Below are 57,671 nucleotides of genomic sequence, written 5' to 3' on the forward strand. Positions count from 1 at the left end.
ATACCGCGCTTCCCATTCTATTCTTTTGTCTTTTAGAGTCATCGCATAACCTCCTGAATTCATTTCTAAGAAGATTATCGCATGGATGACTTTCTGATTCTATGTGTGTTTTATTTGACGCTTACGTACACACACAAAAAAGCTTACTGCATTTTTTCAGTAAGCTTTTTTTCATAATTATTGTGATATTTAGTTATCCTGCTATTTCCGATATTATGGTCGCAATTGAAAAAAATCCAAATGCAAGAGCAGTTAATCCGGAAAAGGCCAATGCAAACATATTTTTAAATTTCAATTGACGAATAACCGACACAACTGCAAGTATCGCAACGAGTAAAAAGATAATTCCTAATACGATATGCATATTGCTGATCCTCCTTGTTAGTTCCCCGATTACATTATTGGTACAGGAATTGTTTTTATATTAATATGTAACTAAGCAATTATAATACTTATTTTATAGTATTCCGTTGCATTTGTCGAGTTATTTCCTGTTTCTATTTATCCTTTTAAATATACGTTCAAAATTTATACAGGATTAACTTATTATGAATTGGATAAGGAGGATTTTAATGAATATTAAAACATTGCCGCTGGGGCCGCTGGGAACAAATTGTTATATCGTGTATGATGAATCAAACGCGCTGATCGTGGATCCCGGAGGAGAGGCAGAGAGAGTAATTCAGTTTTTAGATGAGGAGAAACTTACACCTGCAGCCATTTTGTTAACCCATGCACATTTTGACCATATTGGCGGAGTAGAAGATCTTAGGAATTATTATACGATTGAAGTATATCTTCATGAAAAAGAAGCAAACTGGTTAACGGATGCAAGTTTGAATGGGTCATGGCGATTTGAGGGTCATGAAGTTATAACAAAAGCTCCTGAACTTTCACTTAAGCCAGGTCCAATACAGATTTCATCATTTGACTTTGAAGCTGTGTATACACCTGGACATTCACCGGGGAGTGTAAGCCTTATTTTTAAAAATGAACAGTTTGTAATAAGTGGAGATGTTTTATTTAACCAGGGGATCGGGCGTACTGATTTACCAGGGGGAGATATAAAGCTTCTGGAATCAAGTATTCGAAATGTGCTGTATACACTGAATGACAACTTTGTTGTTTACCCTGGACATGGGCCTGAAACAACCATCGGGCAGGAAAAAGCGCGTAATCCTTTTTTTCAGCATAATCCACGATAATAAAAGTGTAAAAACCCTTCAAAAGATTTGAAGGGTTTTTTTAGGGGGATGTGCTCTGCTTTTTTGTTAGTCAATAATATAAGTTAAGCAGTTTTTACTACCTTAATCGTTTATTAGCAACATGTCAACAGTTTCAGCCAAAAATAGCAAAAACCCCCGTATTTTATATATATACAGGGGTTTTGCCGATTAATGTCCGAAACCAGGTACAAGTATAAATTCGGAATACCATGTAAATCCGACCATGAAAACTGTCAGATAAGCTGCGAATAAATACATATACATACGTTCAGATAATTTCAAATAACTTAATGTAAGGAAAAATGCCGTTTGAACAAGGAATAATAAAGATGTTTTATACATGTCTCCTATAAAAAACATGATTGTAAATATACCCGTCCAAAAGGCAAGCACACGAAACATTCGCTCCATGCCATCCCCTCCTTTTGGTAACTTTTCATTTGTTATTATATACGAGGAATCCCGTCTTGTAAAATCTTACTATGCCATGGAGTATTTTGCAACATATTTACAGCTCGCACAACGCTGGAACATATTTTCTTCCTCTTTTAAATCAATATTTTGAATAATACTTCGAGCATTCCTTTTAGAAAAGACTGGTGCATATCATTGTAGGTTATTAATTTTGAATGAGATGCTTTGATTGTTTTCATTGTATTCGAATTTTGGATACATGCCAATCATTGTTCCTGCATCTTCCGGGATGGTCAATTTTTCTCCCACCGATAATTCGTTGCTGATCGGCATCGTTTGATAATGTTCCCTCACTTTTGTACGTATTTTTTCCTGTTTGGAACAGTGCCTTTCTGCCGGGATCACCGAGTTCAAGGAATGATTCCAGTGCAATGGTAGCAAACATCTTATAATCGTGGTGGGGGAAATTCAGCTCAATCATTTCATCAGACAAACAATATAGCCTGCTTTGCCTGCCGCCTTTGCCGCTTAATTTCTAATAGGATTTCACCATGTTAATATCTTCAAGTTTTGACAAATGTAATCTTGCTACGTTCGGATGGTATCAAATTGTTTAGCAATATCTGCTACACTTACTTCTCTCTGATTTTGGATGATGTGCTGGTAAATATTATATCTGGTCGGATCACTTAATACCTTAGTAACCATCAATGTCTGTTCCACCTAGATCACCTTTCCAATCATTTCTACTTTTATTATAGTAAAAATGTTGGTTACAATGGGGAGAAGTTCGAACTGTTGGAAATTGAACAGATTTACTGATTAGTCGGTTCTTCAGGCTTAGGCATGTGATTTAAAAAGCTGTAGTTTATATTATTATTGGTCTTTATGGAGAAAAATAATTCATAGAAATAATCTTTGGAAGAAATAGTTATATTTACTGTTCCATCGGGAAAGGTATATTGAACCTTATCCGGAATTTCGATTGAGATTAGTTCATCTTTTACTTTTTCTCTTCCCAATTGAAATAATGACTCGACAATAACCTGTTCTACCTGTCTTTCGGTTATTTGAACATCATGTTTATAGCTTTGTATATTGGCACTAATAAATATGAATAAGAGAGTAACTGAAAACAGAACAAGCGGAAGGAAAAATCCCCGGTCATTATTCATAAAAGACAAAGGTTTTTTCATAATTTTCTCCTTCTGCTGTAGTTATGTTTAATTGAAACCCGTAATCGAGACGCTTTAACTGGATCTGTTTAACGTCCCGCAAATAAACTTCATGACCTCTACCATCTACCTGTCTTCTAATGAGACTTCCGTATGGTTCAATTGTGGCAATGTTTCCATTTTCCAGCTCTAGATCGATCCGTGAAGGGTTGCTGCGAATGTGATATCCTGTTGATTGGATCACATCATTACGTAAATATTGAAAGAACTGCTGGACAGAAATCTCGTTGTAGTTATTATCATATGAAGCTGCCTGTAATAAATAGCTTAGAAAGGGAAGGCAAACAGATAAAATGGTAATGGCAACGAGTAAATGGAGGAAAATAAACCCTTTTTCACTCTTTTGAAACTCCATAGAGACAAAATGATTCAGATCGTCTTTTCGCATTTTGCCATTCAGCACATCCTTTCACATATTCATTTTCTTTTTTAAATGTAAATTGTACTGCTTTTTCGTGAATGGTTTCTGAATAAGCGGTCGGAAGCGTTATATCTTCCAGCCATAAAAATTGCTGCAGCTCATCATGAACCTTTAGGGAAATTGTCCGGCGCTCACTTAACACCTGGCGTTCGGATTGGACCATCGAGATAATTGGCACAGCGGTAGTTACCACTGTCATAAGAATAGTGGTGGCTATAAGCACTTCGATTAGGGTGAATCCTTCATTCTTTTTCAATGTAATACCTTCCTTTTCCAAATGGAAAAATCATGCGGTAGGATGCATTTTTTGTGTGAATCTCAATTGTTCTCGGGTTTCTGATGGAACCACGGTGATCAAACGTTATCTCATTACTTATACGAGAATTTATAGTGACGTCTTTAGGGTAATCCCTTTTTATGAATCCTTCCTGATTCCCTCTGATAATTCGATAATGGTCATCAGCAAATCTAATTGAAGTCAATAGATTTTCACCTGCCATGCTTTGTATATATAACACATCGAATTCAAGTGTCTGAAGAAATTGTTCTTCTTCTGCAGCATCCAATGTGGAAAGAGATATGGGGACGACGAGTAACAGCATGATCATGACAATACTGAGTGCGATTAACATTTCGATCAGGGTGAATCCGTTTTTATTCTTCGTAGTTTTAAGATTAAGAATTAGATACTGTACCATTGTCATCATCATAATCTAAATGATCCCCATCTGGACATTGCCTCTGTTCATCATTAATATATCCTGCTTCTACCAGCTCTCCCAAAGTCCCCGGATATCTTCCTGTATCAATATAATACGCATCAACTTGGGCCTGAACTACAGCAGTTAATGCATCACAGCCTTTCTCATTAATATTTTCACTGTTAGAATTTAAATTTGGAACAATCAATATAATTAACACGGAAATCACCATCAGAACGACAAGCATTTCTATTAACGTAAATCCTTTATTATTTTTAAGCATTTTTTCTACTCCTTTTATATCGTTTGTATTAATTGAAACATTGGCCACATTAACGTTATATAGATGAACATGATGAAGCCTGCCAAAATGGCAAAAAACACTGGTTGAATATAAGTTATCGTTTTCATTGTTTTTCTTTCTATTTCCTCGGTCAGCAATTCTGCGTAAATGGTCAAGTCCTTTTCCAGCGCGCTAGCATTTTGGGTATTTTGAAAAATACCTGTCAGCTGTTTTTCCAGCAGGCTGAATTGTGATATGAGTGAGGCGATGGGAATGCCTTTCGTTAATTCTTCTTTTATCATAAGGGAATAATGGGACAGAACAGGCAGCTGCTTTTGTTCGGCCATATGGTCGAGTATATCTTTATATGGCATGCCTGTTTTCAGCAGGGTACTGAAATGAGTGGCAAAGTGAAAGGACGTTTGCAGCTTGGTTATTTTGCGGTATACGGGAAGGGCATTAATCAGTTTGATTTGTATTTGTATACTTATTTTGTCTTTCGTGATTCGCCACCCCAAAAAACAGATGAGAAGCACTAAAATGGCAAGCATGCCCGCATTAAACAAAAAATCAATGATAAAAATGGAAAACACAAGGGAAGATGACGCATGTGTGCTAGATTGGAAAAGGTTTACAAAAGACGGAAGGACAAACAACTGTATAACATAAAGCAGAATGATAAAAATAAATAGTAGGATAAATGGATATCTTGCTGTCTGCAGAAACTTATTTCTGTACTTAATACGGTTCTCAAACATGAATAAACATTTTTCAATGCTTCCTTGCAAATCACCATTAGATTTTACAAAGGATAAATATCCTGTGATCGTTTGGTGGAAGTTTGCCTGCGCGAATGAATTGTCGATTGTTTCACCATTTTTTAAAGAGCGAATAATGGTTTCTGCGGGGTAGATCAATTGCTTATCCCATTTTAAAACCTGCAATGCCTCCAGCAGGGGATAGCCTGAAGATAATAGACGACTCATCCGTTGCAAAAAAAGAATCTGTAAGTTATCAGAAAGGTTCTTCTTTTTCCATTTGATAAATTTCCTTAGAAATATATCCATAAGCAAAAGCCTTCTTTCTTAAATTTTCAAATGTATGGAAATTATTCTGTCTTAATGTCTCAGCTCCTTGTAGCGTATTTGTTAACGATTCACCGTCCAAAAGTTCTAAAATTGCACCGCGTCTCCCGTCATGTTTATAAACAGAAAGCGGCAGCAGCTGCAGTGATGCAACGGCGATTAATGACTGTTCCAAATCAGTGCGCTGTAATCCCATCTCCAGCAGACGATGAATGGTTCCTTTCGTATTTTTGGCATGGAGTGTGCTTAATACAAGATGACCGGTTAATGATGCATCAAAAGCAAATTGAGCTGTGTAGGCATCACGAATTTCTCCGACCATAATGATATCCGGATCATGCCTTAATGCAGCTTTCAAACCGGTCTGGTAGGTTATTCCTGCTTTTTCGTTCACTTGGACCTGAAGTATATCCTCCATCTGCTTTTCAATTGGATCTTCCAGTGTGATGGTCTGATAGGACTTCTCTTTTAGAATGGTCTCCAATAATGCATACAGGGTAGTGGTTTTTCCACTGCCGGTCGGCCCAGTAAACAAAATAATACCCGCTCGTTGTGAAATCCATTTTTTCAGTTTTTTTAATTGGTCAGGAAAAAGAAAGAGCTGGTTAAGACTAAGGTTTTTCTCTTGTGGAAGAATACGTATTGCCAGGCTTTCGTGGTGGTTCACCGGTAGTGTAGATAAACGAAGGGAAAATAATTGTTCGTTTACTTGATGGGTAAGCACTCCGTTTTGTGGTTTTCTGTTTTCACCAATGTCCATTCCGGAGGTGAATTTATAATACGTCATCAGGAGCTGATATTGTTCACTTAATATGGATTGGTGGAGCATCCTTTTTCCATGGATTCGAAAATAAATATCTGTCCGGTTTTTGAATGGATAAAAGTGGATATCTGAAGCTTGCTCCTTGACAGCATCATCAATGAGCTTATTGGAAAGCGGAGCTGCAGGGCTCATTCTATGGCTCACCTCCTTATTCTATGCGGCTGTAACATACTATTTCGACATCTTTCCCGGAATTCCTTCTTTTTTTAAAAAAATATAAATAAATTTATGGAATAGCTTATACACTTGGAGGTAATCCTATATATAAAAGAAATGAGGTGATTAGTTATTTCAGGCAATGCATATTTAAAATTTATGACAGAACAGGTTGTAAGCTATATTGATTTACCATCTGATGAAAGAAAAAGGCGAAAATCAGAACAAAAAAACAACCATCAATTCTATATAAATCGATGGATCGGAATTTTGCCTTTCGTCTTCCGCATGTTCATCAGGAGGACAGAGTAGCAGACGTTTTTCGCGAAATGTCTGCTCTTTGGTTTTTACTCTACGCTTCCATTTGCTAAATAAAACAACCCCCCGTTGATGACCTCATACGTAACCTCCGGATGATATCTTTCTATTATTTCCCTCTTCTCTTTTTCCATTTGTTGCTGTTCCTCTTCGGTTTCCGTTTCATAAAAGTGTTCGAGCAGTTTGATTTCCTCGTCTAATAACTTCAATGACTCTTGTGCCCATTCGTGAGTTTGGTTTTCTATATATTGATCAATGACACTTTCGATTCTTTTAAATCCGCTTTTTATCTTAATCATAGGGGAAATGGTATAACAATAATCGGATATGGTTGGATGTAACGTGAACTTTTTTAAAACATCCATCATTTCCACTTTCATCATACCGTTTACCAAATGTAGCCCGATGGAAAAAAGTTCATCCCGTTTATGCTTCCCTTGATAGCTTATTTTTAAATTAACGACAAGCCACGGGTATAAGGCCGTATTGGCCGTTGTGTTAATGGACTGAAATAATTTTGTGTATTTTTCATTTGTTCGTAAATGATTAATGATTTGCTGCAATCTCGGGCTCCCGAAATGAATCCACTCGGATTTTTCTTTTTTCCTTTCAGGGTTTGTGTTTAATGTTAATTGCATTGGTTCCCCGGCATGGCCCATTTTTTTGATATAATGCCAATAAAATGGCCTGTTCATTAACGCTTTGTCCATTTCTTCCGTTAATCGAATGCCAATAACGCCGCTTTCATCAGAGGAAACTTCACAATGATGAGCGGTAAAATAATCATATAAGAAAGCATTTAAATCATTAATTGCCATATTGTTCCCGCTCCTTTGTTTCTTCATAATTATGCTGAATGATGGAGGAAAGATTATCTAATTTAATCCTTGCTTCTCCGACAGAGACAGAATCATTAACGATCGTTTGGATTTCTGCTTCCATATCACCAATATTCAGTTCAGCCAGAATATCATCAAGCTGTCCGATTACCTGTTCAAATAAATTAATCTTTTCATACAGTAGTGACATGATATGTTCTTCCACTGTTTCTTTAATGGCGAAATTATAAATATGAACATCTTTATCCTGTCCATACCTGTGTATTCGGCCAATTCTTTGCTCCAGTCTCATTGGATTCCATGGCAGATCATAATTAATCATGTGGTTGCAAAACTGTAGGTTTATTCCTTCCCCGCCGGCTTCTGTAGCAATAAGCACCTGTGCGTGATTTTCAAACAACTGGCGCATCCAGTCTTTTTTTCCTCTTTTAAAACCGCCCCTGAATGGCACGGACGTAATACCATACTGTTGCAGATACCATTGCAGGTAAAGCTGTGTTGCCCTGTATTCCGTAAAAATAATCACCTTTTCATCGCCGATTTCCTTAATTAACTCTACGGTTTTTTCAGCTTTTACATGATGGGGCAGCTGCTCAATCTGATTTGTGATTGCGTTAATATGGTCATTTTCCCCCGCATGCTCAACCCATTTTTTTAATGATATATAGCATGCTTCTCTTGAGGAGCATAATTCTCTTAAATAGGTGATCTTTGAAAAGGATGAAAAAGATTGTATACTGTTTTCCAGCTGCGAGTACACCTTTTTTTCTTCATCGGAAAAATCAATCCAAACGGTTTCAATATTTCGTTTTGTATCACTGAATTGTGTATCTTTCCGGGTGTTTCGCACCATTACCTTTTGGACGAGCTGCTTTAAATAGGCATCTTCTTTGATCTTGTTTCGGTGGTTTCCGTATTTTTCTATAAAAGAATCGTAGTTTCCCAAATGACCGGGTTTTAAAATCGAAACTAAATTAAATATTTCAACTAACTTATTTTGCACAGGGGTGGCTGTAAGCAGTAAACAGTATTTTTTCTTTAGGGAACGGACAAATTGATAATTTTGCGTTTTATGGTTTTTCAGTTTATGCGCTTCATCGATAATAATAAAATCATAGTCAATATCTAAAATCTTTTCTCTGTGCGGTGCGCGTTTTGCTGTATCGATGGATGAGATAATAATATCAACTTGTTCCCAGGCATAATTTTTCCGGTGGGCAATAGCAGGAATAAAGAACTTGCTATTAAGTTCCTTTTCCCATTGGTTTACGAGGGAAGCCGGGACAAGAATCAATATTTTCTTGGCAAGCCCCCGAACCATATATTCCTTTAAAATAAGCCCTGCTTCAATGGTTTTACCCAGGCCGACCTCATCTGCGAGAATTGCCCGTCCATTCATTTGATCTATTACTTGATTTGCACAGTTTATTTGATGCTCCATAAGATCCAACTGGGGTAAGTAATCAAGTGAGCGCAATCCGTTAAATTGACTGCTCATCGTTGTTAATTCAGCTTCATAGGACATGTGAAACAGCTCCCACGGGGAGAGATTTTCCCCTTTATCCAAATGAAACTGCAGCTGATCGATGAATGCTGTATCCTTGTGAAGGTGAATAGAATGCATGGCTAACTTCCTTTTTCTATAGTTATTGTAAATTCTATTTTCTGTTGCATTTCTATGGTATAATAGCCGTAACTAAACGGATATTTCACGATAATGGTTCTTAGTATTGCCAAATAGCGTATTTTTATTATAAAAAGCGAATGATTGCAAGGGGAGAGATTACTGTTTTAATGAACAGTAACGCCGAAGGAGCAAGCAGAAATGTGAATCTCTCAGGCAAAAAAGACCCTTGCGGGACGCACCTCTGGAGAGTGTTTACTATGGTAAACCACCCACGAAGCAAGTACTCAGGTTGTTACTATCATTTCAAATGGGTATGAAACTTTCTGGTTTAAGGACAGGGATTTCACGAAGAGTAATTGTGAAATCTCTGTTTTTTTTCGCATGTAAGAAAGTGTAACACTTTCTTACATGCATAAGTGCAACTAAGGCTTTCGCCATTAAGGATTGGCGATAAGCCAAGTTTTCTATTGAGTAAAACATTAAATTGGAAAGGAGATTGAAAATATGAGTGAGGTAAAGCGAACCCCATTATTTCCGGAGTATGAAAAGCTAAATGCCAAAACAATTGATTTCGGAGGCTGGGATATGCCTGTACAGTTTGCCGGGATTAAAGAAGAACATCATGCCACAAGAAACCATGCAGGGCTGTTTGATGTTTCCCATATGGGAGAAATAACGGTGAAAGGCCCCAAAAGTTTGGAATTTTTACAAAAAATGGTAACGCAAGATGTGTCAAAATCAACACCGAACCGGGCGCAGTACACTTTTATGTGTTATGAAGACGGGGGAACAGTAGATGATTTCCTGATTTATATGATGGAAGAGAATGATTATTTATTAGTCGTTAACGCGGCAAATACGGAAAAAGATTATGAATGGCTGCTTAAACATAATGTCTATAGTGCCGAAGAGGTAGAAATAAAAAACGTATCAGCAGATTACGCGCAGCTTGCCCTGCAGGGTCCAAAAGCGGAAAAAATCTTGCAAACGTTAACAGAAACGGATTTGAATAGTATCAAATTTTTCCGGTTTGATCAGGAGGTTTTTATTGGATCATTAAAAACGTCTGCTTTGGTTTCCCGAACAGGCTATACCGGGGAAGACGGGTTTGAAATTTATATAGATAAAGATGCCGGGCGCGATCTTTGGCAAATGATACTTGAGACAGGCAAGGATAAAGGTTTGCAGCCTGTTGGCTTAGGTGCACGTGATACATTGCGATTTGAAGCAAATCTGCCGTTATATGGCCAGGAGCTCTCCGAAAATATTACCCCGGTGGAGGCCGGCATGGCCTTTGCCGTCAAAGCTAAAAAAGACGCTGATTTTATCGGAAAAGAAATTTTGAAAAAACAAATTGAAAATGGACCTGAAAGAAAACTGGCAGGTATTGAAATGATTGATAAGGGAATCCCAAGAACCGGTTATGGAGTGCTGGACGGCGAAGAGGAAATAGGTTTTGTCACGTCAGGAACACAATCTCCGACATTGAGAAAGAATATTGGAAATGTACTTGTGAATGCAGCATATGCAGCATCGGGAACGGAATTGACGATCAAGGTAAGAAAAAGGGAATTACGAGCTAAAGTTATTGAAACACCATTCTTAACAAAATAAACCGCGAACGCAGGGGAGGATATGAAAATGGAATTTCGTTATTTACCGACGACTGAATCAGATAAAAAGGAAATGCTGGATGAAATTGGTGTATCATCTACAGACGAACTATTTTCTGATATTCCGAAAGAAGTAAGACTGAACAGGGATTTAAATTTGAAAAAAACAGCCAGCGAATATGAATTAAAAAAAGAACTGACAGAAATGGCAGGCAAAAACGCGAATTTAACAGAATATCGGTCATTTTTAGGTGCGGGAGTTTATGATCATTTCATTCCATCTGTCGTTGATCATGTTATTTCCAGACAAGAGTTCTATACTGCTTATACACCTTATCAGCCGGAAATTACACAAGGTGAACTGCAAGCTATGTTTGAATTTCAGACAATGATTTCAGAATTAACTGCAATGCCAATTGTCAACTCTTCTTTATATGATGGAGGAACAGCTGTTGTGGAAGCTGTCTACTTGAGTGTAGCCCAGACAAAACGCAAAAAAGTGCTTGTTTCAGCTGCTTTGCACCCTGAATATCGCCAACTTGTTGAAACTGCTGCAAACGGGAAGAAACTTGACATTGTCGAAATTGATTACAAAAACGGTATTACTGATCTAGAACAGCTGGAAAAAGAACTGGATGAAGATACAGCCGCCGTTTTAGTTCAGTACCCTAACTTCTTCGGTCAGATTGAGCCGCTGGAAAAAATCAATGAACGGATTAAACAGGATAAGAAAACAATGTTTATTGCTTCCAGTAACCCGCTTTCTCTTGGGTATTTAACGCCTCCAGGTGAATTTGGGGCAGATATTGTTGTTGGTGATACACAAGTATTCGGTATTCCGGCACAATTTGGCGGACCACATTGTGGTTATTTTGCAACGACGAAAAAATTAATGCGTAAAGTACCAGGACGCTTTGTTGGAGAAACAATTGATACAGATGGCCAGCGCGGTTTTGTTCTAGCACTGCAAACGAGAGAACAGCATATCAGGCGCGAGAAAGCAACATCAAATATTACATCGAATCAGGCATTAAACGCTGTAGCAAGTTCAGCTGCAATGAGCGCACTTGGTAAGAACGGTGTGAAAGAAATGGCAAAATTAAATATGCAAAAGGCAAGATATACTAAGCAAAAATTAGAAGAAGCTAATTTACCAGCTGTATTTAATGGGTCATTTTTCAATGAATTTGTAATTAAACTTTCCAAACCGGTAGACGTTGTCAATGATGCTTTATTCGAAAAAGGATTTATCGGCGGGTTTGATCTTGGCAAAATATTTCCCGAATTAGAAAACCATATGCTTATAGCTACAACAGAAATCCGGTCAAAAGAAGAAATCGATGCTTTCGTAAAAGAAGTGGGGGATATCAATGGCTAATGAAAACTTTCCATTAATTTTTGAACGCAGTAAAGAAGGCAGAACAGGATATAACTTGCCTGCACTCGATGTTCCGGAAGTCAACCTTGAAGAAGAGCTTGAAGATGCATATATACGTAAGGTCGATGCAGCACTTCCTGAAGTCGATGAATTGGAATTAATGCGGCACTATACAGGGTTATCCAACCGTAATTTTGGTATACTTTCCGGGTTTTATCCACTGGGATCTTGTACGATGAAGTATAATCCGGTGATTAACGAAGATGTTGCCAGACTTCCTGGGTTTAGTCATATCCATCCATATCAAGATCCGAAAACAGTGCAAGGTGCGTTTGAATTAATGTATGATTTGCAAGTACATCTTGAAGAAATCACAGGAATGCATGAAATCACATTGCAGCCAGCTGCAGGTTCACAAGGTGAGTGGACATCACTCATGATGATAAAAGCATTTCACGAGTCAAATGGTGATCACAACCGGGATGAAGTCATTGTACCAGACTCAGCACATGGTACTAACCCGGCATCTGCAGCAGTTGCAGGATTTAAGGTGGTGGAAGTAAAATCAAATGAAAAAGGATTAGTTGACGTTGAAGATTTAAAACGTGTAGTTAACGAGAATACCGCAGCGCTCATGTTAACCAACCCGAACACGCTAGGTTTATTTGAAACAGAAATCGTCGAAATGGCAGAAATCGTGCATGGCGCAGGCGGTAAATTGTTCTATGATGGTGCAAACTTAAACGCTATTATGGGTTATAGTCGTCCAGGAGATATGGGTTTTGACGCAGTACATTTGAATCTTCATAAGACATTTACTGGACCACATGGTGGTGGTGGACCAGGATCCGGGCCAATCGGCGTTTCAGAAGAACTTGCACCATTCCTGCCTAAACCGGTAGTACGTAAAAACGATGGAATGTATGAATTTGACTATGATCTCCCACAGTCCATTGGTATGGTGAAAGGTTACTACGGAAACTTTGGAATTAATGTGCGAGCTTATACGTATATCCGTACAATGGGCGCGGAAGGATTGAAGAAAGTTAGTGAATATGCTGTACTTAATGCAAACTATATGATGCGCAGTCTTGAAAAAAAATATGAACTGCCATTTACACAACATTGTAAACACGAGTTTGTGTTATCCGGTAATAAACAGAAGAAGCTTGGTGTTAGAACGTTAAACATTGCCAAACGCCTGCTGGATTTAGATATTCATCCGCCGACTGTTTATTTCCCATTAATTGTGGAAGAGGCAATGATGGTCGAACCTACGGAAACAGAATCAAAAGAAACATTGGATCAATTTATCGATGTAATGATTCAAATTGCTGATGAAGCGAAGCACAATCCGGAAATCGTTCAAGAAGCTCCGCAGCACACAGCTGTAAAACGTTTAGACGAAGCAACCGCATCCCGTAAGCCGGTTTTACGCTTTCAAAGTAAAGGGTAATTCAAATAATAAAACGTGTACAGTCACCAATATGGGGCAAAAACAACACAAAAACTCCTGAGCCGTTTGTGAAGCTCAGGGGTTTTTTAATAGATTTATTTTTTTACTTTAATTTTACCTGTCCATTTTTTAAACCCGCCTTTTAATGTATTTAGATCCTGGTAGCCTTTTTTGTGCAAAAGCTGTGCTGCTCGTGCTGACCTGGAACCTCTTTGGCAGTATAAATAAACCGGTTTGTCTTTTCGCAATTCCACCAGACGCTGTTTCATCTGGGTTACAGGAATGTTTCTGGCACCCAGTATATGTCCTTTATCAAATTCCTGCGGTTCCCGGACATCAATTAATTGTGCCTTTCTGTAGCCTTCACGAAATTGATCTTCTGTTAAGACATTTAAAAAATTCTTTTGTCTATAATAACGAAAAACCATAAATGCCAGTAAAATAACTAGTGCTACTACGAGTATTTCCATACATTTCCCCCATTTAGTTAAGAGCGTACACAATCTATTATAGAATGAAGCCTGTAATTTTTCAAAACTTTTATCCGTGTGCTACAATGATTTCTGTGCTTGGCGGTTTTGATCAATTAGGGGCTATTACAATACATAATGCAAATGACAAAAAAATTGATTTTATAATTAAAAATTGCCTTATGCTCATTTTATCCCTGTTTTACATAGAATATCATGGAATTTCTTTTGTTGACAGAGACGTTAAAATTTGCTTTCAACACAATATATAGTGTTTTTTATAAAAAACGTTTCAATATATTGTTTTAAAATATATAATTGTGGTATTGTAATAGTAAATCAGTAAACACAAACCAACAGATAATATCGAATAAATAAAGGAGAGTTCATATGGCAACAACTTTTGAAACTGGAAATCGCATAAATGTACAAGCATTGAATCAGGACATTGAGCTGTTTCCGCAAGTACACCCTATTACAGATGATATGAAATTAAGCCATAAAGGGGTATCGCGTCTTGTTATGCTGGATCGATATGCTTTTAAGGACACGGAGAAAAAAACATTAAAAGAAGGGGATTTTGTAGTACTAACGGTAAAAGCAGATCCGAAATTCCCTGCAAGAGGGCTCGGATTTATAAAGTCGATTGACCGGTTTAACCAGGAAGCGGATATTCAAGTGCACAGTGACTATGTTTCCGTTCTGGATGATGAAATGGAAGCCAAAACAGGTGTGGTTAAACGTAAACTGGATACCGTCGACAAACCGCTTGAAATTTATTATGAGCAAATTGCAAAAAGAAATGCACAAGGACTCTCAGCTGTAGAAACTTCAGAAGAAAAACAGCAAGATTGGTTTACGAAGTTTAATGATGAACTCAGCAATATGAACTTTATCCCGGCAGGAAGAGTATTGTACGGCGCTGGAGCTGATACAGAAGTAACTTATTTCAATTGTTATGTGATGCCTTATATTAAGGATTCAAGGGAAGGGATCTCCGACCACCGCAAAAAGGTAATGGAAATCATGTCAAGAGGCGGAGGAGTAGGGACAAACGGATCTACACTCCGGCCGCGGAATACGCTGGCAAGAGGCGTAAATGGCAAATCATCGGGATCTGTCTCATGGCTTGATGATATTGCGAAATTAACGCATTTGGTGGAACAGGGTGGATCAAGACGTGGGGCTCAAATGATTATGCTCGTGGATTCTCATCCTGATATCATCGAGTTCATTATTTCCAAAATGCAGAACCCTAGAATTTTGCGGTTTCTTATTGAGAATACAGAAGATGAACAAATAAAAAGACTGGCAAAAGAAAAACTGAATTTTACTCCATTAACAGACACGGAAGCTGATTTATATCAGGGTGTCACCAATTATAGAACTATGCCAGGTACCGGCGGATTTACAAACGCAGCCATCCAGGAAGCTGAAAACAAATTAAGCACAGGCGGAACCTACTCCGTTCATAATCCGGAATTTTTAACAGGAGCAAATATTTCTGTATGTTTAACCAAGGAATTTATGGAAGCAGTTGAAAATGATGATTATTACGAGTTGCGTTTCCCGGATGTGGAGAATTATACGAAAGAAGAGATGGAAGCATATAATGAAAAGTGGCATGATATTGGTGATGTGAGAAAATGGGAGAAAATGGGTTACGGTGTCCGTGTATACCGCCGCGTAAAAGCGAAAGACCTGTGGAATTTAATTAATATTTGTGCAACCTATTCTGCAGAACCTGGTATTTTCTTTATTGATAATGCCAATGACATGACTAATGCCAAAGCTTATGGGGATCAGGTAGTTGCAACAAATCCGTGTGGGGAACAGCCACTCGCACCATATTCTGTTTGTAACCTGGCTGCAGTTAACCTGGCTGAGATGGCCCACAAAACAACAAAACAGATTAATACGGAAAAATTAAAACAGACAGTAAGAACGGGAGTTCGTATGCAGGATAATGTGATTGACGCAACGCCGTACTTCCTGGAAGAAAATAAAAAACAAGCACTTGGTGAAAGACGTATAGGACTCGGTGTAATGGGACTTCATGATTTATTAATCTATTGCGAAACAGCCTACGGATCACGGGAAGGGAATAAGCTTGTTGAGGAAGTCTTTGAAACGATTGCAACTACTGCCTACAGGGAATCGATTGAACTGGCAAAGGACAAGGGAAGTTTTCCATTCTTGGTTGGCAATACAGAAGAAGAAACAAAAGCATTGCGTGAAGCATTTATCAATACCGGGTATATGAAGAAAATGCCAGAAGATATTAGACAAGGTGTAATAGAACATGGAATCCGAAATTCGCATCTGTTAACTGTCGCTCCAACTGGCAGCACTGGGACAATGGTCGGAGTTAGCACAGGACTTGAACCATATTTTTCCTTTTCTTATTACAGAAGCGGAAGGTTAGGCAAATTTATTGAAGTAAAAGCAGATATTGTACAGGAATACTTGGATAATAATCCTGATGCAGATCCAAATAATCTGCCGGATTGGTTTGTAACGGCTATGGAACTTGCGCCGGAATCACATGCAGATACCCAGAATATCATTCAGCGCTGGGTAGACAGTTCTATATCCAAGACAGTAAACGCACCAAAAGGTTATTCCGTGGAACAAGTAGAAAATGTATATCAGCGCCTCTATAATGGAGGAGCAAAAGGCGGAACCGTTTATGTAGACGGAAGCCGTGACACGCAGGTTCTGACTTTAAAAGCAGAAGATAATTCCTTCGGGGAACAAACAGAACTATTTGAAGAATCCGAGTCACCAAAAGTGGTGTTAATGGATACCATACAGGAATTGGAAAAAACAGACGTTACCATTGGATCTGAAATTGGTGATACCTGTCCTGTATGCCGTGAAGGAAGTATAGAAGATATAGGTGGATGTAACACCTGTACGAATTGTAATGCACAGCTGAAATGCGGATTATAATTATCAAAGGGAAGAGGTCATCCCTCATCTTCAACCACTCCAGTTTTGAAGAAGAGGGATAACCTCTTTTTTATTATAAAATAATATGGAAAAAGTATCTCCAATACAGTAAATACTTGTTCAGAAAGGAGATTTACGTTATGCTCAAAAAAGAAACAATGTTGCCCTAGATAAAAATTATTCACCGAAATGAGGAGATACTATGCCTACACCAAGTATGGAAGACTACATAGAACAAATATACAATTTAATAGAAAAAAAAGGATATGCCAGAGTATCTGATATAGCAGAAGCACTGGAGGTACATCCTTCATCTGTAACAAAAATGGTACAGAAGCTGGATAAGGATGACTATTTAAACTATGAAAAATACAGAGGCTTCATTCTGACTGCAAAAGGAAATAAAATCGGAAAGCGGCTTGTTTTTCGTCATGAACTCTTGGAAGAATTCCTTGAAATCATCGGGGTTGAAGAAGAAAATATTTATGAGGATGTAGAAGGGATTGAACACCATTTAAGCTGGAACTCCATTGACCGTATTGGAGATCTTGTTAATTATTTTAAAGAAGACGAGGATAGAGTGAAACTTTTAAGACAAATGCATATGGATAATGAAAAATAAACAGTAAGAAACAGTGAAATAGTTCGTTTTTTTCATCAAGTATGTTCTAAATGCTTCTTCTTCAGCTTACAAATATAAAAAAGGCTGACAAGGAGAATAACAGATGAAAATTGATGGTGTTTTTTCGGGCGGGGGAGTTAAAGCTTATGCATTTTTGGGAGCACTCGAGCGTATTGAAAATAAAAATCTGCAGCTGGAACGTGTTGCAGGTACTTCAGCTGGTGCGATAATAGCAGCTTTTATAGCAGCCGATTACCATGCGGAAGAAATCAAAAATCTTCTGCAGGAAGTAGATCTTCATACTTTTGCCGATCCTCCGAAACTAGCAAAGCTGCTTCCATTCAGTAAATGGTTTTTCTTATATTTTCAATTGGGAATGAACAGGGGAGACAAACTGGAAAAGTGGTTATATGAGCAATTGGCTAAAAAGAATATATATACTTTTAACGATTTAAAAGCGGGTTATTTAAAAGTGGTCGTTAGTGATCTTTCGTTAGGTAAGCTAGTTGTTATTCCAGATGATTTGGACAGAATCTATGGAATCAATGGGACATATTTTCCTGTAGCCAAGGCTGTAAGGATGAGTGCGGGCTTTCCTTATTTTTTTATGCCAAAAAAACTTCCCGGGAAAACGAATAAAAAAAGTATTATTGTTGATGGGGGATTATTAAGTAATTTTCCGCTGTGGATTTTTGATAATGGTACATACAAACGGGACAGACCGATTATAGGGGTGAAATTAAGCTCGTCCATTGAAGATCAGCATCAGTCTCATGAAATAAACAATGCACTGGATATGTTCCAAGCATTGTTCTCTACGATGAAGAAGGCACATGATACAAGATATATATCCACGGACGAAAAGCACAATATTGTTTTTATTCCGGTTGAAGATATAGGGACAACGGATTTTGCGATCAATGAAACAACGAAAAATGAATTAATGGATACAGGATATGAATTTACTGAAAAATTTCTGAAAAACTGGCCAAAATGAACTAATTTTAGATAGGGTTTTTCCCGTAATCAAAGAGTATGAAAAAGATCGGGCTTACAAAGAAGCCCGGTCTTTTGGGTTTGATTTATTTCCATCGATTACCCGCAAATGGGAAGCACGTTTATGAAGCTTCTTCCGGGATTGTACCGGCTGCGGTTTCTTATTTTTAGTCATAGAAGAGCGATTTGGATTTTGGTTTTTATATTTAGTCTTCGATTGTTTAACCGCCTGTTTGTATTTTTTTGCATCATTAGAAGGAGATTTTTTTCTTAGAAATACAAAATAGATTACCCCGAAAATGGCCAGACCAATGGCAAGCATAACCAGAATATTTGTCAAAAAGCCTACCGTATTGGTGAATAGTTGTGAAATTAAACCGATTACAGCTAATCCTATAATGATATAAACCAATGTTGCTATTTTATTACCGGACATAAAAACCCCTCCTTTCTTTTATAATAACAAGGCACTATGTTTGAACAGCTTCTATATTTCATATACCACTTTCTACTCGTTTTATACCCACTTTTTTAGATGGAGAATCATTTATTTCTTATTTTAATGGTTTCCATTTTTCTTTTTATATATGCAAGATATAGTTATTTTATATATAGTATCAAATAAAAGCAGTTTTAGAAAAGATTTGGCTCGCGAATATTATAAATATTATATCATATTAGATGCATTTAGAAACTAATGGTTTTAACAATAACTGGTCATACTATATTTTGGAGGTGACTATTATGAAAGAACAGCATCAATTGGAACAAAATAAACATGAAGAACCACTTTCGTTATTGACCAGAGCTATGATTACCGGATTTGTTGGAGGGTTGATTGCAAGTATTACCGGATTAATCATATATTATTTTAACTTTACCGAAGTTTCTCCTACATCTTTTGTCTTGAAGTCATGGGTAAATGCCACGTGGGTGGAGAGCTGGCTCGGAACATTAATAACCGTTATTATGATGGGATTGTTATCAATGATCATTGCGTTTATATACTATATCACACTCAAGAAGTTGTATACGATGTGGATAGGGGTCACGTTTGGCATTGTACTCTGGGGAATCATATTTTTTGTGCTGCATCCGCTGTTTCCGAACATTCCTGCATTTGTCGACCTTGAAATCAATACATTAGTATCAACCGCTTGTTTGTTTATTTTATACGGCACTTTTATTGGTTATTCCATCGCCTATGATTATCATGATACGAAGATAAAAGAAAAGAAGGAACAAGTTCAAAATTAATTATCCTATAGGATTGGCCTGCTGCTTGCATACTTTATCGTTATCCAAATGGAATTGTTTATGATACACTGAAATCGGTGTATTTATTGCTTTATTAAGTTGAAGATATCGGAAATGGGAAGGAATGATTTCATGGAGAAAGTGGATAAAGTAAGAGCTGCTCTAGAAGAGAATGGGCTGGATGCAATTTTAATAACTAGTTCCATTAACAGAAGATATGTCACCGGTTTTACCGGAACGGCAGGAGCTGCTGTTATTACGAAAAATGATGCGCGTTTTATCACAGATTTTCGTTATACAGAGCAGGCAGCCAAACAGGCAGAAGGCTTCCAAATTGTTGAACACAAACAATTAATTGAACTTGAAATAAAAGATCAATTAAAAGAAATGAATGTGAAACGCCTTGGATTTGAAAAGGATCATGTAAGTTACAGCCGGTATGAAAATTATAAAAATGTACTGGATGTGGAATTAGTTCCAGTCAGCGGAGTAATAGAGGAACTCCGTTTAATTAAAGATCAGGATGAACTGGAAATAATGAAAAAAGCGGCCGAAATTGCAGATAATGCTTTTGAGCACATTCAATCCTTTATAAAACCGGGTGTAAAAGAAATTGACATTTCAAATGAATTGGAATTTTTCATGAGAAAACAAGGGGCAGCATCATCAAGTTTTGATATTATCGTCGCTTCCGGCTTTCGTTCTGCCTTGCCTCATGGAGTTGCTTCTGAAAAAGAAATCCAGTCTGGCGAACTCGTAACGATGGACTATGGGGCACTGTATCATGGTTACTGTTCAGATATTACAAGAACAGTAGCAGTGGGTGAAATAAATGATGAATTAAAAAATATCTATGACACTGTTTTAGAAGCACAAATTCGGGGAGTGGAAGGCATCTGCCCTGGTATATCAGGAAAAGAAGCTGATGCATTGACAAGAGATTATATTAAGGAAAAGGGATACGGGGACTATTTCGGACATTCCACCGGTCATGGATTGGGGATGGAAGTTCATGAAGGCCCTTCACTTTCTTTTCGATCAGACAAAAAACTTCAGACCGGAATGGTTGTCACCGTTGAACCAGGTATTTATGTTCCTCAAGTTGGCGGCTGCAGAATTGAAGATGATGTTATTGTTACAGAAAAAGGAAATGAACGACTGACATTTTCTTCAAAAGAATTAGTCTATGTTTAATACTGATGGACAGAGAGGAGTACTAATATGATTTCGGTAAACGATTTTAAGACAGGATTGACGATTGAAGTAGATAATGATATTTGGCAGGTAATGGAATTTCAACATGTGAAGCCTGGAAAAGGAGCAGCCTTTGTACGTTCCAAACTGCGTAATTTAAGAAGTGGCAATATCCAGGAAAAAACGTTTCGCGCAGGTGAAAAAGTTGGTAAAGCACATATTGAAAATAAAACCATGCAATATTTGTATGCATCTGGTACTTCACATGCGTTTATGGACACGAACACATATGAACAGATTGAATTGGCATCAGACCAAATAGAAAATGAATTAAATTACATGAAAGAAAATATGGAAGTGTCCATTATCGTTTATGAAGGAGAAGTACTGGGAGTGGGTTTACCAAAAAACGTGGAATTGGAAGTTACAGAAACCGAGCCGGGTATTAAGGGAGATACAGCCAGCGGCGGCTCAAAACCGGCTACAATGGAAACCGGACTAATTGTACAAGTTCCATTTTTTATCAACAAGGGAGAGACACTGGTAATCAGCACTTCTGAAGGGAAATACATTTCCAGGGCATAAATATGATGTTAAACAGTCCTTGCCGGGGCTGTTTTTTTATACGGAATTTTTTGCATATCAATGATTGTAAAAAGTATTTGTCCACATAACGGGGTAAATGCTTTTTTCTTTTTCATTACATCTCACCGGTTGGTCATAAATTTTATTGGACAACATACATTTACTAGTAAGTATCTATTAAAAGAGAGGACAGGTTATGGAAGCAATTCTATGGTTATTTCCAGATCATATTAAAAAGGTAATACAGGAAAAACTCAAAAAAAACTGGGACCAATTACAGGAAATTCGGATGCGATTAAACCAGCCTATAGAACTCATTTTCAATGATAAAAATGAATGGATGTCTTTATTAAAACCGGATAAAAACGATTTTATTTTTTTAATTAATCAATTAAGCGAACATTCCCTGTACCGATTGGAAAATGAACTCCGGGAAGGATATATTACGATTGATGGAGGTCATCGTGTCGGCTTAGCAGGAAAAGTAACTACAGTAAATGGCAATGTGAAGGCGGTCCAGTATATAACATTTTTAAATATCCGCATCGCAAAGGAAAAAATTGGAGCAGCGGCACCGGTCATCCCTTTTATCTATAACGACAGATATGTAAATACACTTTTCATCGGACCCCCGCAAACGGGGAAAACGACTCTTATACGGGATATAACGAGAATTGTATCATCAGGCTGGAAAGGGGTTCCGGCAAAAAAAGTTGGCGTTATTGATGAGCGTTCCGAAATAGCCGCATCTATAAAAGGGATTCCCCAGCATAACTTAGGCGTGAGAACGGATGTGCTCGATGCTTGTCCGAAAGCAGAAGGCATGATGATGATGATACGTTCCATGTCCCCCGATATTCTTGTCGTAGATGAAATCGGTGGAAAAAAAGATGTGGAAGCTTTGCTGGAAGCGATTAACGCCGGTGTAACTATTATCAGTACCATACACGGAAGATCTTTGGAGGAACTTAAAAAAAGACCAACTTTACAACATTTATTTGAACAAAAGATTTTCAAAAGGCTTATTTTGTTAAATAACACCAAGAAACCGGGCAGTATTCAACAAATTTATGATGAAAATGGAAAAAAATTAAAGGAGAAATCGGGGTGCTAACCTGATGCAGTGGATTGGAGCACTTCTTTTCATAGGAACAACAACTTGGATAGGGTTTGAATGGAGTCACCGCCTGACAACAAGGCCAAAGCATATTAGACAATTAAAAAATGCATTGCAGATATTGGAAGCGGAAATTGTGTACAGCCGTCTACCTTTGCAGGATGCATTTTTCAACATAAGCACCCAAATACCGGATCCAATCAACACTTTTTTTAAATCACTTTACACGACAATGCTAAAGGAACGAAACAGTCTTTATGGTATATGGGATATCCAGGTAAACGAGCTGATGAAAACCTCATCTTTAGATAACAATGAAGCGGAAATACTGCGGCAATTTGGACGAACACTGGGCCAGCATGATGTTCTCCAGCAGCAGAAACATATCCAACTTGCAGTACACCACTTAGACAGGGAACTGGAAAATGCCAGGGATAATCAGTTCAAATACAGTAAAATGGCAAAAAGTTTAGGAATATTATGCGGGTTATTTATTGTTCTATTGTTTATATAAGTACGTAAGAAGAGATAAAAACATTCTGCACAGGTGCACAAGAATTAGTGCAACAGCGACTCGTCACAGAAGGAAAATGATTTTTTCGTTGAACCAAGGCTTGCACTTCAAAGTAAACGCGTCTGTTTCTAAGAAAGCAATATATGCTTTCATAAGATTCCCTCTAGGACAAGCCATGTTTTCTAACAGGAAAGGAGCTTACCCTTTATGTTTAATGATGCTTCTATACTATTTCAGATTGCCGGTATTGGAATTATCGTGGCTTTAATTCACACGATTTTAAAACAAATGGGAAAAGAAGAAATTGCTCAGTTTGCAACATTAATCGGGTTTATTATTGTACTTGTTGTTGTGATCAACAGTCTTTCCGATTTATTCCAGCAGATTAGATCTGTTTTTCTGTTCCAAGGGTAATGCGCATGGAAATCTTACAAATTGTTACTTTGGGAATTATAGCCAGTATTCTTTATATCGTTACGAAAGAATTAAATAGTTCTTTTGCATTTTATATCATCATTATCATGGTAGTTATCATATTTTTATCCATTATTCAGCAAATAGGAGCTATATTTAACCTGATTGAAACATTGGGAGAGAGAGCCAATGTCGAAGGTATGTATATGAAGACAATTTTACAAATTATTGGCATTGCTTATATCGCAGATCTTGGTTCAAGCATTGTGAAGGATGCTGGGCTAGCCTCTGTAGCCGCAAAAATAGAATTGGCGGGTAAAATATTTATTTTAATACTTGCAGTCCCAATTATTACTGCTGTAATCGAAGCTATACTTAGTTTTTTACCAACTTAAAATGTGCTTTTCAAAGGGTGCGATATGTGAATTACTAGGGAAAGGGGCAATTACGGTGAATGAAATTTAAATATATAAGGGTAACCGTTTTATTCATTCTGTTAATCTCCTTTTTTGGACAAACACATATCGTCTCTTCAGCAGATGAGGAGTTAGTTGATGAAGCGAACTTGGAAGAAGAATTATTGGAAGAGATTCACTTGGATGATGTGCAGCATTATTGGAATGAGCTTGTCAGTGAATATGGCGGATATCTTCCGGAATTAGAAAAACTCAGCATTTATGAGCTAATAAAATCGAATGGCGGCTTTTCATTTCAAAATTTGCTGTTAGGATTACTGGAGTTTATTTTTCATGAGCTTATTTTAAATGGAAAATTGCTTGGCACCTTGCTCATGCTGACATTATTTTCAGTTGTGCTGCAAACGATGCATCACGCACTTGAACGGAGTGCAGTGAGCAGGATTGCTTACTATGTTGTTTATATTGTGCTGATTTTTATTGCTTTAAACAGTTTTTATCTGGCAGCAAGTTATGCCCAGGAAGCAATCAATACAATGAGCAGTTTTATGATAGCTCTTTTGCCGCTTATCCTTGGGCTGATGGCATCTTTTGGTAATGTTCTTTCTGTGTCTTTTTTTCATCCGATTATCATTTTTTTAGTAAATATGAGCGGTATTTTGGTATCAAACGTTGTTCTGCCCTTGCTGTTTATTTCAGCTTTAATGTTAATTGTCAGCAGTCTTAGTGAGAATTATAAAATTACCCAGTTGGCAGATTTATTTAAATCTGTTGGACTAGCTGTCCTCGGTGTATTTCTGACTATATTCATTGGTGTGACATCTGTGCAGGGTGCAGTAAGTGCAGTTCAGGACGGAATTGCCATGAGAACAGCCAAATTTATTACCGGTAATTTTATCCCTGTAATTGGGCGCACGCTCACCGATGCTGCAGATACTATTTTAAGTGCATCATTACTGTTAAAAAACGCAGTAGGTATCGTTGGATTAATTATTATTATTTTCTTTGCCCTTTTCCCGGCGATTAAAATTTTTGCCATTGCGATTATTTATAAAATCGCGTCTGCTATATTACAGCCGATTGGCGGTGGTCCCGTAATAACAACGCTGAACACGATCAGTACTTATATCCTGTATATCCTGGCTGCTTTATTGGCGGTATCATTTATGTTTTTCTTATCCATTGTCATTATTGTGGCAGCAAGTAATATAACCGTGCTTTTACGATAGGATGGATCAATATGGACTTTATCATGGACTGGATCACGCAGATAATTATATTTGTATTACTCGCATCGATCGTCGACTTGCTCGTACCGACCAGTGCCATGAAGAAATATATTAAATTGGTCGTAGGGTTAATTTTATTATTAATTTTGTTAAATCCGGTTTTTTATATTTTTCAGGTAGATATACAACATGAGCTGGAAACCGCAATTTCAACAGTAACTTCGATAACAGAAAATGATGGTTCAGTAGAAAATTTGGTTGATTTGCAAAAAACAGATATAGAAGAGAGACAAGATGCATATATTTTAGAACAAATGGCTGTCCAACTGATAGAAATTGCTAGTGATCCATTATACGAGGAATATGAACTGGAAATAAGCAACATAGACTTCCGGTTTTCAGAAGAAGCAGTTTCACAGGAATTCAGTTTTGAATCGCTGGATACGGTCATTGTATATGTGGAACAAGCAAAAGACGGGGAGGGTGCTGTAAATGCAGTTGAGGATGTGGTAATTGATACGGAAGATCCTTTAATAAAGGAGGAAATTGAAGATTTTGAAGGAATAGAGCTGCTGCTGCGGGAAATATGGGAGCTGGATAATAAAGAATTAATCATTGTTGAGGAGGGAGGGGCATCTTGAAGCAATTTTTTGAAAAACTATTTTCATCGGATAAGACAGATTCAAAACGAAAAATCCCGTCCAAAAAAGCAGGATATATTCTTATCCTTGCTTTAACAGGATTATTTCTAATGATTATAGGAAATATATTTTCTTCATCTTCCTCAGATTCAAGTAATGAAATGGAACTGGAACAGCAAACGGAAAATGATATGCAGCAGCAAAGTACACAAGCAAATTCAGAGGAAGCAAATGTGACTTCAGATATGGAAGAGCTGGAGGACATTTATAAAAAAGATTTGGAAGAAATGCTTAATAAAGTACAGGGGGTATCAGAAACAGAGGTGATGGTCAATCTTGATTCAACAAATGTGAAAGTATATGAAAAAAATCTGATTACAAGTCAACAAACAACAGATGAGTCTGATCGGAATGGAGGGACAAGGACGGTTGAGGATCATACGGAAGAAGTACAAACAGTACTTGTAAGACAGGGTGATAGAGAGGTGCCTTTACTAGTTGAAACGAAAAAACCGGATGTAAGAGGGGTATTTGTCGTAGCAAATGGAGCAGATCACGCATCAGTGAGAAGTTGGATTGTAGAAGCTGTCTCACGTGTACTCGATGTTCCAACCCACAGGGTTTCAGTAATGCCAAAGAATTAAGGGGGAAATAATATGTTGAAAAAACAAACCATTTGGTTATTAACTATGTTAAGTTTAATGATTGTGCTAAGTGTTTATTATATGACTTCACCGGAAAATGATGACCTGGCCTATATTAATAATGAGCAGGGAGAAATAGAAGAGGCTGTAAACACAGATGCAAATGTGGATACGGAAGCAACAGAAGGAGATGCGGAAGTTGATGAAATAACAAACGTAGGGCAGGACGAATTATTTACGACAATAAGAATGGAGCTTCAAGATGAAAGAAGCATGAAAAAAGATAGATTAAATGATATCGTTGCTTCAAGCAACACTACGTCTGAAGAAAAGAATGAGGCCTTACAGGATATTGATGAACTCGATAACCTGTCTTCAAAGGAAAGTATTTTAGAAGAAACAATCATTGCATCCAACACGTATGAGGATGTGCTGGTGCGGACTGACAATGAAAAAGTTCACGTTCATGTCAAGGTAGATGAACTGTCAAATGCGGAAGTAGTCAACATCATGCAAATGGTAAGGGATGAGTTGGGAGAAATGACAGTCGATGTTGTTTTCCAGCCAGCAGATGGAGAAGACCAGGAGTGAATCAATATAATTAAAATATAAGAATCCGGATCTGTTAAAGGTCTGGGTTCTTTTATATCCCGTACTTCTTTACATTTGCTCCAATTCAAAATAATCGATAGTCAAGCCAAATACATGAACAATTATTCGCATTACTGATTATTAGTTGATATAATAATCAGTATTAAATGAACCAATCCGCCTTACTTGCAGATAAATATTATAACTGTAATTTGAATAATTCTTGAAGTTTTATGTAAGGTTAGCGTAAAATGTTATATGAAGCTATCATACATAATGAGTAGAATGAAGGGGTGCAAGTATGTTAAAAGTACAGGAAATTCGGGAAATCATAAAATTAATTGATCAATCATCAATCAATGAATTCACGTATGAATCAGAGGGGACTACAGTTTCCTTGAAAAAATCGGATGGAAGTCCGTCTCTTCAGTCTCAGGAAGAGCCTGTGAAAGAGGCTGAAGCACAGCAGAAGCCGATTAAAGAAGCATCTGCACCGGCAAAAGAAGAAACCAAAAAGGAAGACAAGAAAGAAGAACAGGCAAATAACAAAAGTGATGAAGGCAACAATGACACTTATGAAATTGTTTCTCCGATGGTTGGAACATTTTATGCTGCTCCAGCACCTGAAAGTGATCCATATGTTGCAAAAGGCACTGCGGTGGATAACACCACTGTCGTATGTATCGTAGAAGCGATGAAATTATTTAACGAAATTGAAGCAGAAGTCACTGGTGAAATTATAGAGATTTTGGTGGAGGATGGTGAGCTGGTTGAATACGGCCAGCCACTGTTTAGAGTGACTAGAAATTAGGGGGGGACATCCGTTCATGATAAAAAAACTGTTAGTTGCCAACAGAGGAGAAATTGCCGTACGCATTATTCGTGCCTGTAAAGAAATGGACATTGAAACAGTTGCCGTTTATTCTGAAGCAGACCGGGACGCTTTACATGTGCAATTAGCAGATGAAGCATATTGTATTGGCCCCACCGCTAGCAAAGACAGCTATCTTAATTTCACTAATATAATGAGTGCAGCAACATTAACAGAAGTAGATGCCATCCACCCGGGTTATGGATTTTTAGCCGAAAATGCCGACTTTGCGGAAATATGCAAAGCATGCAATGTTACCTTTATTGGACCGACTGCTGAATCTATTCAGAAAATGGGTATAAAAGACGTTGCCAGGGAAACGATGAAACAGGCAAATGTACCAATTGTACCCGGATCTGATGGTATTATAGAAAGTGAGGAGAAAGCAAAGGAAGTTGCCGAAAGAATTGGCTATCCTGTCATTATTAAAGCAACAGCCGGCGGCGGAGGAAAAGGAATCCGTGTAGCCAGAACAGAAGAAGATTTAATGAAGGGTATTCGTGTAACCCAGAAAGAAGCCGAAACGGCATTTGGAAACCCGGGTGTCTATCTCGAGAAATTTATTGAGGATTTCCGCCATGTTGAGATACAACTTCTTGCCGACAATTACGGAAATGCCGTGCACTTGGGCGAAAGGGATTGTACGATTCAGCGGAGATTGCAAAAACTGATCGAAGAAACACCTTCACCTGCCATCACTTCTGAAATTAGAGAGAAAATGGGGGAGGCATCCGTTAAGGCCGCAAAAGCGGTGGGGTACCGTGGAGCAGGTACAATTGAATATATATTTGACAGAAAAACCAATGATTTTTATTTTATGGAAATGAACACCCGAATCCAGGTAGAACATCCGGTAACCGAAATGGTAACAGGCGTTGATCTGATTAAGGAGCAAATTAAAATTGCCAGTGGAGAAACGCTTTCTTTTAAACAGGAAGAGCTGGAAATGGAAGGTGCAGCGATTGAGTGCAGAATCAATGCAGAAAATCCTTTTAAAAATTTCATGCCTTCAGCCGGAGAAATTGAAATGTACCTCCCGCCGGGCGGCTTCGGGGTTAGGATTGACTCTCAAGCCTATAGTGGTTACAGGATCCCTCCTTATTATGATTCCATGGTTGCCAAGTTAATAACGTATGGTGAAACACGTGAAGAGGCAATCAATAAAATGAGACGCGCATTAGGTGAATTTGTAATCGAAGGCGTGCATACAACTATACCGTTTCATCGTTTGATTATGGAGCATGAGGTTTTTGTCAAAGGGGATTTTAATACAAATTTCCTGGAAGATTATCCTATTGAGGAAAAGTGAGCATAACTGGTTTTAACGATTAATAAAGGAGTGAAGATATGAATGAACAACCTTTGTTAAATGTAGATGGTGACACCAGTTTAGGAAAGGTGGAAATTGCACCGGAAGTAATTGAAGTCATTGCAGGCATCGCTGCAGCCGAAGTAGATGGTTTATTTGCCATGCGCGGAAACTTTGCTTCGGGTGTTGCAGAACGTTTTGGCAGGACAGCACATAGCAAGGGAGTAAAAGTAGAATTAACGGAAAACGGGATTTTAATCGACTTATACGTTATTTTAAACTACGGGGCTTCTATACCACAGGTAGCCCAAGAGCTCCAGTCCAGTATACGACAAACGATTATGAGTATGACTGCATTGGAGATTAAAGAAATCAATGTCCACGTTGTTGGAATCCAAATGGATAATATGGATGAAGAAACACAGGGTTAAACCCCCTGTCAAATTTTAAAAAGGCTGTCCTTGTAATTAACAGCTATCCTCTAAAAGGATTAATGTCAGGGACAGTCTTTTATTTCAAAAGATATGCATTTAGTATGTATTTTTGTGTACATTTCTTCATTAGTGGCACTTCCAAAATAATCATGTTATCATCTTTAGGTAGAAAGACTGCTCGATTTTGTTAAAGGAGACTTAAATGAATGAAGAGGCATACAGCAAGGAAAAAAGCATTTCAAATACTTTTTCAACTGGATATAAATGATAATAAACCAGATCAGGCAATCCATGACTTTTTGGAAGACGAAAAACCGGATCCATTCTTGACGATGGTCGTAAATGGCGTAACTGACAATAAATCGAAACTGGATGACACAATAGCAGCGTATCTTGAAAATTGGTCTATCGAGAGAATTGCATCTGTAGAAAAAACTATTTTGCGCATAGCAGTTTATGAAATAGTTTATCTAGACGACATTCCAGTAAATGTTTCCATCAATGAAGCTATAGAGCTTGGCCATACTTTTGGAGATGATCAATCAGGCAAATTTATTAATGGCGTACTCTCAAAAATAAAAAAATAAAATGTAAAGGAGATATTGCCCATGCCAGCTGAAACAATTAACGGTAAAGATTTGGCTGCCGAATTAAAAGTTGAAATGAAAGAAGAAGTATCCAAACTGAACGAAAATGGAATCTTTCCAAAGCTGACCGTCATCTTAGTCGGGGATAATCCAGCCTCTAGGTCCTATGTAAAAGGAAAAAAGAAAGCCAGCAGTGAAACGGGGATCGATTCCGAAGTGATTGAAATGTCGAGTTCCATTAAGGAAGAGGAACTGCTGCAAAAAATTGATGCATTAAACCAAAATGATTCTGTCCACGGTATATTAGTACAATTACCTCTTCCCGACCACATTCGTGAACAAAAAGTAATTGATGCCATCAGTCCGGATAAAGATGTGGACGGCTTCCATCCAATAAATATCGGTAGAATGATGACAGGAAATGACACATTTCTTCCTTGTACACCATACGGTATAATTACCATGCTAAAATCAAAGAACATTCCAATCAGAGGAAAACATGCCGTCATTATCGGCAGAAGCAATATTGTCGGAAAGCCTGTCGGGCAGCTCTTGCTTAATGAAGATGCTACAGTTACTTATTGTCATTCGAAAACAGATGATTTAAAGAAATATACGAAAGAGGCTGATATTCTGATTGTGGCTGTGGGAAGACCAAATGTCATTAATGAGACCCACATTAAAGCAGGAGCAGCAGTGATCGATGTCGGCATCAACCGTAAGGAAGACGGCAAATTAACAGGCGATGTTGATTTTGACCGGACAAAAGAAAAAGCTTCCTACATCACTCCGGTGCCAAGAGGTGTAGGGCCCATGACCATTGCTATGCTATTAAAAAACACGATAAAAGCAGCTAAAGGATTGGATCATCATTGAAAGATAAATATTTAACCGTCACTGCGCTTACAAAGTATATAAAAAGGAAGATGGATTCGGATCCTCATTTAAGAAACATTTGGTTAAAAGGCGAAATATCAAATTTTAAGCACCATAGCAGGGGACATATGTATTTAACCCTCAAAGATGACCAATCACGTATACAGGCGGTTATGTTTGCAGGTAACAACCGTTCATTAAAATTCAAACCGGAAAATGGGATGAGTGTCCTCATCCGCGGGGAAATAAGCGTTTTTGAGGCGTTCGGGCAATATCAGCTATATATTCAGCAAATGGAACCCGATGGAATAGGGGCTCTATACTTAGCATATGAACAACTTAAGGAAAAGTTACATAATAAAGGCTATTTCAATGCCGAATACAAGAAACCGATTCCTTTTTATCCAAAACATATTGCGATTATAACTTCTCCCACCGGGGCAGCAGTCAGAGATATCATCTCTACGATCAAACGCAGATACCCAATAGTCCAAATGACTGTCATTCCTGTAATAGTACAAGGATCAAATGCAGCCGCTTCTATTAAACATGGAATTGAAAGGGCGAATAATACCGGATTGTTCGATCTATTAATTGTAGGACGTGGAGGAGGCTCGATTGAAGAGCTTTGGGGTTTTAATGAAGAAATAGTTGCTGAATCAATATTCCGTTCTTCTGTTCCTGTTATTTCTGCTGTAGGGCACGAAACAGATATTACTATCAGTGATTATATAGCAGATTTAAGGGCTCCCACACCAACGGGAGCTGCTGAACTTGCTGTTCCGTCCCAACAGGAATTAAATGAAAGGCTTATGCAGATAAAAAGCGTTCTATACAGGGAATTGGACAATATATTGTCCTCACATCATAAGCATCTGAAAAGAATGAAGCAATCCTATGCCTTCCGTTACCCTGAACAATTGCTTAGGCAAAAAGAACAGGAATTGGATAAGTATGTGGATGATATACAGAAATTATTAAAAAACCAAATGATAAGTAAAAGAAAAGAATATGGAAATGTCATGGAACGGTTTGTAAGACAGCATCCGGAAAAACAGGCAACCGGGCTAAAGAAACAACTGAATCAGCTGACAAACAGACAAAATGTTTATATAACCCAGATAATGAAAAGAAATAAGCGGAATTTAATAAACAATATGGATAAATTAACACTGTTAAATCCCCTGGAAGTAATGAAACGCGGATTTGCCATCCCATACACCTCAGAAGGGAAAATAATTAAATCTGCATCCGAAGCAAACAAACAGGATCAAATAACTGTAAATTTATCTGATGGAAGATTAAATTGCACCGTATTAGATGTGGAGGAGAATAAATAGCATGAAAACCGAAGATATTTCTTTTGAAGAAGCGATGGAAAAACTGGAAAATATCGTTTCAAAGCTGGAAGAAGGCGAGGTTCCACTAGAAAAAGCAATAAATTATTATCAGGAAGGCATGAAACTTTCCAAAATATGCGGAGATAAATTGGAAAGTGCCCAGGAGAAAATGACACAAATTATGAATGAACAAGGCGAAATGGATGCTTTTCACGTACAGGAGGAAGAATAATTTGCAAGTAAATCTAAATGATTATATTAATCGATGCCAAGAAATTATTCAAAAAGAGCTGACCCGTCATTTAAAGCAGCTTGATGTTCCGGAGAATTTAAAAGACGCTATGCTGTATTCTGTGGAAGCCGGTGGAAAAAGATTGCGGCCCATTCTTTTAATCGCAAGCTATGAACATTATGGCAGCAATATAAAAAAAGTGATGTCATCGGCAATTGCAATTGAATTAATCCATACATATTCACTTATCCATGACGATTTACCCGCTATGGATAATGATGACTTCCGCAGAGGAAAACCTACGAATCATAAAGTGTTTGATGAAGCAACTGCTATTTTGGCAGGAGATGCATTATTGACCTACAGCTTTGAAATTATTGCAGAAGATAACAATTTACATGATTTTGAAAAAGTAGAGTTAATCAAAAAACTGTCAATGGCTGCCGGGCCAAGTGGTATGGTTGCAGGCCAGATTATGGATATGGGAGCGGAAAATAATCCAATAAAACTACAGCAGCTGGAAACCATTCATGAACTTAAAACAGGGGAGCTTTTAACATATTCTGTCTATGCGGGAGCTTTTCTTGGACAGGCTACTGATGAGGAATTAATCTACTTAGAAGAATTTGCTTATTATTTAGGGCTGATTTTCCAAGTGCAGGACGACATTCTGGATGTCACAGGGGATCCGGAAAAACTTGGTAAACCTACAGGCAGTGATGAAAACAATAATAAAAGTACCTATCCAAATTTATTAGGACTGGATGGAGCAATAAAGCATAAAGAGATGTATGTCCAAAAAGCAATGGAAGCTTTAAAAAAAGCCAATGCCCAAAGCTCGTATCTTATGGAATTAATAGACCATTTCAGCCAGCGGGACCACTAAGACAAAGCTTTAAAAGCCAAGTTAGCGAAGAATAAACCGAGCCTAAGCACTGTGCAAGTGTATGCCCCATCGTAAAGAATTGGGACTGCGCTAAATGCTCGCCCCATCGTAAAGAATTGCTAGCCTCTGGGTGCGGGAGCCGCTTAAATGAAAGAATGGAAAATTCCCGTCAAACATGGTATAATTAATACAAAGAGGGATGGTGCAGTATTCTAGTCGGTCTACCGTTTCTGAAGGCGGGCCTAAAAATCCGCCAAAGGGCACATCGATGAAGTTTCTTGTGTTGGCTTGAGGCGCCCAGCCTTGGGTTGATGCTGGGAGTTAAGGTTTTTGGGCGATCCGCAAAGGCATGCGGGCGTTGACCCGATTACCGTGGAGGCCCATCTCTGTAATGGCTGCTAAGCCTAGGAGCCGTTATGGAATGGGGTATGAACCTGCATGAAGTGTAAGGGACACATGGCGTGCAGCGTAGCCTGCCTTGAGTGGTGCTTGAGGGGATTAGAGTTCCAAACAATAATCCGGGTGGCCACTGGTTATTGTTTTTATCTCTATGAAATCATCGCTGCAAAAGAGGCTAGGAAGTGGTTAAAGGACTGCCAGAGGAAATCTCCTAGACTGTTCACCGACATTTAAAAGGGATTATAGTGCGGACTAAGTGGTAATCCAGTCCGGCTTTTGGCAACAAAGCCGAGATGAATTTAAAGGGGAACCGCCTTGCATGGCAACATGGGGTGTTCATCTGGGAAAACCTACTGGACCTAAGCCGCAGTCTTAACCTTTTAAATGACCATCCCCTTATACATAGTATTGTAATAAAACCATGAAATTATTAATAAAAAATTGAGGTATAAAATGAAATCGCAAATAAAGCGTTCTATGAGGTTTAGTATTTTAATTGCCGTTATCACTTTTGTGTTAGCGGCTATTTTTTCAGTAATATCGTCTTCTATTTTAAGTGGAGTAGTATGGATGATAGGATTATTAATAGTACTTATCATTGTAACAATTGGCGTTATATTTGATATGCTCGGTATAGCCTCTACTGCTGCCCAGGAAGCGCCGTTTCATGCCATGGCTGCAGAAAAGGTTCCAGGGGCAAAGGAAGCGGTAACAATTATTAAAAATGCGGATAAATTTGCAAGTTTCTGTAATGATGTAATTGGTGATATAGCCGGAATTGTCAGTGGGACGGCTACAGCAATAGTAGTACTTCAAATTGCAGCATTGACAGGACATGGAGAAGGCTCCCCGTATCAAATATTTTTATCTGTGTTATTAACGAGTCTGGTTGCTGCACTTACTGTTGGAGGAAAAGCAATCGGTAAGTTTATGGCAATCAATGCTTCCACAAAAATCATCTTTTTTGCTGGTAAAGTGATAGCCATTATTCAAAATAAATTAAAAATAAAAGTCTTGCCGGATAATAAAAGGCAGTAAAGGATTATTGATATGGGAAAAAAGCGTTTGGATGTACTTTTAGTGGAAAAAGAGTTAATTGAAACAAGAGAAAAAGCAAAGCGAGTCATTATGGCCGGCCTTGTTTTTTCCAAGGAAGTCAGATTGGACAAACCGGGTATGAAAGTGGATGAAGAGGTTCCTTTAAAAATAAAAGAAAAATTACGCTACGTTGGCCGCGGAGGCTTGAAACTGGAAAAAGCATTAAATCATTTCCACATTTCTTTAAAAGACAAAATAATGGTGGATGTTGGATCATCTACCGGTGGGTTTACCGATTGTGGCCTGCAAAATGGGCTCAGTCTCAGTTATGCTGTTGATGTCGGCTATAACCAGCTTGATTGGAAGCTGAGAAATGATCCCAGAGTAATAACAATGGAAAGAACAAACTTCAGATATGTTACCCAAGAAAACTTTCAAAAGGGAACTCCTAACTTTGCCGCTATTGATGTGTCATTTATTTCGTTACAACTTATTTTACCAGTATTAAAAAAGATAATTGCAGAAAGCAGTGATGTTATCGCCTTAATAAAACCACAATTTGAAGCCGGCAGGGACCAAGTAGGCAAGAAAGGAATTGTCCGGGACAAAAAAGTGCACATGCAGGTGGTGAAGCAAATCGTTAATTTTGCAATTGAAGAAAATTATGGCCTATTCGGCATCACTTATTCTCCCATAACGGGAGGAGATGGCAATATTGAATTTCTGGCTCATTTCGGCTGGAAAAAAGATACGAGCGGGATATGCCTGAAAGATGAAGCAATAGAAGAATTGATCGATCAAGCGCAGGCTGACTTTCATCCTTCCAGTAATACATGAGCGTAGTGAGGTGCTAGCAATGAGTAAAATACAGCGTCATATTAAAATAAGGGAACTTATTACAGAAAATGAAATAGAAACACAGGATGACCTTGTAGACCGCTTAAAAAACATGGGGTACAATGTTACACAAGCTACAGTGTCACGGGATATTAAAGAGCTCAGGCTCGTGAAAGTACCGGCTACAAATGGAACCTACAAGTATAGTCTGCCGGCAGACCAAAAGTTTAACCCATTGAATAAATTGAAACGCTTAATCATGGATGCATTTGTAAAAATTGAGCATGCCAGTCATTTTATTGTATTAAAGACACTTCCCGGTAATGCTCATGCAATAGGCGTCCTCATCGATAATCTGGATTGGGATGAAATTATGGGTACTATTTGCGGTGATGACACATGTTTGATTATATGTAAAACCGATACGGATGCAGAAACAATTAAAGACCGTTTTATCGAAATGTTATAGAAAAAATATACGTTTATAGGTGGTGAATACAGCTTGCTTACAGAATTGTCTATACAAGATTTTGCTATTATTGATAAATTATCGATTACATTCCAAAATGGTTTAACCGTATTAACTGGGGAAACGGGAGCTGGGAAATCAATTATTATTGATGCCGTACAATTATTGGCCGGAGGGAGAGGCTCTGTAGAATTTGTAAGACATGGATGCGAAAAAGCTGAAATCCAAGGTTTATTTACCACCGAGGATCATAACCATCCTGTATATGAGATCGGCAGAACATATGGAATAGATATATCGGATGGTCAGATTATTTTGCGAAGAGTAGTTACAGCCGGCGGAAAGAGCATATGCAGGGTTAACGGAAAACTGGTTACATTAGCTATTTTAAGGGAGTTTGGAAGAACGCTCATTGATATACATAGTCAGCATGAAACACAGTCATTAATGAATCCCGAGAGTCATATTGAATTACTGGATTTATTTGATCCTAAAACAATTAAATATGAAAAAGATGCATATCATCAATTATATAATAAGCTGCAGTCACTAAAAAAACGTTTTAAAAAATTAAATGAAAATGAAAAAGAAAATGCACAGCGGCTTGACCTGCTTGAATTTCAAAGAACCGAACTCGAACAGGCTAATCTGATACCGAATGAAGATGTATCATTGGAACAAGAAAGTAAGAGATTAGCGAATTTTGAAAAAATACACACCTCTATTCATGATGCCTATAACGCATTGTATGGTGACCATAAAGGACTGGAATGGGTAAATAAAGCACAGACTTCCCTCTTGGATAATAGTAAATACGATCCATTTATTGCAGAAAAAGGGGAAGAAATAGCAGATCATTATTTCGCCTTGGAAGAATTATCGTATGAATTGGGAAATTATATGGAAAAGCAGCAATATGATCCAGAGCAGTTAAATGAAATGGAAGCCAGACTTTATGAATTAAACCGGTTAAAGAAAAAATACGGTTCGACAGTAGATGATATGCTCAAGTATGCTGCCGAGATAGAAGAAGAAATTGATCAGCTGAAAAACAAGGATTCCCACCTTGCGAAATTGCAGGAAGAAATAAATGAAACAGAAAAAGATGCTTACCTGGAAGCCAAACAATTGCATGACAGTCGAAAAAAAGCCGCAGAAGCGCTTACAAAAGATATTTATAGCGAATTCAAAGGTTTATATTTGGAAAAAGCAACATTTAAAATCCAATTTGTTTCAGATGAGGAAACAGATCCAAATCCAAAACTGCATTATAACGGTTATGATCAAGTACGATTTCTAATAGCAACAAATCCTGGCGAACCATTAAAGCCACTTCATAAAATTGCCTCCGGCGGAGAGCTTTCCCGAATTATGCTGGCACTAAAAAGAATATTTGCCAAGCATCAGGGCGTCACAAGTGTTATTTTTGACGAAGTGGACACAGGCGTCAGCGGAAGAGTAGCTCAAGCTATTGCAGAAAAAATATATCAGATTTCAGTCGCATCTCAAGTACTATGTATTACCCATCTGCCACAGGTTGCTTCCATGGCAGATACGCATAAACTAATTGACAAGAAAATAAATAATAATCGGACAACAACCTCTATTTCCCAGTTAGGACAAGCTGAACAAATTGATGAGCTGAGCCGAATGATTACTGGTACGGAGCTGACAGAAACAGCAAAAGAACATGCTGGAGAAATGCTTGATTTAGCTGAAAAATTTAAGAATAAGAATAGAAGAAAAGCCGGAAACTAATAGTGCCGGCTTTTTTTGATAAATAATTATTACTCCCCCCTTATAAATGAAATACTATCCTGCAGTTGAAATAAATGACATATAAATTATTTTTAATCAGACCATCATTGACTTATACCTTAATATCTCCTTTTATGAAAGGAAATTATACACAGCATTCTTATGTTTCACCAGTTTAAAACTGATTGAGAAAGGTCAAATTAGAAATACAGATAAAAACATGGTATGGGTTTTGGAATAAGGAGAGTGAAGTAAGTGAATTTGAACACAGACCGTATTAGAAAAATATTTGGCACGCTGCTCCTTATTTTTGTGTTGGCAATTCCTTTTTCCGCCCCAATTCAGCAGTATCTTTCCATCCCAGATGAAATTGTTACCTTTAATGATCAAACCCCAATACAGCTTCCTGATTTAGGGGAAAATGTATCGGTTGATGTTTCTGATGAAAGTATTCAGGCGATTGATTCCTCTAACTTTCACGCAGATGGACCTGGAAATAGTGAGTTAATATATGAAGTAGCCGGTTTTCCGATCAAAAGGGTGAATGTTGACGTTATAGAGGATATTGAAGTGATCCCAGGTGGTCAATCTATCGGTGTCCAACTTCATACACAAGGGGTGCTTGTAGTCGGGCATCACTTGGTAAATGTAAACGAGGCAGCATTATCGCCTGGAGAAGACGCGGATATTCAAGTCGGGGATATTATCTTGGATATTAATGGCAATCCTATAGAAGAAATGAAGGATGTGAAGCCGTTTGTTGAAGAAGCCGGAGAGGAAAACGGTTCATTAAACGTAAAAATAAAAAGAGGACATCAAAAGATCGAAACAGAATTAACACCTAAGTTAGATGAGAAAGATAATGAATATAAAATTGGCCTCTATATACGTGATGCCGCAGCGGGGATTGGGACAATGACATTTCATGATCCCGATTCCCAAAAGTATGGTGCTCTAGGTCATGTGATTTCTGATATGGATACAAACAAGCCCATTGAAATCCATAACGGGTCAATTGTAAGATCTTCGGTCAACTCGATTGAAAAAGGAAATAATGGCATTCCAGGTGAAAAACAGGCAAGGTTTTCAAACGACAGTGAAGAGATAGGCAGTATAACCAAAAACAGCCCTTTTGGCATTTTTGGCAAATTGGATGATGAAATTAAAAATGGATCTTATGACGAGCCAATGCCAATAGCCTTATCACATGAAGTAGAAGAAGGGCCTGCAGAAATTCTGACCGTAGTTAAAGATGAAAAAGTGGAAGCATTCGATATTGAAATTGTAAGCTCTGTTCCACAAAAATTTCCTGCAACAAAAGGAATGGTCGTTCAAATCACTGATCCTGAATTATTAGAGCATACTGGCGGTATAGTTCAGGGGATGAGCGGCAGTCCCATTATACAAAACGGGAAAATTGTTGGTGCAGTTACCCATGTATTTGTAAACGATCCTACTTCAGGGTATGGCGTTCATATTGAATGGATGTTAAATGATGCCGGGATCGACGTTAATAAAAAATCTGATGAAATAGCTGGCTAAAAAAACTTGTGGATGGTGACATCCACAAGTTTTTTAATGGGACAATATTTTTTATTAATTCATCATAATTCTGATAATTTTGTGTTATAATACGAGTAAATATTATTCGACAAAGGTGTCGATATTAATCAAATTATATCGTAAACAGTAGAAATTAGAAGTAAATTAAAGAAATACTAAAAAAACCCAAAGTTTTTTCGAAATAAAGAAGGATATTTATAATTTATGTAGAATATGTAAAATAAGAGAAAGCGAATGAATTACATAAAGGGAGGAAATTTGCAGTGAATAAAACTTCAGTAGTATTAGTGGATGATAACAAAGAACTCGTGCAATTGATGGAGGATTATTTTGAAGAACAGGAAGATATCGAAGTAATCGGTACAGCTTATAATGGGAAGGAATGCTTAAGTCTGCTTGAAGAAACAAAACCAGATGTATTGCTTTTGGATATCATTATGCCTCATGTAGATGGGCTAAATGTTTTAAATACAATCAAAGATGAACCTGATAAACCTCATGTTATTATGCTGACAGCTTTTGGTCAGGAAGAAGTAATGAAAAAAGCAGTTGACTACGGGGCATCTTATTTTATATTAAAACCATTTGATTTGGATAATTTATCAGATCAAATTCGTCAAGTTCAAGGTAACAGGACAGCACTTCCTTCAAGCTCGAGAAAAGGGATAAAGAAAGAAAGGAAAAAACAGGATCTGGAAGCAAGTATTACGAATATCATTCATGAGATTGGAGTGCCGGCTCATATTAAAGGGTATATGTATTTAAGGGAAGCCATCACAATGGTGTATAATGATATTGAATTGCTGGGCTCAATCACAAAAGTGCTTTATCCGGATATCGCAAAAAAATATAATACAACCTCATCGAGAGTGGAGCGAGCCATACGCCATGCGATAGAAGTAGCCTGGAGCAGGGGGAATATTGATTCGATCTCTGCCTTGTTCGGCTATACGATAAGCATTACTAAAGCTAAACCGACAAATTCAGAATTCATTGCAATGGTCGCTGACCGTTTGAGGCTGGAACATAGGGCAAGTTAAAGAAAAAAGAGGGTGGTCCCATAAACCTTTTTAAAGGGCTTATAAAGCGCCTTATACAGTCACGAATAAAAAACCGATGAAAAAAATAAATATTTCTCATCGGTTTTTTATTAAATTATTTATGCATTAATGCTTAATTCATTTTCACCTTGGGAAAATGCATTTTCCGAATATCCTTTTCATACTGTCGTTTTTACTTTTGTTTCTACTTTTTCAAAATAAGCTTTATATAAGGAGGTTACTGCTTTTTCCAAGTTCTCCGCTTTAATCCCAAACATCATGGAAACTTCCGAAGATCCCTGGTTAATCATTTCAATATTTACATTGGCATCAGAAAAAGCTGCTGTTGCTTTACTGGCAATTCCTACCGTACTCACCAAACCTTCCCCTACAACCATAACTATAGCAAGATCGCGTTCAATATTGGTTGTATCAGGGTCAAGTTCTTCTTCTATTCTTTTCATGATATAAGCTTCTTTTTCTTTTGATAATTTACTGTCCTGTATAACAACAGTAATGTCATCTATTCCTGAAGGGGCATGTTCAAAAGAAATACCTGCATCTTCAAGAATACTGAATAACCTTCTGCCAAAACCAACTTCCTGGTTCATTAAATACTTACTTATATACAAACTGGAGAATCCGGTATCACTGGCAATCCCTACCACACATTTTTCATCTTGTTTTTTCTCAGCTACAATCATTGTGCCTGGGAGGTCAGGATTATTCGTGTTTTTAATGCAAACAGGGATCTTTTCTTTAAATGCAGGCCTTAATGCTTCGGCATGAAATACGGAAAAGCCGGCATATGAAAGTTCCCTCATCTCTTTATAGGTCAAGGTATTAATTTCATTGGGATTCTCGACAATGTTGGGATTAACTGCATAAACAGAATCTACATCTGTAAAATTCTCGTATAAACTTGCTTTTACACCTGCAGCTACAATCGAACCGCTTATATCTGAACCGCCTCTTGAAAAGGTAACAAGCTGGCCGTTTTTTGTATAACCAAAAAATCCGGGGATGACTGATATACCGTCACGATCCCTTAATTGATTTATTTTTTGAAAGCTTTCCGGTAGTATTTCCAGTTTGCCATTTTTATAACTGGCAATGATTCCAGCTTCTTTCGGATTTATATAATCAGCTTTAATACCGATTTTTTTCAAATATTCGCTTAAAATTTTGGCTGAACTATCCTCACCAATTGCTTTCAATGCGTTGAATTTCATTGTATCCGAAGAAGACATTTGAAGTACGTCATTGATTTTGGCGTTAATACTATCCAGCAGAGACTCGGAAAGATTCAATTCCTTAACAATTTCTCTAAAACGGTCCATTATAATTTCTTCACAGTTTTCATATGGTTCATTGTTTATGTAACAATTCCCCAACTGAATTAACATGTCCGTTACTTTGAAATCCCCTTCATATCTTTTTCCGGGTGCTGATACAACTATAAACTTTCTTTCGGGATCGCTTGTAATTATGTGTGCAACCTTTTTAATTTGTGTTGCATTTGCTACAGAACTACCCCCGAATTTTGAAACCTTCATGTTTCTATCATACCTCCATGCTTTTAATCTATTTTACATAATAACATATATGAATAAGAATGAAAGTATTTTCTAAAAAGACTGTGACAAATAGCGGATTCACGTTTCTATAGCCGAGTGAACACGATTTGAATAATTAGTTTTCTTCCCTTTGAATACTTTGCTTCCTTAACCGTTTTCGTTTTCGATCTCGATAAACAATAAAACCGCCAATGAAGGCGATACCTCCGATGAATAGAATTAAACCAACAGTAAATTGGATGCTGGCATGTAAAAATAAAGGAACGAATTCATTAAATATAGAATCCCTCATCAATTTAATTCCATAAGCTGCAAAAACACCTGGAATAACTAAAATGAGCACTGCAATAAATCTGAACATTTTTCTTCCCCTTAACCTGAGTAATTGATTGAATACCATATTTAGTATAACAAATAATGAATAAAAACAGGAGCAATAGAACGTTTGCTAAATAATGCATGGTATTGTATGATGAAAACATGCAATATCATGCAGGGTGGAATGTAAATGAAGAATGTGTTAATCGTTGGTGCCGGAACAGGCGGCACAGCTTTATTAAATATACTGTATGGAACGCAAAAGATGAGAATAGTTGCAGTAATTGATACAAACCCTGATGCACCAGGAATACATCTGGCTAAAAAACATGGCATTCCAACAGGCACCGAATGGAAAAGTCGGCTCGAGGAAGAAATAGATATTATTGTGGAAGCAACAGGTAATGACAGCGTGCTTGAAGAGCTTATTGAACATAGAAGCGGTAAAACAGTGGTGATCCCTGGTACGGTTGCATACATTATCTCTAAAATTTTTAATGAGAAAGAAACTTTATTAAAGCGGATTAAATTACAGATGAATAACCAGAACTTAATCCTTGATAACATCAGAGATGGGATGATTGTTGTAAACCATAAGGGAATTGTTCAATTTGTAAATCATAGTGCAGAGAAAATCGTTGAAAAATCCAAGCAGAATTTTGAAGGGAAATTTATTCGCGATGTGATTTCAAATTCAAGGCTGCCGGATGTCTTACGCGATAAAAAGAAAGAAGTAAACAAAAAGCTTATACTGGAAAACGAAAAGCAAATTATTACAACCCGTATCCCGATTATAAATGAAGAAAATACATTGGTTGGTGCTTTCGCTGTTTTTAAAGATATAACGGAAGTAATGAATCTCGCTGAAGAAAATACCGATTTGAATGAGATAAAGATCATGCTGGAGGCAATTATTCAATCATCTGATGAAGCAATTAGCGTAGTTGATGTAAATGGGAACGGTTTATTAATAAACCCTGCATATTCACGTATAACAGGGTTAAAAGAATCCGATATTATAGGTGAACCGGCAACTGCAGATATATCCGAAGGCGAAAGCGTGCATATGAAGGTGCTGCAAACCCGCCGGCCGGTAAGGGGCACCCGAATGAAGGTAGGCCCAAACAAGAAAGACGTCTATGTTAATGTTGCACCTATTATCGTGGATGGCATCATCAAAGGAAGCGTCGGTGTTTTACATGATGTATCAGAAATCCGGTCACTTACGAGTGAATTAAAGCGAGCTAGGCAAATCATCCGAAATTTGGAGGCAAAATACACATTTGATGATATTATTGGAAATTCAACTGAAATGAAGCTGGCTTTGGAACAGGCAAAAGTAGGCGCAAGGACACCGGCTACTGTTTTATTGCGCGGCAATTCGGGTACAGGAAAAGAGCTGTTTGCACACGCAATACATAATGAAAGTGACAGGAAGCATAAAAAGTTTATCCGAGTTAATTGTGCAGCTATTGCAGAATCTATATTGGAAAGTGAACTATTCGGATATGAGGGAGGGGCTTTTTCAGGAGCAAAGCATAGCGGTAAAAAAGGTCTATTTGAAGAAGCTAACCATGGAAGCATCTTTCTGGATGAAATAGGTGAACTTTCTTTAAATATGCAAGCGAAACTACTTAGAGTATTGCAGGAAAATGAAATTGTCCGTGTAGGAGGTACCAATCCCGTTTCCATTGATGTGCGGGTCATTACTGCTACAAATGTCAATTTGGAAAAAGCAATTATGAATAAAACCTTTCGGGAAGATTTATATTACAGATTGACACGGTTGCCAATCTATATTCCTGCATTACATGAAAGGTTGGAAGACCTGCCTGAACTGACAGAGCACATCATATTAAAGCTGAATCAGGACTATGGCCGAAAAGTACATCAAATTTCAAAAGAAGCACTCCATAAACTTAAAACCTATCATTGGCCTGGTAACATCCGGGAGCTGGAGAATGTCATTGGCCGGGCTATGATTTACATGGATATAAATGATGATACAATTAACAAACAACACTTACCTGATTTAAATGCTTCAGAGAATTTAATTAACCAATCCAAGAAGGAAGAAGCAATACAAATAGAAAAACCTTTACAAGAGGCATTAAATCAATATGAAAAAGATTATATTTTTGAGGTTTATAAACAATACGAATATAACAAAACAAAAACAGCAAAAGCATTAAATATTTCACTAAGAAGTTTATATTATAAAATGGATAAATATAATCTTGAAAAAAAGAGCATGCAATAGTTTGCATTTTTTGCAGTTTATTGCATGGTTAAAATTCACATGAATTAAGCGCTTACAAGGAATGAGGGTTTGGCACGATTTTTGCATTAAGTTTAATGGGAATAAAGATTGGAGGATAAGATGAATACATTAGCTGCTGTAAAAGAAAAAGTAAAGCAAGGAAAACATCATATTGCGGCTGTGGCCAACGCTGCGGATGAACAAGTATTGCAAGCAGTAAAAATGGCTGCAAAGGAAAAAATATGCGGCTTTTTATTGTTTGGCAACGAAACAGATATAGCGATTATAGCAGATATTATAAACTTGGATATCCATACCCCGGAAATAAGTATTAAACATACGAAAACAAAAGAAGAAAGCGCAATTGCAGCAGTGAAATCCGTTTATAGAGGCGAGGCACAAATATTGATGAAAGGAAATCTGTCCACAAAAGATTTAATGAAATCTGCATTAAACAAAGAATACGGTTTGCGGACAGGAAAAGTACTTTCACATGTGGCACTGTTTGAGATACCAAGTCAAAAAAAGCTTTATTTTCTCACCGATGCCGGAATGATTATCTCTCCAACAATCGAAGAAAAAGCTGAGATCATAAAGAATGCAGTACAGATAGCACATGCTGTTGGTATTGAATTACCGAAAGTAGCTGCCCTGGCTGCAGTGGAATCAGTGAACCCTGCTATGGAAGCCACTGTAGATGCGGCCGCTTTGACGCAAATGCAGAAAAGAGGACAAATTACCGGGTGCCTTGTAGATGGACCGCTGGCTTTTGATAATGCAGTTTCTTTAAAAGCAGCGAGTCATAAAGGGGTTCATTCAGAGGTGGCAGGGAAGGCTGACATATTATTGGTTCCTTCCATTGAAACAGGGAATGCATTATACAAATCATTTGTCTATTTTGCCGGTGCAAAAGTAGCAGGTATCATCAGCGGAGCAAAAGCGCCGATTATTGTAACATCAAGAGCTGATGCTGCTGAAGATAAATTATACTCAATAACATTAGCATTAATTTCTGCTTAAAAGTACTAGGAGGATGAAAATGGAAATATTTACTTATATGGAGAAATTTGATTATGAACAGCTTGTGTTTTGCCAAGATGAAAATTCAGGTCTAAAAGGAATCATCGCCATTCATGACACGACACTGGGACCTGCACTTGGCGGGACAAGAATGTGGACTTACGATTCCGAGGAAGAAGCAATTGAAGATGCTTTACGGCTGGCAAAAGGGATGACATACAAAAATGCAGCTGCCGGTTTGAATTTAGGCGGCGGAAAAACAGTTATCATCGGCGATCCGAGAAAAGATAAAAACCCTGAAATGTTCCGTGCTTTTGGAAGGTATATCCAAAGTTTAAACGGACGGTATATTACAGCAGAAGATGTTGGTACAACAGAAGAGGATATGGATCTTATCCATATGGAGACAGATTTTGTCACAGGAGTTTCACAGGAAGCACAAGGTTCTTCTGGAAATCCATCACCTGTAACGGGTTATGGCATTTATAAAGGAATGAAAGCTGCAGCGCAAGAAGTATATGGAAACGAATCGCTGGAAGGAAAAACTGTAGCAGTTCAGGGTGTCGGCAATGTGGCATACGCACTTTGTGAGCATCTGTATGAAGAAGGTGCAAAAATTATTGTAACGGATATAAATAAAGAGGCGGTAAATCGAGCTGTAGAAGCATTTCAGGCAAAAGCTGTTGATCCGGATGAAATTTATAAGGTTGACTGTGATATATACGCACCTTGTGCGCTGGGAGCAACCATTAATGATGAAACGATTCCTAAAATACAGGCTAAAATTATTGCTGGTTCGGCAAATAATCAATTAAAAGAATCGAAACATGGGGATATTATACATGAAAAAGGAATTTTATATGCGCCTGATTACGTAATCAATGCCGGCGGCGTTATAAATGTTGCGGATGAATTAAATGGTTATAATCAGGCAAGAGCAATGAAAAAAGTAGAAACCATTTACGATAGCTTGAGTAAAGTATTTGAAATTGCAAGACGGGATCATATTCCCACACATGTGGCTGCCGACAGAATGGCAGAGGAAAGAATTGCTTCAATGAAAAAATCGAGAAACCATTTTTTATTGGACAATCATCATATTTTAAGCAGAAGGTAATACCGGCTTAATCAACGGAGGTTTGCACTTTGCAATCAAAATACCGAAATCTTGTCATTAATCCTGGTTCAACATCAACAAAAATAGGCGTTTTTGATAATGAAAATTGCATATTCGAAAAATCAATACGACATAAATTGGAAGACGTCAAACAGTTTATGCATATCATTGATCAATATGAATTTCGGAAAAATATCATACTCGAACAATTGGATTACGAAGGGATTAATATCTCCAAACTAGATGCGGTTTGTGGAAGAGGCGGCCTACTGCAGCCGATTGAAGGTGGTACATATGAGGTTAATGAGGCTATGCTTTATGACCTCCGGATTGGGTTTAACGGCGAACATGCGTCCAATTTGGGCGGGATCATTGCACAGGAAATAGCTTCAGGACTTAATATTCCGGCTTATATAGTAGACCCCGTAGTCGTTGATGAACTGTCAGAGTTTGCCCGCTATTCCGGTGTTCCGGATATTCCAAGAAAAAGTATCTTTCATGCTTTAAATCAAAAGGCTGTTGCCAGAAGAGCAGCAGAAGATTTGCATGTAAATTATGATCAAATTACTTTAATTGTGACTCATATGGGTGGAGGAATAACAGTTGGTGCTCATAATAACGGGAAAGTAATTGATGTGAATAATGGCCTTCATGGGGACGGTCCTTTCTCTCCCGAGCGTGCAGGAACCGTTCCTGCAGGGGATTTAGTTTCATTATGCTTTTCCGGTCAGTATTACAGGGATGAAATTATGAAAAAACTAGTTGGCCAAGGTGGGTTAATGGCATATCTTAAGACGAATGACGCCGTTGAAGTGGAAAGTCGCATTAAAACCGGGGATGACAGTGCAAAGCAGGCATACGAAGCAATGGCATACCAGATTGCTAAAGAAATAGGTTCCATGAGCGCTGTGCTCGGAGGAAAAGTAGACGCCATTGTGTTGACAGGCGGACTTGCTTATGGGAAGAAATTTGTAGAAATGATAACAGAACGGGTTAATTGGATTGCAGATACGCTTGTATATCCCGGTGAAAATGAATTGCAAGCCTTAAATGAAGGCGTCTTACGGGTGCTCAGAAAAATAGAAAAACCAAAAATATATCCAAACAACACGTAGGGAGTGAGTTGTATGGCAAATAATTATGATCTCGTAATACTTGGAGGCGGAACCGGCGGCTATGTTGCTGCCATCCGGGCCGCACAATTGGGAATAAAGGTTGCCATTGTAGAAAAAGGGGCGCTTGGAGGTACTTGTTTACACCGTGGCTGTATACCATCAAAGGCATTACTGAGAAGTGCTGAAGTGTTCAGGCAGACAAAAGAAGCGGAATCGTTCGGTGTTGTTACTGAAGCACCTTCGATTAATTTTACCAAAGTACAGGAGAGAAAAAACAACATCATTCAAAAATTACATCAGGGCGTTCAGGGATTAATGAAGAAAGGGAAAATTGATGTATATGAAGGGTTTGGCCGCATACTAGGCCCAAGTATATTTTCTCCTATGCCGGGAACTATTTCCATTGAATATGAAAATGGGGAAGAAAACACGATGCTTGTTCCAAATAATGTGCTAGTGGCAACTGGTTCTAAACCAAAATCACTGCCCGGATTAGAATTGGACGGCGATCTAGTGATGAGTTCCGATGATGCACTGGAAATGGAGTCTTTGCCTGAATCAATAATTATTATTGGCGGAGGCGTGATCGGCATAGAATGGGCTTCGATGCTGGCAGACTTTGGTGTAGCAGTGACTGTCATTGAATACGGTGAGCAAATTTTGCCAACGGAAGATGAAGCGGTCGCCAAAGAAGTTGAAAAGCTATTGAAAAAAAGAGGTATCACCTTTGTTAAGGGAGCGAAAACATTAACAGATACACTATCCAAAGAGCAAGGGATTTCCGTTGATGCTGAAGTTAACGGAAAGACAGAAAGTTTTCATGCTGAAAAAATGCTAATCTCCGTTGGCAGGGAAGCTAATACAAAAAATATCGGCCTGGAAAATACTGATATTGTTGTGGAGAAAGGCACCATACAAACAAACAACTTTTATCAGACAAAAGAATCGCATATTTATGCGATTGGTGACGTGATTGGCGGAATGCAGCTGGCACATGTAGCTTCACATGAGGGAATAACGGCTGTAGAACATATGGCAAATCAGGAACCATATCCAATCGATTATAACAATGTTCCTTCGTGTATCTACTCCAGTCCGGAGGTTGCCAGTGTAGGTATGACTGAAAAGCAAGCTAAAGAAAGCGGGTTTGATATAAAAACTGGAAAATTCCCATTTCAGGCTGTTGGAAAAGCACTGGTTCACGGAGAAGCAGATGGATTTGTAAAAATTATTTCAGATAAAGCGACACAGGATATTCTGGGAGTGCATATGATCGGCCCTCATGTAACAGATATGATTTCAGAAGCCGGGCTTGCTAAAGTACTTGATGCATCCCCTTGGGAAGTGGCTCATTCGATACACCCGCACCCGACGCTATCTGAAGTGATGGGTGAAGCAGCATTAGCTGTAGAAGGAAATCAAATTCACGGATAAATGAGTAAAAGGCAAGCCCTGTATAGCGGCACACAAACTGAACCCGATTCGCTATCGCTGGGCATGGCTATTCTAAAATCACCCGCAGCTTCAACATTTTTATAAGTTCTAAGCAAAAAAAGGAGGGGACTTTAATGTCAAATAATCGCCATAAAGACTTAGGTTTGTTAGATGATCAAGTATTGGAAATGTATAAAACCATGTTATTAGCCCGAAAGCTTGATGAAAGAATGTGGCTGTTAAACCGGGCGGGAAAAATACCATTTGTCATTTCTTGTCAGGGACAGGAAGCGGCACAGATTGGAGCATCCTTTGCAATGGACCGTGAAAAAGATTATACAGCGCCGTATTACCGGGACCTGGGTGTTGTTTTAGCATTCGGAATGACTGCTAAAGAAATCATGCTTTCCGGATTTGCCAAAAAAGAAGATCCAAACTCCGGGGGACGGCAGATGCCGGGACACTTTGGGCAGAAAAAGAACAGAATTTTAACAGGTTCTTCTCCAGTAACTACACAGCTGCCACACGCAGTTGGTGTTGCCCTGGCCGCCAAGATGGAGAAAAAGGACTTTGTTTCCTTAGTAACACTGGGAGAAGGTTCTTCCAACCAGGGAGATTTCCATGAAGGCTTGAATTTTGCCGGCGTGCATGATTTACCGGTAATAACCATGGTTGAAAACAACAAATACGCTATCTCTGTTCCGATTGAAAAACAACTTGCCAGTGAAACGGTTGCAGACCGCGGACAAAGTTACGGAATGCCTGGCTTTACGGTAGATGGAAATGATCCATTGGCAGTGTATGAAGCTGTTAAAGCAGCGAGGGAACGCGCGGTCAGTGGAGATGGACCAACATTAATAGAAGCAATAACCTATCGATTAACTGCACACTCAAGTGATGACGACGACCGACTGTACCGTGAAAGTGATGAAGTGGAAGAAGCAAGAAAAAATGATTCCATCATCACTTTTGCAGCCTATTTGAAAGATAATGGAATTTTAACAGAGGAATCGGAAAAGGAACTGCACGCGGAGATCAGTGACTTAGTTAATGATGCGACGGAATACGCGGAAGAAGCTCCGTATGCTGAACCTGAAGAAGCACTGAAATTCGTTTACGAAGAGTGAGGAGGGGGTTTAATCATGCCAGTAATGTCTTATATACAGGCAGTTACAACTGCTTTAAAAGAAGAAATGACACGAGATGAAAAAGTTTTTATACTAGGCGAGGATGTAGGAAAAAAAGGCGGTGTATTTCGTGCCACAGATGGGTTACATGAAGAATTCGGGGAATACCGGGTGTTGGATACACCACTTGCTGAATCTGCCATAGCAGGAGTCGGTATTGGAGCAGCCATGTATGGGATGCGGCCGGTAGCGGAGATGCAATTCGCTGACTTTATTATGCCCGCTGTGAATCAGATAATTTCCGAAGCGGCAAAAATTCGTTATCGCTCCAATAATGACTGGAATGCTCCGATTACTATACGCGCTCCGTATGGGGGTGGAGTTCATGGTGCACTATATCATTCCCAGTCGGTTGAATCTGTTTTTGCCAATCAGCCGGGACTGAAAATTGTAATGCCGTCTACACCGTATGATGCTAAAGGATTATTAAAAGCTTCCATTCGTGACAACGACCCGGTGCTTTTCTTTGAACATAAACGAGCTTACCGATTGTTGAAGGGAGAAGTTCCGGAGGATGATTACGTTCTTCCAATCGGTAAGGCCGATGTGAAACGGGAAGGATCGGATGTAACCATCATTACTTATGGTTTATGTGTCCATTTTGCACTACAGGCAGCAGAAAAACTGGCTGAAGAAGGAATTGACGCACATATTTTGGATTTAAGAACTGTTTATCCTCTAGACAAAGAAGCAATTATTGAAGCGGCAAAAAGAACTGGTAAAGTGCTACTAGTAACGGAAGATAATAAAGAAGGGAGCATTATTAGCGAGGTAGCAGCTATCATTGCAGAAAACTGTCTATTCGACTTAGATGCTCCCGTTCAACGACTGGCTGGGCCTGATGTCCCTGCAATGCCATACGCACCGCCAATGGAGAAGTATTTTATGGTGAATCCGGATAAAGTGGAAAAAGCAATACGCGAACTAGCAGAATTTTAAATGAAGGAAGGTGTTCAAAGTGGCAAAAGAAAAAATCAACATGCCTCAACTGGGTGAGAGTGTAACAGAAGGAACGATCGAGTCATGGCTTGTAAGTCCAGGAGATAAAGTTAATAAATACGATCCTATTGCTGAAGTTATGACAGACAAAGTAAATGCGGAAGTTCCTTCATCCTATACTGGGCTTATTAGTGAAATTGTAGCACAGGAAGGGGATACGATCGCTGTAGGCGAGTTAATGTGCTACATAGATACAGAAGATAGTTCAGGCGGTACTGCATCTGAAAAGGATAAAGACACCGGTGAGTTGGATGAGAAGCAAGCCGGTTCAGCAGAACAAAAGACAGCCGAGCCGGTGAACGAAGATCAATCAATGAAAAAGCGTTACTCACCTGCTGTATTAAGCATGGCCCAGGAAAATGACATTGATCTTGAACAGGTTAATGGTACTGGTCTTGGCGGCAGAATTACTAGAAAAGATATTGAAAAAATTATTGAAACCGGGAAAATTCCAAAAGCAGAAGAAGCAAAAGCACAGCCGGAACCTGCAGCTGAGGCACCATCCGTTCCAAAACCGGCAGCCTCAGAAGCACCGAAGCAAACAGCTCAAACCGGAGATGTGGAAATTCCGGTCACCGGTGTCCGCAAAATGATTGCCCAGAACATGGTACGTTCCAAACAGGAAATACCACATGCCTGGATGACAGTGGAAGTCGATGTAACCGACCTTGTTAATTTCAGAAATGGAATAAAAAATGACTTTAAGCAAAAAGAGGGATATAGCTTAACCTTCTTCTCCTTTTTCGTAAAAGCAGTGGCACAGGCGTTGAAAGAGTATCCTGAATTAAATAGTACATGGGCAGAAGATAAGATTATCCAGAAAAAAGACATAAATTTGTCCATTGCCGTAGCAAAAGATAATGAATTGTTTGTACCTGTTATCAAGCATGCCGATGAAAAAAGCATTAAGGGAATTGCACGTGATATAAATGAACTGGCAGCCAAAGCAAGAAATGGAAAATTAGCATCCGATGACATGCAAGGCGGTACATTTACAGTAAACAATACAGGTTCATTTGGTTCCGTTCAGTCTATGGGAGTAATTAACCATCCGCAGGCAGCCATTTTACAAGTTGAATCCATTGTGAAACGCCCTGTTATTTACAATGATATGTTCGCAGCGAGAGATATGGTCAATTTATGTTTGTCACTTGATCATCGGATTTTGGATGGGCTTGTTTGTGGAAAGTTTTTAAGCAGAGTAAAAGAAGTTCTGGAAAATATGAATAAAGATACGACAAATATTTACTGAATTTCACATTACGTGTAGACTTTTTAGTAATGAACCATAATGCCCTGTATATCTGTATAAAGAAATCAATATCAATAAATTGAAAAATATAATAAAAATTGATATGCTGAAATAGAGGTTTACTATACTTAGTCAAATAAGGGGCTGAAATATATATGGATTTCAACTTATTCATGAATGATGTTGTGGATGCAGCCAGAAAAGATATAACAGAAGCAGGTTATAGAGAGCTAACAACGCCTGACGAAGTTGATGAGGCACTGACACAAAAGGGTACCACTTTAGTAATGATTAATTCTACATGTGGCTGTGCTGGTGGAATCGCCCGTCCTGCAGCTGCAAATTCAATCCATTATGATAAAAGACCGGATCACCTGGTAACAGTATTTGCAGGCCAAGATGCCGAAGCTACTGAAAAAGCACGGGAATACTTTGAAGGATTTCCGCCTTCTTCACCATCATTTGCTTTTATGAAAGACGGTAAAATTGTGACAATGCTGGAGCGCCATGATATTGAAGGTTTCAATGCGATGGATGTAATGGATAAACTTCAGCAGGTTTTTGACGAACATTGTGAAGAAGTTTAAATAATGGTGAGGCTGTCTCTATGGAAATAGGTCAGCCTCCTTTTATTCAATGCTTGAATTGTAATACATAATCATTAAATGAAAGCATCAAACAGTATCATAACTACGACATTTTACTAGAAATTTATTAAGATTTTCGAAATTTAAACGTATACATTATATCGTATTTTTCCAGTGGAAAGAATAAAAAGACTGGCAGTTCCCAGTCTTTGTCATTTTTACTATATAAACATTGCTAAACCAGCAGTCAGAGATGATAGCAGCATTGCAATAATCATGATATAAATAATTATTCTCGTTCTACGTTCGCGTTTTGATGATTTTTTGGATGATGCCACAATTAAATCCTCCTTTAGTACAGCTTACTACTTGTATTCTATCGTGAAAATGAAAGATGAACAAGTATAAAAAGAAAAATAAGGAGAAATTCATGTAATCTTAATAGCATATGGAGGTAAAAACTAATGAGTGAGAGAGAAAAAAATCAGAAAAAAGCATGGGAAGATGCTGTTGATTCGGTAATTAAGCGCTTTCCAGAAAGAAAAGAAACATTCACAACCTCTTCAGCTATCGAGGTAGAACGGTTATATACCGGAAAGGAAGATAGTGAGAATGCTGAATATCCGGGGCAATATCCATACACAAGAGGAATACAGCCGACAATGTACCGGGGCAGATTCTGGACCATGCGGCAATATGCCGGTTTTGGCTCTGCTGTAGAAACCAATAAACGATTCCGTTATTTACTCGATCAAGGGCAAACAGGGCTTTCTGTTGCTTTTGATTTGCCTACCCAAATTGGATATGATTCAGACGACAGTATGGCGGAAGGGGAAGTAGGTAAAGTAGGCGTTGCCATAGATTCTCTAGATGATATGGAGAAACTGCTGGATCAGATTCCACTGGATAAAGTAAGCACATCCATGACGATAAACGCACCTGCATCCGTTTTATTATGTATGTACATAGCTGTTGGCGAAAAACAGGGTGTCCCTCTAGAGAAGCTTACGGGCACAATACAGAATGATATTTTAAAGGAATATATTGCTCGCGGTACATATATTTATCCGCCGAAGCCGTCGATGCGATTGATCACCAATATTTTTGAATACTGTCAAAAAAATGTTCCAAAATTTAACACGATCAGTATCTCCGGCTATCATATCCGGGAAGCTGGTTCTAATGCGGTTCAGGAAGCAGCATTCACCATTGCAAACGGAATGGCTTACGTTGATGCTGCTTTGGAATCGGGACTTGACATAGATTCATTTGCGCCAAGACTGGCTTTTTTCTTTAATGCACATAATAACTTTTTTGAAGAGGTGGCAAAATTCCGAGCCGCCAGAAGAATATGGGCAAAAATTATGAAAGAGCATTATCAAGCAAAGGATCCAAAAAGCTGGAAAATGCGTTTTCATACACAAACAGGCGGTTCTACATTAACTGCACAGCAGCCTGACAACAACATAGTAAGGGTCACATTACAGGCGCTGGCTGCAGTTATGGGAGGTACACAAAGTTTGCACACAAATTCACGCGATGAAGCTTTATCATTACCGACGGAAGACTCTGCCAGAATTGCACTTAGAACCCAGCAGATAATTGCCCATGAAAGCGGTGCAGCGGATACGATAGATCCATTAGGCGGCTCCCATTATGTGGAAGCACTAACCGATAAACTGGAAGAGGAAGTAAATGCCTACTTGGAACGAATTAAAGATATTGGCGGAGCAGTCCAGGCAGTAGAAGAAGGGTATATGCAGCGGGAAATTCACCAAAATGCCTATGAAATACAGAAGAACATTGAAAATGAAAAGGAAATCATCGTGGGGTTAAATAAATTTACACTGGATGAAGAAGTAGATCCGGATTTGTTAAAAGTGGATGAGACTTTAGAAAACGCACAAATACAAGGTATCAACAATATACGAAAAGAAAGAAATCAGGATAATGTAAATAATGCACTGGAAACACTCCGAAAAAATGCGAACAAACCTGATAGCAACTTGATTCCGTATATTTTGGATGCAGTTAAAGCTTATGCCACCATCGGAGAAATTTGTAATGTAATGCGTGAAGAATTCGGCGAGTACACAGGGATTTAAGGGGGATAATTATGGCAAAGATTCGAGTATTAGTAGCAAAACCGGGACTGGATGGTCACGATCGGGGGGCATTAGTCATTTCACAGGCATTGAGAGATCATGGCATGGAAGTAATATATACCGGACTGCGCCAATCACCGGCACAAATTGCGCAGGCAGCAGTTCAAGAAGACGTGGACGTTATTGGTTTATCCTCTTTATCAGGAGCACATAAATCGCTTTTTCCAAAAGTGATCGATGAACTGGCCAAGAAAAACGCGAGTGATATTCCGGTCGTTGGCGGCGGGGTTATACCGAGTGAAGATATTGCATTTTTACTTGAAAGCGGAGTTAAAAAGATTTTTACCAGCGGCGCTTCCACTCAAAGTTTAGCTAATTATATCGAGGAATTAATTGATCCAAAACAAGCATCGTTGCCTGCACCTGAGAAAATTTCCCATATCGGGATTGCAGTGGAGAGCATCGATGCTGCATTACCTTTTTACACCGACACCTTGGGATTAAAACTGGAGGGTGTTGAAAAGGTTGAATCTGAAGCAGTGAAAGTAGCCTTTCTAAAAATTGGTGAGACAAGGTTTGAATTATTGGAACCATTAAATGAAAACTCTCCTATTCAGCAATATATTAATAAAAAAGGAGAAGGAGTTCACCATATCGCTTTAGAAATCAATGATATAAACGAACGACTTAATAAGTTAAAATCTGAAGGTATAAAATTAATAAATGATAAACCAAAGCTGGGCGCTCACAATAGCCAGATAGCTTTTATTCATCCGAAAGCTGCAGGCGGTGTACTGTATGAATTATGTGAGCATGGCAGTGGAGGTGAGGAATAATGGATATATTTGATAAAATTAATGAACTATATGACAAGCGAAGAAAGGTAGAACTCGGCGGTGGGGATGAACGGATAGACAAGCAGCATGAAAAAGGAAAACTGACTGCAAGGGAACGGCTCGATTATCTGCTTGATGACGGGACTTTTGTTGAACTGAATCCATTTATTGAACACCGCGTTTCCGATTTCGGCATGAACAACAACTCCGCAAAAGGAGAAGGAGTTGTTACCGGATACGGAAAGATAGACGGGAAACCCGTTTATCTTTTTGCCCAGGACTTCACTGTATATGGTGGTGCCCTTGGTGAAATGCATGGGAAAAAAATAGCCGCAGTAATGGATTTGGCAGCAAAAAACAAAGTACCTTTTATCGGTTTAAATGATTCAGGGGGCGCCCGGATTCAGGAAGGTGTCTCCTCATTGGACGGGTATGGTCAAGTCTTTTACCGCAACTCGGTATATTCTGGCGTCATACCGCAAATTTCAGTCATTATGGGACCAAGCGCTGGTGGGGCGGTATATTCTCCGGCCATCACTGATTTTGTCATTATGGTGGAAAAAACATCACAAATGTTTATTACCGGGCCAAAGGTGATCGAAACAGTTACCGGGGAAAAAATAACATCTGAGGATTTGGGCGGTGCTGCTATTCACAATTCAAAAAGCGGAAATGCCCATATCAAAGCTGCAAATGAGGAAGAAGCATTGGATGCCGTTCGGAACCTGCTATCTTATTTACCGGCCCATTTTGAGGAAAAAACGGAAATGAAAGACGCACAACAAGAAGACGATGAACGTCCTGAACTCACGGAAATTGTCCCGTTTAATGCAAGAAGTCCCTATGACGTGAAAAAAGTGATTCAAGAGGTAGTGGACAAAGATAGCTTTTTTGAAATACATGAAAACTTTGCGAAAAACATTGTCGTTGGCTTTGCCAGAATAAAAGGAGAAACAGTCGGACTTGTATGTAATCAGCCAAAATACTTAGCAGGCGGGCTTGATATTA

63 protein-coding genes and 2 riboswitches (1 of these 65 running past the window's edge) are annotated in these 57,671 nt (G+C 38.4%); of the genes, 45 read left to right on the forward strand and 18 right to left on the reverse strand.

The features are described from left to right. Positions 1-193 precede the first annotated feature (193 nt). Positions 194-364 carry a DUF2759 family protein gene (locus ACDX78_RS15410; RefSeq protein ID WP_486029049.1) on the reverse strand — a complete coding sequence of 57 codons (171 nt, stop codon included), beginning with the start codon at positions 362-364 and terminating at the stop codon, positions 194-196. A gap of 208 nt (positions 365-572) precedes the next feature. Here ACDX78_RS15410 and ACDX78_RS15415 point away from each other — a divergent pair, with 208 nt between their 5' ends. After that, complete coding sequence (locus ACDX78_RS15415; RefSeq protein ID WP_486029050.1) at positions 573-1,205, forward strand: MBL fold metallo-hydrolase; 633 nt, start codon at positions 573-575, stop codon at positions 1,203-1,205. A gap of 189 nt (positions 1,206-1,394) precedes the next feature. Here the strand turns inward: ACDX78_RS15415 and ACDX78_RS15420 are convergent, their stop codons facing one another. The 10 genes from ACDX78_RS15420 to comGA form a co-directional block, all read right to left on the reverse strand. Beyond that, the gene (locus ACDX78_RS15420) at positions 1,395-1,637 is read right to left on the reverse strand and encodes a DUF2626 domain-containing protein (protein WP_486029051.1); all 243 of its coding nucleotides are present in this window, start codon (positions 1,635-1,637) and stop codon (positions 1,395-1,397) included. A gap of 238 nt (positions 1,638-1,875) precedes the next feature. Further along, a complete protein-coding gene (locus tag ACDX78_RS15425; protein WP_486029052.1) occupies positions 1,876-2,133 on the reverse strand; it encodes a hypothetical protein in 258 nt (85 codons plus the stop codon). A gap of 95 nt (positions 2,134-2,228) precedes the next feature. Further along, entirely contained in the window at positions 2,229-2,351 is a 123-nt protein-coding gene (locus tag ACDX78_RS15430) for a hypothetical protein (RefSeq protein ID WP_486029053.1), read from the reverse strand. A gap of 104 nt (positions 2,352-2,455) precedes the next feature. After that, on the reverse strand, positions 2,456-2,836 hold the full coding sequence (locus ACDX78_RS15435) for a hypothetical protein (RefSeq protein WP_486029054.1): 381 nt from the start codon (positions 2,834-2,836) through the stop codon (positions 2,456-2,458). Beyond that, positions 2,808-3,263 (reverse strand): competence type IV pilus minor pilin ComGF, encoded by a 456-nt coding sequence (gene comGF, locus ACDX78_RS15440; RefSeq protein WP_486029055.1) that lies wholly within the window; start codon positions 3,261-3,263, stop codon positions 2,808-2,810. The genes ACDX78_RS15435 and comGF overlap by 29 nt, the downstream gene beginning before the upstream one ends. Further along, a complete protein-coding gene (locus ACDX78_RS15445; protein ID WP_486029056.1) occupies positions 3,211-3,552 on the reverse strand; it encodes a type II secretion system protein in 342 nt (113 codons plus the stop codon). Before ACDX78_RS15445 ends, comGF begins: the two co-directional genes overlap by 53 nt. After that, positions 3,539-3,994 carry a competence type IV pilus minor pilin ComGD gene (comGD, locus tag ACDX78_RS15450; RefSeq protein WP_486029057.1) on the reverse strand — a complete coding sequence of 152 codons (456 nt, stop codon included), beginning with the start codon at positions 3,992-3,994 and terminating at the stop codon, positions 3,539-3,541. Before comGD ends, ACDX78_RS15445 begins: the two co-directional genes overlap by 14 nt. Then, entirely contained in the window at positions 3,972-4,280 is a 309-nt protein-coding gene (comGC, locus tag ACDX78_RS15455) for a competence type IV pilus major pilin ComGC (RefSeq protein WP_486029058.1), read from the reverse strand. The genes comGD and comGC overlap by 23 nt, the downstream gene beginning before the upstream one ends. Positions 4,281-4,294: 14 nt before the next feature. Continuing rightward, entirely contained in the window at positions 4,295-5,347 is a 1,053-nt protein-coding gene (comGB, locus tag ACDX78_RS15460; protein WP_486029059.1) for a competence type IV pilus assembly protein ComGB, read from the reverse strand. After that, on the reverse strand, positions 5,295-6,320 hold the full coding sequence (gene comGA, locus ACDX78_RS15465) for a competence type IV pilus ATPase ComGA (protein ID WP_486029060.1): 1,026 nt from the start codon (positions 6,318-6,320) through the stop codon (positions 5,295-5,297). Before comGA ends, comGB begins: the two co-directional genes overlap by 53 nt. A 156-nt stretch (positions 6,321-6,476) precedes the next feature. Here comGA and ACDX78_RS15470 point away from each other — a divergent pair, with 156 nt between their 5' ends. Next, positions 6,477-6,656: a YqzE family protein gene (locus ACDX78_RS15470; RefSeq protein ID WP_486029126.1), complete on the forward strand. Its 180-nt coding sequence runs from the start codon at positions 6,477-6,479 to the stop codon at positions 6,654-6,656. A 35-nt stretch (positions 6,657-6,691) separates the two neighbouring features. On the opposite strand, the gene ACDX78_RS15475 is transcribed toward ACDX78_RS15470, so the two are convergent. Beyond that, positions 6,692-7,480: a YqhG family protein gene (locus ACDX78_RS15475; RefSeq protein ID WP_486029061.1), complete on the reverse strand. Its 789-nt coding sequence runs from the start codon at positions 7,478-7,480 to the stop codon at positions 6,692-6,694. After that, positions 7,470-9,125, reverse strand: a complete 1,656-nt coding sequence (locus tag ACDX78_RS15480; protein ID WP_486029062.1) for a DEAD/DEAH box helicase — start codon at positions 9,123-9,125, stop codon at positions 7,470-7,472. Before ACDX78_RS15480 ends, ACDX78_RS15475 begins: the two co-directional genes overlap by 11 nt. Before the next feature lie 140 nt (positions 9,126-9,265). Next, positions 9,266-9,364, forward strand: a riboswitch (glycine riboswitch). Between the two features lie 3 nt (positions 9,365-9,367). Continuing rightward, positions 9,368-9,468, forward strand: a riboswitch (glycine riboswitch). Between the two features lie 164 nt (positions 9,469-9,632). Here ACDX78_RS15480 and gcvT point away from each other — a divergent pair. From gcvT to gcvPB, 3 genes are read left to right on the forward strand one after another with little or no spacing between them, the layout of a single operon-like run. After that, positions 9,633-10,742 (forward strand): glycine cleavage system aminomethyltransferase GcvT, encoded by a 1,110-nt coding sequence (gcvT, locus tag ACDX78_RS15485; RefSeq protein WP_486029063.1) that lies wholly within the window; start codon positions 9,633-9,635, stop codon positions 10,740-10,742. A 27-nt stretch (positions 10,743-10,769) separates the two neighbouring features. Continuing rightward, positions 10,770-12,119, forward strand: coding sequence for an aminomethyl-transferring glycine dehydrogenase subunit GcvPA (gcvPA, locus tag ACDX78_RS15490; RefSeq protein WP_486029064.1), 1,350 nt, complete (start codon positions 10,770-10,772; stop codon positions 12,117-12,119). Next, positions 12,112-13,575, forward strand: coding sequence for an aminomethyl-transferring glycine dehydrogenase subunit GcvPB (gene gcvPB / locus ACDX78_RS15495; protein WP_486029065.1), 1,464 nt, complete (start codon positions 12,112-12,114; stop codon positions 13,573-13,575). The genes gcvPA and gcvPB overlap by 8 nt, the downstream gene beginning before the upstream one ends. 95 nt (positions 13,576-13,670) lie before the next feature. Here the strand turns inward: gcvPB and ACDX78_RS15500 are convergent, their stop codons facing one another. Beyond that, positions 13,671-14,045 carry a rhodanese-like domain-containing protein gene (locus ACDX78_RS15500; RefSeq protein WP_486029066.1) on the reverse strand — a complete coding sequence of 125 codons (375 nt, stop codon included), beginning with the start codon at positions 14,043-14,045 and terminating at the stop codon, positions 13,671-13,673. 390 nt (positions 14,046-14,435) lie between these two features. Between ACDX78_RS15500 and ACDX78_RS15505 the strand changes: the two genes are divergently transcribed. The 3 genes from ACDX78_RS15505 (at position 14,436) to ACDX78_RS15515 (ending at position 18,616) form a co-directional block, all read left to right on the forward strand. Next, entirely contained in the window at positions 14,436-16,997 is a 2,562-nt protein-coding gene (locus ACDX78_RS15505; protein ID WP_486029067.1) for a vitamin B12-dependent ribonucleotide reductase, read from the forward strand. Positions 16,998-17,199: 202 nt separating this feature from the next. After that, entirely contained in the window at positions 17,200-17,619 is a 420-nt protein-coding gene (mntR, locus tag ACDX78_RS15510) for a transcriptional regulator MntR (RefSeq protein WP_486029068.1), read from the forward strand. A gap of 103 nt (positions 17,620-17,722) precedes the next feature. Then, complete coding sequence (locus ACDX78_RS15515) at positions 17,723-18,616, forward strand: patatin-like phospholipase family protein (protein ID WP_486029069.1); 894 nt, start codon at positions 17,723-17,725, stop codon at positions 18,614-18,616. Between the two features lie 54 nt (positions 18,617-18,670). On the opposite strand, the gene ACDX78_RS15520 is transcribed toward ACDX78_RS15515, so the two are convergent. Further along, positions 18,671-19,051: an SA1362 family protein gene (locus ACDX78_RS15520; protein ID WP_486029070.1), complete on the reverse strand. Its 381-nt coding sequence runs from the start codon at positions 19,049-19,051 to the stop codon at positions 18,671-18,673. Positions 19,052-19,359: 308 nt separating this feature from the next. On the opposite strand from ACDX78_RS15520, the gene ACDX78_RS15525 reads away from it, so the two are divergent. From ACDX78_RS15525 to spo0A, 25 genes are all read left to right on the forward strand, one after another. After that, complete coding sequence (locus ACDX78_RS15525) at positions 19,360-19,872, forward strand: YqhR family membrane protein (RefSeq protein WP_486029071.1); 513 nt, start codon at positions 19,360-19,362, stop codon at positions 19,870-19,872. Between the two features lie 132 nt (positions 19,873-20,004). Then, positions 20,005-21,066, forward strand: coding sequence for a M24 family metallopeptidase (locus tag ACDX78_RS15530; RefSeq protein ID WP_486029072.1), 1,062 nt, complete (start codon positions 20,005-20,007; stop codon positions 21,064-21,066). A 27-nt stretch (positions 21,067-21,093) separates the two neighbouring features. Continuing rightward, positions 21,094-21,651, forward strand: a complete 558-nt coding sequence (gene efp, locus ACDX78_RS15535) for an elongation factor P (protein ID WP_486029073.1) — start codon at positions 21,094-21,096, stop codon at positions 21,649-21,651. 196 nt (positions 21,652-21,847) lie between these two features. After that, positions 21,848-22,765, forward strand: coding sequence for a stage III sporulation protein AA (gene spoIIIAA / locus ACDX78_RS15540; RefSeq protein WP_486029074.1), 918 nt, complete (start codon positions 21,848-21,850; stop codon positions 22,763-22,765). Between the two features lie 4 nt (positions 22,766-22,769). After that, the gene (gene spoIIIAB, locus ACDX78_RS15545; protein ID WP_486029075.1) at positions 22,770-23,282 is read left to right on the forward strand and encodes a stage III sporulation protein SpoIIIAB; all 513 of its coding nucleotides are present in this window, start codon (positions 22,770-22,772) and stop codon (positions 23,280-23,282) included. A gap of 207 nt (positions 23,283-23,489) precedes the next feature. Then, positions 23,490-23,696 carry a stage III sporulation protein AC gene (gene spoIIIAC, locus ACDX78_RS15550; protein WP_164218061.1) on the forward strand — a complete coding sequence of 69 codons (207 nt, stop codon included), beginning with the start codon at positions 23,490-23,492 and terminating at the stop codon, positions 23,694-23,696. Between the two features lie 5 nt (positions 23,697-23,701). Continuing rightward, complete coding sequence (gene spoIIIAD, locus ACDX78_RS15555; protein WP_486029076.1) at positions 23,702-24,091, forward strand: stage III sporulation protein AD; 390 nt, start codon at positions 23,702-23,704, stop codon at positions 24,089-24,091. 59 nt (positions 24,092-24,150) lie between these two features. Continuing rightward, positions 24,151-25,341, forward strand: a complete 1,191-nt coding sequence (gene spoIIIAE, locus ACDX78_RS15560) for a stage III sporulation protein AE (RefSeq protein ID WP_486029077.1) — start codon at positions 24,151-24,153, stop codon at positions 25,339-25,341. 11 nt (positions 25,342-25,352) lie between these two features. Continuing rightward, complete coding sequence (gene spoIIIAF, locus ACDX78_RS15565) at positions 25,353-25,982, forward strand: stage III sporulation protein AF (RefSeq protein ID WP_486029078.1); 630 nt, start codon at positions 25,353-25,355, stop codon at positions 25,980-25,982. After that, positions 25,979-26,626 (forward strand): stage III sporulation protein AG, encoded by a 648-nt coding sequence (spoIIIAG, locus tag ACDX78_RS15570; RefSeq protein ID WP_486029079.1) that lies wholly within the window; start codon positions 25,979-25,981, stop codon positions 26,624-26,626. The genes spoIIIAF and spoIIIAG overlap by 4 nt, the downstream gene beginning before the upstream one ends. Before the next feature lie 12 nt (positions 26,627-26,638). Beyond that, entirely contained in the window at positions 26,639-27,217 is a 579-nt protein-coding gene (locus ACDX78_RS15575; RefSeq protein ID WP_486029080.1) for a SpoIIIAH-like family protein, read from the forward strand. A 301-nt stretch (positions 27,218-27,518) separates the two neighbouring features. After that, positions 27,519-28,028 (forward strand): acetyl-CoA carboxylase biotin carboxyl carrier protein, encoded by a 510-nt coding sequence (gene accB, locus ACDX78_RS15580; RefSeq protein ID WP_486029081.1) that lies wholly within the window; start codon positions 27,519-27,521, stop codon positions 28,026-28,028. 16 nt (positions 28,029-28,044) lie between these two features. Then, positions 28,045-29,397: an acetyl-CoA carboxylase biotin carboxylase subunit gene (gene accC, locus ACDX78_RS15585; RefSeq protein WP_486029082.1), complete on the forward strand. Its 1,353-nt coding sequence runs from the start codon at positions 28,045-28,047 to the stop codon at positions 29,395-29,397. 38 nt (positions 29,398-29,435) lie between these two features. Then, positions 29,436-29,828 carry an Asp23/Gls24 family envelope stress response protein gene (locus ACDX78_RS15590; protein ID WP_486029083.1) on the forward strand — a complete coding sequence of 131 codons (393 nt, stop codon included), beginning with the start codon at positions 29,436-29,438 and terminating at the stop codon, positions 29,826-29,828. Positions 29,829-30,037: 209 nt separating this feature from the next. After that, positions 30,038-30,418, forward strand: a complete 381-nt coding sequence (gene nusB, locus ACDX78_RS15595; RefSeq protein WP_486029084.1) for a transcription antitermination factor NusB — start codon at positions 30,038-30,040, stop codon at positions 30,416-30,418. Positions 30,419-30,439: 21 nt separating this feature from the next. Further along, the gene (gene folD / locus ACDX78_RS15600) at positions 30,440-31,294 is read left to right on the forward strand and encodes a bifunctional methylenetetrahydrofolate dehydrogenase/methenyltetrahydrofolate cyclohydrolase FolD (RefSeq protein WP_486029085.1); all 855 of its coding nucleotides are present in this window, start codon (positions 30,440-30,442) and stop codon (positions 31,292-31,294) included. Further along, positions 31,291-32,634 (forward strand): exodeoxyribonuclease VII large subunit, encoded by a 1,344-nt coding sequence (xseA, locus tag ACDX78_RS15605; protein ID WP_486029086.1) that lies wholly within the window; start codon positions 31,291-31,293, stop codon positions 32,632-32,634. The genes folD and xseA overlap by 4 nt, the downstream gene beginning before the upstream one ends. A 1-nt stretch (position 32,635) precedes the next feature. Continuing rightward, positions 32,636-32,866 (forward strand): exodeoxyribonuclease VII small subunit, encoded by a 231-nt coding sequence (gene xseB, locus ACDX78_RS15610; RefSeq protein ID WP_486029087.1) that lies wholly within the window; start codon positions 32,636-32,638, stop codon positions 32,864-32,866. 1 nt (position 32,867) lies between these two features. Continuing rightward, positions 32,868-33,752: a polyprenyl synthetase family protein gene (locus ACDX78_RS15615; protein WP_486029088.1), complete on the forward strand. Its 885-nt coding sequence runs from the start codon at positions 32,868-32,870 to the stop codon at positions 33,750-33,752. An 852-nt stretch (positions 33,753-34,604) separates the two neighbouring features. Then, positions 34,605-35,189 (forward strand): hypothetical protein, encoded by a 585-nt coding sequence (locus ACDX78_RS15620; protein ID WP_486029089.1) that lies wholly within the window; start codon positions 34,605-34,607, stop codon positions 35,187-35,189. Positions 35,190-35,195: 6 nt separating this feature from the next. Next, entirely contained in the window at positions 35,196-36,026 is an 831-nt protein-coding gene (locus ACDX78_RS15625) for a TlyA family RNA methyltransferase (RefSeq protein ID WP_486029127.1), read from the forward strand. A 19-nt stretch (positions 36,027-36,045) separates the two neighbouring features. Then, positions 36,046-36,495, forward strand: coding sequence for a transcriptional regulator AhrC/ArgR (gene ahrC / locus ACDX78_RS15630; RefSeq protein ID WP_486029090.1), 450 nt, complete (start codon positions 36,046-36,048; stop codon positions 36,493-36,495). A gap of 33 nt (positions 36,496-36,528) precedes the next feature. Continuing rightward, entirely contained in the window at positions 36,529-38,253 is a 1,725-nt protein-coding gene (gene recN, locus ACDX78_RS15635; RefSeq protein ID WP_486029091.1) for a DNA repair protein RecN, read from the forward strand. A 261-nt stretch (positions 38,254-38,514) separates the two neighbouring features. After that, complete coding sequence (spoIVB, locus tag ACDX78_RS15640) at positions 38,515-39,795, forward strand: SpoIVB peptidase (protein WP_486029128.1); 1,281 nt, start codon at positions 38,515-38,517, stop codon at positions 39,793-39,795. Between the two features lie 284 nt (positions 39,796-40,079). Continuing rightward, positions 40,080-40,856 (forward strand): sporulation transcription factor Spo0A, encoded by a 777-nt coding sequence (spo0A, locus tag ACDX78_RS15645; protein WP_486029092.1) that lies wholly within the window; start codon positions 40,080-40,082, stop codon positions 40,854-40,856. A gap of 179 nt (positions 40,857-41,035) precedes the next feature. Here spo0A and ACDX78_RS15650 read toward each other — a convergent pair whose 3' ends face one another. Next, entirely contained in the window at positions 41,036-42,412 is a 1,377-nt protein-coding gene (locus tag ACDX78_RS15650) for an aspartate kinase (RefSeq protein WP_486029093.1), read from the reverse strand. A 136-nt stretch (positions 42,413-42,548) separates the two neighbouring features. Further along, positions 42,549-42,794: a DUF2627 domain-containing protein gene (locus ACDX78_RS15655; RefSeq protein ID WP_486029094.1), complete on the reverse strand. Its 246-nt coding sequence runs from the start codon at positions 42,792-42,794 to the stop codon at positions 42,549-42,551. A gap of 147 nt (positions 42,795-42,941) precedes the next feature. Here ACDX78_RS15655 and ACDX78_RS15660 point away from each other — a divergent pair, with 147 nt between their 5' ends. The 9 genes from ACDX78_RS15660 (at position 42,942) to ACDX78_RS15700 (ending at position 53,722) form a co-directional block, all read left to right on the forward strand. Further along, positions 42,942-45,011 carry a sigma-54 interaction domain-containing protein gene (locus ACDX78_RS15660; RefSeq protein WP_486029095.1) on the forward strand — a complete coding sequence of 690 codons (2,070 nt, stop codon included), beginning with the start codon at positions 42,942-42,944 and terminating at the stop codon, positions 45,009-45,011. Positions 45,012-45,131: 120 nt separating this feature from the next. Beyond that, entirely contained in the window at positions 45,132-46,031 is a 900-nt protein-coding gene (locus ACDX78_RS15665) for a bifunctional enoyl-CoA hydratase/phosphate acetyltransferase (protein WP_486029096.1), read from the forward strand. 19 nt (positions 46,032-46,050) lie between these two features. Further along, positions 46,051-47,148, forward strand: coding sequence for a Glu/Leu/Phe/Val family dehydrogenase (locus tag ACDX78_RS15670; RefSeq protein WP_486029097.1), 1,098 nt, complete (start codon positions 46,051-46,053; stop codon positions 47,146-47,148). Between the two features lie 29 nt (positions 47,149-47,177). After that, positions 47,178-48,263, forward strand: coding sequence for a butyrate kinase (gene buk / locus ACDX78_RS15675; protein ID WP_486029098.1), 1,086 nt, complete (start codon positions 47,178-47,180; stop codon positions 48,261-48,263). 12 nt (positions 48,264-48,275) lie between these two features. Further along, positions 48,276-49,697 carry a dihydrolipoyl dehydrogenase gene (gene lpdA / locus ACDX78_RS15680; RefSeq protein ID WP_486029099.1) on the forward strand — a complete coding sequence of 474 codons (1,422 nt, stop codon included), beginning with the start codon at positions 48,276-48,278 and terminating at the stop codon, positions 49,695-49,697. Positions 49,698-49,831: 134 nt separating this feature from the next. Beyond that, positions 49,832-50,824 carry a thiamine pyrophosphate-dependent dehydrogenase E1 component subunit alpha gene (locus ACDX78_RS15685; protein ID WP_486029100.1) on the forward strand — a complete coding sequence of 331 codons (993 nt, stop codon included), beginning with the start codon at positions 49,832-49,834 and terminating at the stop codon, positions 50,822-50,824. Between the two features lie 15 nt (positions 50,825-50,839). Beyond that, complete coding sequence (locus ACDX78_RS15690; protein WP_486029101.1) at positions 50,840-51,823, forward strand: alpha-ketoacid dehydrogenase subunit beta; 984 nt, start codon at positions 50,840-50,842, stop codon at positions 51,821-51,823. Between the two features lie 19 nt (positions 51,824-51,842). Next, positions 51,843-53,135 carry a dihydrolipoamide acetyltransferase family protein gene (locus tag ACDX78_RS15695; protein ID WP_486029102.1) on the forward strand — a complete coding sequence of 431 codons (1,293 nt, stop codon included), beginning with the start codon at positions 51,843-51,845 and terminating at the stop codon, positions 53,133-53,135. A 155-nt stretch (positions 53,136-53,290) separates the two neighbouring features. Then, complete coding sequence (locus tag ACDX78_RS15700) at positions 53,291-53,722, forward strand: BrxA/BrxB family bacilliredoxin (protein ID WP_486029103.1); 432 nt, start codon at positions 53,291-53,293, stop codon at positions 53,720-53,722. Between the two features lie 221 nt (positions 53,723-53,943). Here ACDX78_RS15700 and prli42 read toward each other — a convergent pair whose 3' ends face one another. After that, positions 53,944-54,060 (reverse strand): stressosome-associated protein Prli42, encoded by a 117-nt coding sequence (gene prli42 / locus ACDX78_RS15705; RefSeq protein WP_486029104.1) that lies wholly within the window; start codon positions 54,058-54,060, stop codon positions 53,944-53,946. Between the two features lie 126 nt (positions 54,061-54,186). On the opposite strand from prli42, the gene ACDX78_RS15710 reads away from it, so the two are divergent. The 3 genes in view from ACDX78_RS15710 to ACDX78_RS15720 are tightly spaced (at most 11 nt apart) and all read left to right on the forward strand, a layout consistent with a single transcriptional unit that may run on beyond the window. Beyond that, a complete protein-coding gene (locus ACDX78_RS15710; RefSeq protein ID WP_486029105.1) occupies positions 54,187-55,827 on the forward strand; it encodes an acyl-CoA mutase large subunit family protein in 1,641 nt (546 codons plus the stop codon). A gap of 11 nt (positions 55,828-55,838) precedes the next feature. Beyond that, on the forward strand, positions 55,839-56,663 hold the full coding sequence (gene mce / locus ACDX78_RS15715) for a methylmalonyl-CoA epimerase (RefSeq protein WP_486029106.1): 825 nt from the start codon (positions 55,839-55,841) through the stop codon (positions 56,661-56,663). Further along, positions 56,663-57,671 carry the 5' portion of an acyl-CoA carboxylase subunit beta gene (locus ACDX78_RS15720; RefSeq protein WP_486029107.1) on the forward strand. 539 nt of this gene lie beyond the right edge of the window, so 1,009 of the gene's 1,548 nt are visible here — the first part of the coding sequence; its start codon is at positions 56,663-56,665; its stop codon lies off the right edge, out of view. The genes mce and ACDX78_RS15720 overlap by 1 nt, the downstream gene beginning before the upstream one ends.

The organism is Virgibacillus oceani (assembly GCF_041521345.1).
Lineage (GTDB): Bacteria > Bacillota > Bacilli > Bacillales > Amphibacillaceae > Virgibacillus_N > Virgibacillus_N oceani_A.

What these genes read in the sequence shown, in the direction of transcription:
- ACDX78_RS15410 (WP_486029049.1), bottom strand. Translation starts at nt 364, where the DNA reads ATGCATATCGTATTAGGAATTATCTTTTTACTCGTTGCGATACTTGCA.
- ACDX78_RS15415 (WP_486029050.1), top strand. Translation starts at nt 573, where the DNA reads ATGAATATTAAAACATTGCCGCTGGGGCCGCTGGGAACAAATTGTTAT.
- ACDX78_RS15420 (WP_486029051.1), bottom strand. Translation starts at nt 1,637, where the DNA reads ATGGAGCGAATGTTTCGTGTGCTTGCCTTTTGGACGGGTATATTTACA.
- ACDX78_RS15435 (WP_486029054.1), bottom strand. Translation starts at nt 2,836, where the DNA reads ATGAAAAAACCTTTGTCTTTTATGAATAATGACCGGGGATTTTTCCTT.
- comGF (WP_486029055.1), bottom strand. Translation starts at nt 3,263, where the DNA reads ATGCGAAAAGACGATCTGAATCATTTTGTCTCTATGGAGTTTCAAAAG.
- comGD (WP_486029057.1), bottom strand. Translation starts at nt 3,994, where the DNA reads ATGGTACAGTATCTAATTCTTAATCTTAAAACTACGAAGAATAAAAAC.
- comGC (WP_486029058.1), bottom strand. Translation starts at nt 4,280, where the DNA reads ATGCTTAAAAATAATAAAGGATTTACGTTAATAGAAATGCTTGTCGTT.
- comGB (WP_486029059.1), bottom strand. Translation starts at nt 5,347, where the DNA reads ATGGATATATTTCTAAGGAAATTTATCAAATGGAAAAAGAAGAACCTT.
- comGA (WP_486029060.1), bottom strand. Translation starts at nt 6,320, where the DNA reads ATGAGCCCTGCAGCTCCGCTTTCCAATAAGCTCATTGATGATGCTGTC.
- ACDX78_RS15475 (WP_486029061.1), bottom strand. Translation starts at nt 7,480, where the DNA reads ATGGCAATTAATGATTTAAATGCTTTCTTATATGATTATTTTACCGCT.
- ACDX78_RS15480 (WP_486029062.1), bottom strand. Translation starts at nt 9,125, where the DNA reads ATGCATTCTATTCACCTTCACAAGGATACAGCATTCATCGATCAGCTG.
- gcvT (WP_486029063.1), top strand. Translation starts at nt 9,633, where the DNA reads ATGAGTGAGGTAAAGCGAACCCCATTATTTCCGGAGTATGAAAAGCTA.
- gcvPA (WP_486029064.1), top strand. Translation starts at nt 10,770, where the DNA reads ATGGAATTTCGTTATTTACCGACGACTGAATCAGATAAAAAGGAAATG.
- gcvPB (WP_486029065.1), top strand. Translation starts at nt 12,112, where the DNA reads ATGGCTAATGAAAACTTTCCATTAATTTTTGAACGCAGTAAAGAAGGC.
- ACDX78_RS15500 (WP_486029066.1), bottom strand. Translation starts at nt 14,045, where the DNA reads ATGGAAATACTCGTAGTAGCACTAGTTATTTTACTGGCATTTATGGTT.
- ACDX78_RS15505 (WP_486029067.1), top strand. Translation starts at nt 14,436, where the DNA reads ATGGCAACAACTTTTGAAACTGGAAATCGCATAAATGTACAAGCATTG.
- mntR (WP_486029068.1), top strand. Translation starts at nt 17,200, where the DNA reads ATGCCTACACCAAGTATGGAAGACTACATAGAACAAATATACAATTTA.
- ACDX78_RS15515 (WP_486029069.1), top strand. Translation starts at nt 17,723, where the DNA reads ATGAAAATTGATGGTGTTTTTTCGGGCGGGGGAGTTAAAGCTTATGCA.
- ACDX78_RS15520 (WP_486029070.1), bottom strand. Translation starts at nt 19,051, where the DNA reads ATGTCCGGTAATAAAATAGCAACATTGGTTTATATCATTATAGGATTA.
- ACDX78_RS15525 (WP_486029071.1), top strand. Translation starts at nt 19,360, where the DNA reads ATGAAAGAACAGCATCAATTGGAACAAAATAAACATGAAGAACCACTT.
- ACDX78_RS15530 (WP_486029072.1), top strand. Translation starts at nt 20,005, where the DNA reads ATGGAGAAAGTGGATAAAGTAAGAGCTGCTCTAGAAGAGAATGGGCTG.
- efp (WP_486029073.1), top strand. Translation starts at nt 21,094, where the DNA reads ATGATTTCGGTAAACGATTTTAAGACAGGATTGACGATTGAAGTAGAT.
- spoIIIAA (WP_486029074.1), top strand. Translation starts at nt 21,848, where the DNA reads ATGGAAGCAATTCTATGGTTATTTCCAGATCATATTAAAAAGGTAATA.
- spoIIIAB (WP_486029075.1), top strand. Translation starts at nt 22,770, where the DNA reads ATGCAGTGGATTGGAGCACTTCTTTTCATAGGAACAACAACTTGGATA.
- spoIIIAC (WP_164218061.1), top strand. Translation starts at nt 23,490, where the DNA reads ATGTTTAATGATGCTTCTATACTATTTCAGATTGCCGGTATTGGAATT.
- spoIIIAD (WP_486029076.1), top strand. Translation starts at nt 23,702, where the DNA reads ATGGAAATCTTACAAATTGTTACTTTGGGAATTATAGCCAGTATTCTT.
- spoIIIAE (WP_486029077.1), top strand. Translation starts at nt 24,151, where the DNA reads ATGAAATTTAAATATATAAGGGTAACCGTTTTATTCATTCTGTTAATC.
- spoIIIAF (WP_486029078.1), top strand. Translation starts at nt 25,353, where the DNA reads ATGGACTTTATCATGGACTGGATCACGCAGATAATTATATTTGTATTA.
- ACDX78_RS15575 (WP_486029080.1), top strand. Translation starts at nt 26,639, where the DNA reads ATGTTGAAAAAACAAACCATTTGGTTATTAACTATGTTAAGTTTAATG.
- accB (WP_486029081.1), top strand. Translation starts at nt 27,519, where the DNA reads ATGTTAAAAGTACAGGAAATTCGGGAAATCATAAAATTAATTGATCAA.
- accC (WP_486029082.1), top strand. Translation starts at nt 28,045, where the DNA reads ATGATAAAAAAACTGTTAGTTGCCAACAGAGGAGAAATTGCCGTACGC.
- ACDX78_RS15590 (WP_486029083.1), top strand. Translation starts at nt 29,436, where the DNA reads ATGAATGAACAACCTTTGTTAAATGTAGATGGTGACACCAGTTTAGGA.
- nusB (WP_486029084.1), top strand. Translation starts at nt 30,038, where the DNA reads ATGAAGAGGCATACAGCAAGGAAAAAAGCATTTCAAATACTTTTTCAA.
- folD (WP_486029085.1), top strand. Translation starts at nt 30,440, where the DNA reads ATGCCAGCTGAAACAATTAACGGTAAAGATTTGGCTGCCGAATTAAAA.
- xseB (WP_486029087.1), top strand. Translation starts at nt 32,636, where the DNA reads ATGAAAACCGAAGATATTTCTTTTGAAGAAGCGATGGAAAAACTGGAA.
- ACDX78_RS15620 (WP_486029089.1), top strand. Translation starts at nt 34,605, where the DNA reads ATGAAATCGCAAATAAAGCGTTCTATGAGGTTTAGTATTTTAATTGCC.
- ahrC (WP_486029090.1), top strand. Translation starts at nt 36,046, where the DNA reads ATGAGTAAAATACAGCGTCATATTAAAATAAGGGAACTTATTACAGAA.
- ACDX78_RS15650 (WP_486029093.1), bottom strand. Translation starts at nt 42,412, where the DNA reads ATGAAGGTTTCAAAATTCGGGGGTAGTTCTGTAGCAAATGCAACACAA.
- ACDX78_RS15655 (WP_486029094.1), bottom strand. Translation starts at nt 42,794, where the DNA reads ATGTTCAGATTTATTGCAGTGCTCATTTTAGTTATTCCAGGTGTTTTT.
- ACDX78_RS15660 (WP_486029095.1), top strand. Translation starts at nt 42,942, where the DNA reads ATGAAGAATGTGTTAATCGTTGGTGCCGGAACAGGCGGCACAGCTTTA.
- ACDX78_RS15665 (WP_486029096.1), top strand. Translation starts at nt 45,132, where the DNA reads ATGAATACATTAGCTGCTGTAAAAGAAAAAGTAAAGCAAGGAAAACAT.
- ACDX78_RS15670 (WP_486029097.1), top strand. Translation starts at nt 46,051, where the DNA reads ATGGAAATATTTACTTATATGGAGAAATTTGATTATGAACAGCTTGTG.
- lpdA (WP_486029099.1), top strand. Translation starts at nt 48,276, where the DNA reads ATGGCAAATAATTATGATCTCGTAATACTTGGAGGCGGAACCGGCGGC.
- ACDX78_RS15685 (WP_486029100.1), top strand. Translation starts at nt 49,832, where the DNA reads ATGTCAAATAATCGCCATAAAGACTTAGGTTTGTTAGATGATCAAGTA.
- ACDX78_RS15690 (WP_486029101.1), top strand. Translation starts at nt 50,840, where the DNA reads ATGCCAGTAATGTCTTATATACAGGCAGTTACAACTGCTTTAAAAGAA.
- ACDX78_RS15700 (WP_486029103.1), top strand. Translation starts at nt 53,291, where the DNA reads ATGGATTTCAACTTATTCATGAATGATGTTGTGGATGCAGCCAGAAAA.
- ACDX78_RS15710 (WP_486029105.1), top strand. Translation starts at nt 54,187, where the DNA reads ATGAGTGAGAGAGAAAAAAATCAGAAAAAAGCATGGGAAGATGCTGTT.
- mce (WP_486029106.1), top strand. Translation starts at nt 55,839, where the DNA reads ATGGCAAAGATTCGAGTATTAGTAGCAAAACCGGGACTGGATGGTCAC.